53 protein-coding genes (1 of these 53 cut by a window edge) are annotated in these 55,738 nt (G+C 66.0%); 24 read left to right on the top strand and 29 right to left on the bottom strand.

All coding sequences use genetic code 11. The annotated features are described in order from the left end of the window. Positions 1-57 precede the first annotated feature (57 nt). From ACX3PH_RS05305 to mtrA, 6 genes are all read right to left on the bottom strand, one after another. A complete protein-coding gene (locus ACX3PH_RS05305; protein WP_459090160.1) occupies positions 58-894 on the bottom strand; it encodes an HAD-IIA family hydrolase in 837 nt (278 codons plus the stop codon). 52 nt (positions 895-946) lie between these two features. Continuing rightward, a complete protein-coding gene (gene hpf, locus ACX3PH_RS05300; RefSeq protein WP_459090158.1) occupies positions 947-1,627 on the bottom strand; it encodes a ribosome hibernation-promoting factor, HPF/YfiA family in 681 nt (226 codons plus the stop codon). Between the two features lie 105 nt (positions 1,628-1,732). Next, positions 1,733-2,404 (bottom strand): ComF family protein, encoded by a 672-nt coding sequence (locus tag ACX3PH_RS05295; protein ID WP_459090156.1) that lies wholly within the window; start codon positions 2,402-2,404, stop codon positions 1,733-1,735. Positions 2,405-2,580: 176 nt separating this feature from the next. Beyond that, on the bottom strand, positions 2,581-4,281 hold the full coding sequence (locus tag ACX3PH_RS05290) for a GerMN domain-containing protein (RefSeq protein ID WP_459090154.1): 1,701 nt from the start codon (positions 4,279-4,281) through the stop codon (positions 2,581-2,583). After that, a complete protein-coding gene (mtrB, locus tag ACX3PH_RS05285) occupies positions 4,274-5,908 on the bottom strand; it encodes an MtrAB system histidine kinase MtrB (protein ID WP_459090152.1) in 1,635 nt (544 codons plus the stop codon). Before mtrB ends, ACX3PH_RS05290 begins: the two co-directional genes overlap by 8 nt. Continuing rightward, positions 5,889-6,569, bottom strand: a complete 681-nt coding sequence (mtrA, locus tag ACX3PH_RS05280) for an MtrAB system response regulator MtrA (RefSeq protein WP_459090150.1) — start codon at positions 6,567-6,569, stop codon at positions 5,889-5,891. Before mtrA ends, mtrB begins: the two co-directional genes overlap by 20 nt. A 122-nt stretch (positions 6,570-6,691) precedes the next feature. Here mtrA and ACX3PH_RS05275 point away from each other — a divergent pair, with 122 nt between their 5' ends. Genes ACX3PH_RS05275 through ACX3PH_RS05255 form a run of 5 tightly spaced genes read left to right on the top strand, consistent with a single transcriptional unit; the run spans position 6,692 to position 12,139 of the window. Further along, positions 6,692-7,960 carry a hypothetical protein gene (locus ACX3PH_RS05275; protein WP_459090148.1) on the top strand — a complete coding sequence of 423 codons (1,269 nt, stop codon included), beginning with the start codon at positions 6,692-6,694 and terminating at the stop codon, positions 7,958-7,960. Further along, positions 7,957-8,619 (top strand): DUF4129 domain-containing protein, encoded by a 663-nt coding sequence (locus ACX3PH_RS05270; protein WP_459090146.1) that lies wholly within the window; start codon positions 7,957-7,959, stop codon positions 8,617-8,619. The genes ACX3PH_RS05275 and ACX3PH_RS05270 overlap by 4 nt, the downstream gene beginning before the upstream one ends. Then, complete coding sequence (locus tag ACX3PH_RS05265) at positions 8,616-9,824, top strand: DUF4350 domain-containing protein (protein ID WP_459090144.1); 1,209 nt, start codon at positions 8,616-8,618, stop codon at positions 9,822-9,824. The genes ACX3PH_RS05270 and ACX3PH_RS05265 overlap by 4 nt, the downstream gene beginning before the upstream one ends. A gap of 58 nt (positions 9,825-9,882) precedes the next feature. Then, entirely contained in the window at positions 9,883-10,815 is a 933-nt protein-coding gene (locus ACX3PH_RS05260; protein ID WP_459091430.1) for an AAA family ATPase, read from the top strand. Between the two features lie 31 nt (positions 10,816-10,846). Beyond that, positions 10,847-12,139 (top strand): DUF58 domain-containing protein, encoded by a 1,293-nt coding sequence (locus ACX3PH_RS05255; protein ID WP_459090142.1) that lies wholly within the window; start codon positions 10,847-10,849, stop codon positions 12,137-12,139. 248 nt (positions 12,140-12,387) lie between these two features. On the opposite strand, the gene ACX3PH_RS05250 is transcribed toward ACX3PH_RS05255, so the two are convergent. After that, positions 12,388-13,383, bottom strand: a complete 996-nt coding sequence (locus tag ACX3PH_RS05250; protein ID WP_459091428.1) for a stage II sporulation protein M — start codon at positions 13,381-13,383, stop codon at positions 12,388-12,390. Between the two features lie 16 nt (positions 13,384-13,399). Here ACX3PH_RS05250 and ACX3PH_RS05245 point away from each other — a divergent pair, with 16 nt between their 5' ends. Next, a complete protein-coding gene (locus ACX3PH_RS05245) occupies positions 13,400-14,260 on the top strand; it encodes an RDD family protein (RefSeq protein WP_459090140.1) in 861 nt (286 codons plus the stop codon). A 156-nt stretch (positions 14,261-14,416) separates the two neighbouring features. Here the strand turns inward: ACX3PH_RS05245 and ACX3PH_RS05240 are convergent, their stop codons facing one another. Then, a complete protein-coding gene (locus ACX3PH_RS05240) occupies positions 14,417-15,562 on the bottom strand; it encodes an acyl-CoA dehydrogenase family protein (protein ID WP_459090138.1) in 1,146 nt (381 codons plus the stop codon). Positions 15,563-15,644: 82 nt separating this feature from the next. Between ACX3PH_RS05240 and ACX3PH_RS05235 the strand changes: the two genes are divergently transcribed. From ACX3PH_RS05235 to ACX3PH_RS05220, 4 genes are all read left to right on the top strand, one after another. After that, a complete protein-coding gene (locus tag ACX3PH_RS05235) occupies positions 15,645-16,292 on the top strand; it encodes a TetR/AcrR family transcriptional regulator (protein WP_459090136.1) in 648 nt (215 codons plus the stop codon). A gap of 66 nt (positions 16,293-16,358) precedes the next feature. Further along, entirely contained in the window at positions 16,359-17,123 is a 765-nt protein-coding gene (locus tag ACX3PH_RS05230; RefSeq protein WP_459090134.1) for an electron transfer flavoprotein subunit beta/FixA family protein, read from the top strand. A 38-nt stretch (positions 17,124-17,161) separates the two neighbouring features. After that, on the top strand, positions 17,162-18,124 hold the full coding sequence (locus ACX3PH_RS05225; protein WP_459090132.1) for an electron transfer flavoprotein subunit alpha/FixB family protein: 963 nt from the start codon (positions 17,162-17,164) through the stop codon (positions 18,122-18,124). Between the two features lie 4 nt (positions 18,125-18,128). After that, complete coding sequence (locus tag ACX3PH_RS05220) at positions 18,129-19,052, top strand: cytochrome b/b6 domain-containing protein (protein WP_459090130.1); 924 nt, start codon at positions 18,129-18,131, stop codon at positions 19,050-19,052. 121 nt (positions 19,053-19,173) lie between these two features. Here ACX3PH_RS05220 and ahcY read toward each other — a convergent pair whose 3' ends face one another. From ahcY to ACX3PH_RS05205, 3 genes are all read right to left on the bottom strand, one after another. Then, positions 19,174-20,625, bottom strand: a complete 1,452-nt coding sequence (gene ahcY / locus ACX3PH_RS05215) for an adenosylhomocysteinase (RefSeq protein ID WP_459090128.1) — start codon at positions 20,623-20,625, stop codon at positions 19,174-19,176. Between the two features lie 151 nt (positions 20,626-20,776). Then, the gene (locus tag ACX3PH_RS05210; RefSeq protein ID WP_459090126.1) at positions 20,777-22,204 is read right to left on the bottom strand and encodes a phosphomannomutase/phosphoglucomutase; all 1,428 of its coding nucleotides are present in this window, start codon (positions 22,202-22,204) and stop codon (positions 20,777-20,779) included. Between the two features lie 21 nt (positions 22,205-22,225). Further along, positions 22,226-22,447, bottom strand: a complete 222-nt coding sequence (locus tag ACX3PH_RS05205; protein WP_459090124.1) for a DUF3499 family protein — start codon at positions 22,445-22,447, stop codon at positions 22,226-22,228. A 102-nt stretch (positions 22,448-22,549) separates the two neighbouring features. Between ACX3PH_RS05205 and ACX3PH_RS05200 the strand changes: the two genes are divergently transcribed. Continuing rightward, positions 22,550-22,981, top strand: coding sequence for a metallopeptidase family protein (locus tag ACX3PH_RS05200; protein ID WP_459090122.1), 432 nt, complete (start codon positions 22,550-22,552; stop codon positions 22,979-22,981). A gap of 3 nt (positions 22,982-22,984) precedes the next feature. On the opposite strand, the gene ACX3PH_RS05195 is transcribed toward ACX3PH_RS05200, so the two are convergent. The 4 genes from ACX3PH_RS05195 to ACX3PH_RS05180 form a co-directional block, all read right to left on the bottom strand. Continuing rightward, a complete protein-coding gene (locus ACX3PH_RS05195) occupies positions 22,985-24,514 on the bottom strand; it encodes a DUF5719 family protein (protein WP_459090120.1) in 1,530 nt (509 codons plus the stop codon). Further along, positions 24,507-27,359: a glycosyltransferase family 2 protein gene (locus ACX3PH_RS05190; RefSeq protein WP_459090118.1), complete on the bottom strand. Its 2,853-nt coding sequence runs from the start codon at positions 27,357-27,359 to the stop codon at positions 24,507-24,509. Before ACX3PH_RS05190 ends, ACX3PH_RS05195 begins: the two co-directional genes overlap by 8 nt. 203 nt (positions 27,360-27,562) lie before the next feature. Continuing rightward, positions 27,563-27,892, bottom strand: a complete 330-nt coding sequence (locus tag ACX3PH_RS05185; protein ID WP_459090116.1) for a WhiB family transcriptional regulator — start codon at positions 27,890-27,892, stop codon at positions 27,563-27,565. Positions 27,893-28,136: 244 nt separating this feature from the next. Then, positions 28,137-28,265, bottom strand: coding sequence for a hypothetical protein (locus ACX3PH_RS05180; protein ID WP_459090114.1), 129 nt, complete (start codon positions 28,263-28,265; stop codon positions 28,137-28,139). Between the two features lie 83 nt (positions 28,266-28,348). Between ACX3PH_RS05180 and ACX3PH_RS05175 the strand changes: the two genes are divergently transcribed. Next, the gene (locus ACX3PH_RS05175) at positions 28,349-29,302 is read left to right on the top strand and encodes a GlxA family transcriptional regulator (protein WP_459090112.1); all 954 of its coding nucleotides are present in this window, start codon (positions 28,349-28,351) and stop codon (positions 29,300-29,302) included. Positions 29,303-29,368: 66 nt separating this feature from the next. On the opposite strand, the gene ACX3PH_RS05170 is transcribed toward ACX3PH_RS05175, so the two are convergent. Together ACX3PH_RS05170 and ACX3PH_RS05165 are read right to left on the bottom strand one after the other, a co-directional pair. Further along, on the bottom strand, positions 29,369-30,334 hold the full coding sequence (locus ACX3PH_RS05170; protein ID WP_459090109.1) for a hypothetical protein: 966 nt from the start codon (positions 30,332-30,334) through the stop codon (positions 29,369-29,371). Between the two features lie 263 nt (positions 30,335-30,597). Next, positions 30,598-31,185 carry an NADPH-dependent FMN reductase gene (locus tag ACX3PH_RS05165; protein ID WP_459090107.1) on the bottom strand — a complete coding sequence of 196 codons (588 nt, stop codon included), beginning with the start codon at positions 31,183-31,185 and terminating at the stop codon, positions 30,598-30,600. A 121-nt stretch (positions 31,186-31,306) separates the two neighbouring features. Between ACX3PH_RS05165 and ACX3PH_RS05160 the strand changes: the two genes are divergently transcribed. Continuing rightward, positions 31,307-31,786 carry a MarR family winged helix-turn-helix transcriptional regulator gene (locus ACX3PH_RS05160; protein WP_459090105.1) on the top strand — a complete coding sequence of 160 codons (480 nt, stop codon included), beginning with the start codon at positions 31,307-31,309 and terminating at the stop codon, positions 31,784-31,786. A 10-nt stretch (positions 31,787-31,796) separates the two neighbouring features. Here the strand turns inward: ACX3PH_RS05160 and manA are convergent, their stop codons facing one another. Continuing rightward, positions 31,797-32,942 (bottom strand): mannose-6-phosphate isomerase, class I, encoded by a 1,146-nt coding sequence (manA, locus tag ACX3PH_RS05155; RefSeq protein WP_459090103.1) that lies wholly within the window; start codon positions 32,940-32,942, stop codon positions 31,797-31,799. A 226-nt stretch (positions 32,943-33,168) separates the two neighbouring features. Here manA and ACX3PH_RS05150 point away from each other — a divergent pair, with 226 nt between their 5' ends. The 4 genes from ACX3PH_RS05150 to ACX3PH_RS05135 all read left to right on the top strand — a co-directional run bounded on the left by ACX3PH_RS05150 (position 33,169) and on the right by ACX3PH_RS05135 (position 36,175). Continuing rightward, complete coding sequence (locus ACX3PH_RS05150) at positions 33,169-34,509, top strand: O-antigen ligase family protein (protein ID WP_459090101.1); 1,341 nt, start codon at positions 33,169-33,171, stop codon at positions 34,507-34,509. A gap of 105 nt (positions 34,510-34,614) precedes the next feature. Further along, positions 34,615-35,418: a hypothetical protein gene (locus ACX3PH_RS05145; RefSeq protein WP_459090099.1), complete on the top strand. Its 804-nt coding sequence runs from the start codon at positions 34,615-34,617 to the stop codon at positions 35,416-35,418. Between the two features lie 144 nt (positions 35,419-35,562). Beyond that, the gene (locus ACX3PH_RS05140) at positions 35,563-35,841 is read left to right on the top strand and encodes a hypothetical protein (protein ID WP_459090097.1); all 279 of its coding nucleotides are present in this window, start codon (positions 35,563-35,565) and stop codon (positions 35,839-35,841) included. Beyond that, the gene (locus ACX3PH_RS05135) at positions 35,834-36,175 is read left to right on the top strand and encodes a ribbon-helix-helix protein, CopG family (RefSeq protein WP_459090095.1); all 342 of its coding nucleotides are present in this window, start codon (positions 35,834-35,836) and stop codon (positions 36,173-36,175) included. The genes ACX3PH_RS05140 and ACX3PH_RS05135 overlap by 8 nt, the downstream gene beginning before the upstream one ends. A gap of 43 nt (positions 36,176-36,218) precedes the next feature. Here the strand turns inward: ACX3PH_RS05135 and ACX3PH_RS05130 are convergent, their stop codons facing one another. The 4 genes from ACX3PH_RS05130 to ACX3PH_RS05115 are packed head-to-tail and all read right to left on the bottom strand — an operon-like array spanning position 36,219 to position 39,261. Continuing rightward, complete coding sequence (locus ACX3PH_RS05130) at positions 36,219-36,689, bottom strand: HEPN domain-containing protein (protein ID WP_459090093.1); 471 nt, start codon at positions 36,687-36,689, stop codon at positions 36,219-36,221. Continuing rightward, on the bottom strand, positions 36,686-37,276 hold the full coding sequence (locus ACX3PH_RS05125; RefSeq protein ID WP_459090091.1) for a hypothetical protein: 591 nt from the start codon (positions 37,274-37,276) through the stop codon (positions 36,686-36,688). The genes ACX3PH_RS05130 and ACX3PH_RS05125 overlap by 4 nt, the downstream gene beginning before the upstream one ends. A 40-nt stretch (positions 37,277-37,316) precedes the next feature. Next, a complete protein-coding gene (locus ACX3PH_RS05120) occupies positions 37,317-38,276 on the bottom strand; it encodes a GDP-mannose 4,6-dehydratase (RefSeq protein ID WP_459090089.1) in 960 nt (319 codons plus the stop codon). 4 nt (positions 38,277-38,280) lie between these two features. Next, positions 38,281-39,261: a GDP-mannose 4,6-dehydratase gene (locus ACX3PH_RS05115; RefSeq protein WP_459090087.1), complete on the bottom strand. Its 981-nt coding sequence runs from the start codon at positions 39,259-39,261 to the stop codon at positions 38,281-38,283. An 89-nt stretch (positions 39,262-39,350) separates the two neighbouring features. On the opposite strand from ACX3PH_RS05115, the gene ACX3PH_RS05110 reads away from it, so the two are divergent. After that, the gene (locus ACX3PH_RS05110; protein WP_459090085.1) at positions 39,351-40,643 is read left to right on the top strand and encodes an O-antigen ligase family protein; all 1,293 of its coding nucleotides are present in this window, start codon (positions 39,351-39,353) and stop codon (positions 40,641-40,643) included. Here ACX3PH_RS05110 and ACX3PH_RS05105 read toward each other — a convergent pair. Beyond that, positions 40,640-41,869, bottom strand: a complete 1,230-nt coding sequence (locus tag ACX3PH_RS05105) for a lipopolysaccharide biosynthesis protein (protein ID WP_459090083.1) — start codon at positions 41,867-41,869, stop codon at positions 40,640-40,642. The two genes, ACX3PH_RS05110 and ACX3PH_RS05105, sit on opposite strands and share 4 nt — an antisense overlap. 103 nt (positions 41,870-41,972) lie before the next feature. Here ACX3PH_RS05105 and ACX3PH_RS05100 point away from each other — a divergent pair, with 103 nt between their 5' ends. Genes ACX3PH_RS05100 through ACX3PH_RS05090 form a run of 3 tightly spaced genes read left to right on the top strand, consistent with a single transcriptional unit; the run spans position 41,973 to position 44,631 of the window. Further along, a complete protein-coding gene (locus ACX3PH_RS05100; RefSeq protein WP_459090081.1) occupies positions 41,973-42,584 on the top strand; it encodes an acyltransferase in 612 nt (203 codons plus the stop codon). Continuing rightward, a complete protein-coding gene (locus tag ACX3PH_RS05095) occupies positions 42,581-43,657 on the top strand; it encodes a DegT/DnrJ/EryC1/StrS family aminotransferase (RefSeq protein ID WP_459090079.1) in 1,077 nt (358 codons plus the stop codon). The genes ACX3PH_RS05100 and ACX3PH_RS05095 overlap by 4 nt, the downstream gene beginning before the upstream one ends. Continuing rightward, a complete protein-coding gene (locus tag ACX3PH_RS05090) occupies positions 43,657-44,631 on the top strand; it encodes a Gfo/Idh/MocA family protein (protein ID WP_459090077.1) in 975 nt (324 codons plus the stop codon). Before ACX3PH_RS05095 ends, ACX3PH_RS05090 begins: the two co-directional genes overlap by 1 nt. A 143-nt stretch (positions 44,632-44,774) precedes the next feature. Here the strand turns inward: ACX3PH_RS05090 and ACX3PH_RS05085 are convergent, their stop codons facing one another. Next, positions 44,775-46,589 (bottom strand): asparagine synthase-related protein, encoded by a 1,815-nt coding sequence (locus ACX3PH_RS05085; protein WP_459090075.1) that lies wholly within the window; start codon positions 46,587-46,589, stop codon positions 44,775-44,777. Positions 46,590-46,695: 106 nt separating this feature from the next. On the opposite strand from ACX3PH_RS05085, the gene ACX3PH_RS05080 reads away from it, so the two are divergent. From ACX3PH_RS05080 to ACX3PH_RS05070, 3 genes are read left to right on the top strand one after another with little or no spacing between them, the layout of a single operon-like run. Next, on the top strand, positions 46,696-47,541 hold the full coding sequence (locus ACX3PH_RS05080) for an NAD-dependent epimerase/dehydratase family protein (protein ID WP_459090073.1): 846 nt from the start codon (positions 46,696-46,698) through the stop codon (positions 47,539-47,541). Beyond that, on the top strand, positions 47,538-48,194 hold the full coding sequence (locus tag ACX3PH_RS05075) for a metallophosphoesterase family protein (protein ID WP_459090071.1): 657 nt from the start codon (positions 47,538-47,540) through the stop codon (positions 48,192-48,194). The genes ACX3PH_RS05080 and ACX3PH_RS05075 overlap by 4 nt, the downstream gene beginning before the upstream one ends. Before the next feature lie 28 nt (positions 48,195-48,222). Next, positions 48,223-49,275: an ATP-grasp domain-containing protein gene (locus ACX3PH_RS05070; RefSeq protein WP_459090069.1), complete on the top strand. Its 1,053-nt coding sequence runs from the start codon at positions 48,223-48,225 to the stop codon at positions 49,273-49,275. A gap of 668 nt (positions 49,276-49,943) precedes the next feature. Here ACX3PH_RS05070 and ACX3PH_RS05065 read toward each other — a convergent pair. The 5 genes in view from ACX3PH_RS05065 to ACX3PH_RS05045 are tightly spaced (at most 38 nt apart) and all read right to left on the bottom strand, a layout consistent with a single transcriptional unit that may run on beyond the window. Continuing rightward, positions 49,944-51,104 (bottom strand): class I SAM-dependent methyltransferase, encoded by a 1,161-nt coding sequence (locus ACX3PH_RS05065; protein WP_459090067.1) that lies wholly within the window; start codon positions 51,102-51,104, stop codon positions 49,944-49,946. Between the two features lie 9 nt (positions 51,105-51,113). Next, a complete protein-coding gene (locus tag ACX3PH_RS05060) occupies positions 51,114-52,280 on the bottom strand; it encodes a glycosyltransferase (RefSeq protein ID WP_459090065.1) in 1,167 nt (388 codons plus the stop codon). A 38-nt stretch (positions 52,281-52,318) separates the two neighbouring features. Further along, positions 52,319-54,292, bottom strand: coding sequence for a HisA/HisF-related TIM barrel protein (locus tag ACX3PH_RS05055; protein ID WP_459090063.1), 1,974 nt, complete (start codon positions 54,290-54,292; stop codon positions 52,319-52,321). Next, positions 54,292-54,912: an imidazole glycerol phosphate synthase subunit HisH gene (hisH, locus tag ACX3PH_RS05050; protein ID WP_459090061.1), complete on the bottom strand. Its 621-nt coding sequence runs from the start codon at positions 54,910-54,912 to the stop codon at positions 54,292-54,294. Before hisH ends, ACX3PH_RS05055 begins: the two co-directional genes overlap by 1 nt. Further along, positions 54,909-55,738: the 3' portion of a DegT/DnrJ/EryC1/StrS family aminotransferase gene (locus tag ACX3PH_RS05045; RefSeq protein ID WP_459090059.1), read on the bottom strand. The gene runs 289 nt beyond the window's last position; only the last 830 of its 1,119 coding nucleotides appear in the window; the start codon falls outside the window, past its right edge — the gene reads right to left on this strand; the stop codon is at positions 54,909-54,911. The genes hisH and ACX3PH_RS05045 overlap by 4 nt, the downstream gene beginning before the upstream one ends.

Raw genomic sequence — 55,738 nt, 5'->3', positions numbered from 1 at the left:
CTCCAATTTGTTTCGGGTCCACGCCTCGAGATGGCGTACGGGCCGTTAAGGCACCAGCTAAACCGTAGCAATCCTAGCTGCGCGATGGGTCCGGACGAGCGCAGGCAGGTCAGTAATTGAGTCGAGCTGGTGGCTCGCCGGGTGGAAGACGCGCTCGGTGGCCTGACCGGCGAACTTACCGGTTCGCACCTGCACGGTTGTTGCCCCCATCCTCTGTCCCAGCGCAATATCCGAGGTCGCGTCGTCCCCGACTACCCAGATGGCGTCGACCGGCAGCTCTCCAGAAGAGTGCCCGAAAGATGCCACGGCGAGTTCCCCGAACTCAGGGGACGGCTTGCCCAGCACGAGGGCAGACTGCCCGCTCGCGTACTCGAGTGCGGCCACGATCGCGCCGGTGTCGAGGTGCGGGCCATCCTCAGCGATCAGGTATCGGCCTTTTTGCAATGCCAGCAGGACTGCGCCGGCCTCCAGGGCGCGGAAAGCCTCGTCAAGCATCGGGTAATTCAGCACGTCCCGGCAATCGCCCACCAGCACGTGTGTCACCTCCTGCCCATCCTGAATGGGCAGGAACTCGCCCCGCACTGCCTCAGTGGCCACAGTCAGCACGGCGGCTCCCGGTCGCCTGGCGAAGTACTCCCTGGCTGCCGTCGTTGGCAGGAAGAGTTCACCGTCCCGAATGTCGAATCCGCGAGCCCGCAATCGGCCGAGCACATCGCCCTCTGTCCGCGAGTCGATGTTCGACAGGAAGCGAAGCGGGCATCCGATGGCTCGCAGCTCTGCGATTGCCTCGACCGCTCCAGGCACGGTGCCGTCGCCGCCGTACAGGGTGCCTTCGATATCACAAAGGATGACTGGAAGTGTGCTCTGTGCTTTCTGTACCTGATGCATGGTCATGACACGGCGGGGAGACCCTTCGGTCTCCCCGCCGACCTCTCCGTTCGGTGAACTAACGTCGCTTGCCTCCTCCGGAGGCGACATTCGCCAGCTCGGTGTCGGTGTCGAGGCCGATGACACCGTAGTCCCAGCCCTTGCGCCGGTAGACCACGCTCGGGCGGTCGGTTTCGGCGTCAATGAACAGGTAGAAGTCGTGGCCGACCAACTCCATCCGGTACAGGGCGTCGTCGACCGTCATCGGCTGGGCCGCGAAGACCTTCTTGCGGATGACGACCGGGCTCCACGGCTCTTCCGCCGGTTCGGCGTTCTGGATCGGAATCGACCCTGTGCGCACCTTCTCCATCAACTCGGGTGCAGCAGGGGTGATATCGACGACACCGAACCCACCGGAGCTCGCCTCGTGCAGCGACGTCGGCCGATGCTGCCCGCGATGGACCTTCTGGCGGTCCTTCATCCGACGAACCCGCTGGATGAGTTTGTCGAGTGCCAGGTCGAAGGCGACGTACTTGTCTGAGCCGGTGGACTCCGCCCGAACGAGCGGTCCGGGCCCAACCAGGGTCAACTCCACCCGGTCGTCCCCCGCGGTGCCGTTCTTCTCGTTGTGGCGGCTGACCCGGATCTGGAAAGCCTGGGCCTTCTCTGCCAGATGGGCGATCTTCTCGGACTTCTCCGTCGCATAATCACGGAATCGATCGGTGATACCTACATTGCGTCCGTTGATGGAAATTTCCATGGCGTCCTCCCAGTTCCCTTGCGACGCGCCGCCCGCGGAACTTGGGCGTTGTGCGCGCCTCTTTTGCCTACCGTAGACCGCCACCCTGTGGAAGTCACTAGTTGGTCACGAAGATGAGGGATGACGGGGAAAGAGGCGTGCGGTGTGAGCCAGCGTTGCCGCACAAACGACCTGTCCGCCGGCCTCGCGGATCGCCCGCGACGCCTCGCTGAGGGTTGCACCGGTGGTCATGACATCGTCGACCAGGATGAAGGTGCGGCCGCCCAGCGCGGATTCGGCGTGCAGCGATCCGGCCAGGTTGACAGACCGTGATTCGAGATTCAGGGACTTCTGCTGCAGCGTGCTGCGAGAGGGGCGGAGGACGGCGGAGGACGCGAAACCGGCCTTCCGCACGAGCAACGCCACCGGGTCGTAGCCCCGGCGACGGAACGACGAGCGCGAGGGTGGAACCAGCGCGAGTTCTGGTGACGGAATGCCGGCCGGTAGTTCGGCGGCAGCCTGGAGCGCAGCCTTCAGCGGTGCGGCCAGGGCGCTGGCGACATCCGTTCTGCCCTGTTCTTTCAGGGCCAGGATGACCTGCCGCACGGTACCGGAATAGTCGAGTGCGCTGACCACCGGCGTGCCGTCCGGCAGCCGGTGCCACGCCGGGTCGGGAGCGAGGCGGATGCGGCAGCCGGCACAGAGCGCACGGTCGGGGCGCGCGCACCCGGCGCAGTCGATGGGCATGAGGACTGCCCACGCGTCCAGGAGGGCGTCGCGCACTGCGGATGCAAGCATCCGACCATGCTCGCCGCAGCCGCACGCCCACGGCAGCCGCGCGTCAGCTCGGAGCACAGCTCGCGTTCCGTCCCGCTGGGGAGGGCTGTCGAAAGTGAAGGAGTTTGGCCCAAAAAGCGCGCGTTCGGCGACAGACGCGCACGCGCGGCGCGATTCTCCTTCGTTTTCGGTACGGGTCAGCGCTGCGTGGCGATGAGGGCGACCTCCGCGCTGCTCTGCCAGCCGCTGCCCCGCCGCACCGAGACGACGCCGTCGGCGCTGAGCACCCGCAGGCTCGCCTCGCTGTTGCCGCCGACAATCGCGACGGCCGCCCCCGGGTTGCCGAGGTCGGTGTGCTTGCCGCCCACCTGCAGCCCGGTGACCTCCATCGCTCCGCCCACGCTGGAGAGGGTCGCGACCGTCAGCTCGTCCATCCAGGTGGCGTCGATCGCGGTCCCGCTGTCGACGATCAGGTCGACCCGCGGTTCGCTGCCCAGCGAGACCGGCACGAAGTCCTGGTTCTGGTCACGGATGATGGACGCCACCACGAGACGCGTTCCGGCGTTCGTCGCCAGCAGCGCCGCAATGCGCGTGCCGTCCCGCGCCACCTCGAGCGAGACGATCTCGCCATCCGCGGGCAGGGTCGTCTGCACCTCGAATTGGTTGCCGTCCAGGTCGGTGACGCGGATGCTGCCCGGCGCCGACCGCTGCACGGTCCAGATGTAGCCGTAGCCGTCGAGCGTGGGCGCGATCAGCCCGGGACGGGCGTCGACCAGCAGCGGGTCCTCCGCGGTGGTGCGCACCATGTAGACACCGCCGGCCCCCAGCGTCGCCGCCACCGTTCCGCTGGCATCGAGCGTGACCTCGGTCGGGTTCGTGGCGACGACCTTCTGGCTCAGCCCGTCGATCTCGGTGACCCGGTTGTTGGCCAGGTAACCGAATTCGCCCTCCCGGAGCACCAGCATCCGGCTGTCCACCTGGGGGCGCAGTTGCGGGGCTGATGGGCCGAGCGGCGGGATGGTCAGCGGGGTTCCGCCGACGCTGAGCTCCAGGCTGGTGATGCTGGCCACCTGGCCGAGGCTCGCCTCCAGCTGCACCCGCATGAGCTGGCGCTGCGCCTCGTTCGCCGCGAGCGCCTCCTCGGTGAGGTCGATGGACGCCACCTCCGCCTCGACGGCGACGCGCCTGGGTGAACTCAGCTGGGTGCCGTCGGGGAACGCGGTTCCCACTGCGCCCTGCAGCCAGGGCGGCGGTCCGTTCAGCAGGGCGGTGACGATGCGGGTGGCCGCGGTACCGGCCGGGAACCAGCGGAGGTCGGGCACCAGGGTCTGCCTGGTCGGGTCGAGGAAGTAGAGGGTGTGCTTCTTGAACAGCTCAGTGAAGGTTGCGGAGCGGAGGACGATGCCGTTCGGCGCGGCGCTGATGCGCCACTCCCCGTCTTCCTGCACGAACTCGAACACCAGCGCCTGGGGGGCCGACGCGTATGCGGTGTACATGCCGTCGCGATCGACGACTGCTGACACCACGATGTTGTACTCCATCGAGGCATCGCCCAGCCGCTCGATGTCGGTGTTCCCGGTGCGGATGAGCACGCTTTCCCGCGGCTCCCACTCCTCGGCGAGCTCGGAGCTGAGGAACTGGCGGGCGATGTCGTAGTTGCCCGAGCCGCTGTGCGCGTCGATGAAGCCGCCGAGGATCATCTCCTGGTCGGCCCCGGCGACAGGCCCCTCCGGGACCACCTCCGAGGCTGCGAGCTCCTGCTCGGTGACCTCCCGCCCGGTCAGCACAGGCCCATCGGTCGGGATGGTCACGCAGGATGAGAGTGCCATGGCGGCCAGGGTGAGGCCGGCCATCAGGCCGAGCCGTCGCATCCGCCTGTTCAGTTTCGCGCTAGTCATCGCCGGCCTCCGGGAGTGGTGCGCTGTCACTCGGCGGCAGGTCGAGCGGCGAGGAGAGGATGAGCACCCCAGGCTGCCTGGGCAGGGTCAGCCGGAAGCAGGTTCCGTTCGCAGGCTCGGACCACACCTCGAGGGTGCCGTCGTGCAGCGCGGCGTCCTCCAGGGCGATCGCCAGCCCCAGCCCGGTGCCGCCGATGGTTCGCTGGCGCGACGGGTCGGCACGCCAGAAGCGGTCGAACACGCGGCTGACCTGCGCCTCGCTCATCCCGATCCCGTAGTCGCGCACGGTGATCGCGACAGCCGTCTGGTTGCTGTCGACGGTCACCACGATCGGATTGCCCTCACCATGCTCGATGGCGTTGCCGAGCAGGTTGCGCAGGATGCGACGGATGCGACGTGGGTCGACGTCCGCCTCGAAGTACCCACCGGGGGCCACCAGTCTCAGGTCGGAGCCGCGCTCGCTCGCCAGCAAGCGCATGCCCTCGACGGCGTCTTCGACCAGCCCGACGATGCTGGTCGGCTCCAGCTCGAGCTCGACAGCGCCGGCGTCGTAGCGGCTGATCTCGAGCAGGTCGGCCAGCAGCACCTCGAAACGCTGCACCTGTGTGTGCAGGAGTTCGGCGGTGCGCGCCGTGGTGGGGCTGAAGTCTGCGCGTTGGTCGTAGAGCACATCACCGGCCAGCCGGATGGTGGTGAGGGGTGTTCTCAGCTCGTGCGAGACATCCGAAACGAAACGTTGCTGCACCCGCGAAAGCTCCGCCAGCCGGGTGATCTTCTGCTGCAGGCTGTCGGCCATCCCGTTGAACGACCGCGCGAGGATCGCCAGGACGTCTTCGCCGCGAACCGGGATGCGTTGCTCCAGCTGGCCGGCCGCGAGGCGCTCACTGGTTTCTGCCGCCAGCCGAACGGGTGCGACCACCAGGCGCACCACGTAGTAGGTGACGGCACCGATCAGCAGCACCAGCGACAGCAACCCGATGGCGAGCGTCTGCTGCACGAACCCGAGGGTGGCGTTCGACTCGCTCAGGTCGTAGACGAGGTAGAGCTCGTACTGCCCGGCCGTCGGCACCTCGACCACCGAACCGGCGACCAGCCCCGGCGCGCCAGACGGCAGCGTCACCGATTGCAGGTGGACGCGGTCGCCTCCTTCGGCGACGGCATCGCGCAGTTCGGGTGTCAGCACCTGGCGCGGGAAATCCTGGGTCTGGGTGGTGGTCATCGACCTCGTGGTGGTCTGTCCCGGCGTGCGGAGGATCGTGTACCCGGTGGTGCCCGGGCTCGCCGTGGTCGACAGGATGCTTCCCTGCACAGCGAACGCGAGCTGCTCCAGGTCGACCTGGCCCGGGTCCTCCACCGTGAGCGCCGTGGTGAAAAGCTCCTGGGCGACGAGCGTCGCACGCACGTGCTCGGTCTCCACCGTCTCGCGACGGGAGCTGAACAGGTTGTCGCCGATGACCACCGACATGTAGCCGCCGATCACGGTGACGGCGAGGCCGGAGAGCACCACGGCGATCGCGACGGTACGAAACTGCAGCGAAGTGCGCCAGATGCGACTGGCTCCACGAAGGAACCGGCTCCAGCGCACACCGAGCAGGGTGGGCGAGAACCTAACTGCCTGCGCCTGCACGATAACCGACCCCGCGCACGGTCATCACGATGGTGGGGTTGTCGGGGTCTTCCTCCACTTTCGCCCGAAGCCGCTGCACGTGCACGTTCACCAGCCGGGTGTCGGCCTTGTAGTGGTAGCCCCACACCTGCTCGAGCAGCATCTCGCGCGTGAACACCTGCTGCGGCTTGAGGGCGAGCGCCAGCAGCAGCTCGAATTCGAGCGGTGTCAGGTTGATCTTCTGCTCACCTCGCCGTACCTCGTGCCCCGGCACGTCGAGGATGAGGTCGCCGATGGTGAGCACGTCGGTCGAGACTTCGGGGGTGGGACGCAGGCGGGTGCGGATGCGTGCCACCAGTTCCTTGGGATTGAACGGCTTGACGACGTAATCGTCTGCTCCGCTTTCCAGGCCGCGCACGACATCCGCTGTATCGGACTTGGCGGTCAGCATGATGATGGGGACACCGGATTCGGCGCGGATCTCGGCGCACACCTCGATGCCGTTCTTGCCCGGCAGCATCAGGTCGAGCAGTACGAGGTCGGGCTTCGATTGCTGGAATGCAGCCAGGGCTTCGCTGCCGTCAGCGCAGAAGGACGGTTCGAACCCCTCCGTGCGAAGCACGATGCCGATCATCTCGGCAAGGGCGGTGTCGTCGTCAACAACCAGAATGCGCGCGTTCATCGTCCCGTCTTCGGTCCTGCACCCCCGATTCGGGCCCGGAGGTGCTTTGGCACAAGAGTAGCCGAGTGTGAAAGCATACGACTGACGTTCGTTGCCCGCACGAACGCGGCGAAGGGGTGCGCGTGAGCGACGAGCAGGACTGGAAACCACCGGTATTCACCGAAACACCCGGTTCACCGGAGGGGGCGTTCGTCCCACCGGTCGCGCCGACACCCGCTTCCAGCAGGCCGTACGGGCCTCCCGCCGCCCAGCCTGCCGCTCCGACATACGCACAGCCACAGCCCGCACAGCCGGTCTACGGGCAGGCACCGGCTGCCGGCTGGACTGCCCCGCCGAAGCCAGGGCTCATCCCACTGCGACCGCTCACCCTCGGTGTCATCCTGGGCGCCTCCTTCCAGGTCTTGCGGCGCAACCCTCGCCCGACGTTCGGCTTCGCGCTGGCCATCCAGTCGGCGATCATGCTGCTCACCCTGGTGATCACCGGCCTGGTGACCTTCGCGGCGCTGTCCCGCGTGGTCACCGCCTCGACGACGGATGTGGATGAGGTGGGCGCCGGCGCGCTCGCGATCATCGTGTTGTCCACCCTCATCCCCGGTGTTTTGTCGCTCGTCGCGGCTGCCCTCGTGCAGGGCATCCTGATGCTGGAGATCCAGCGAGCCACCCTCGGCGAGAAGTTGAAGCTGAAGCAGCTCTGGGCACGCGCCCGTGGCCGTCTGGGCGCATTGGTGGGGTGGATGTTCCTTCTCACCGCAGCACTCCTGGTCGCGATCGCCGTGCTGGTGCTGCTCATCGTGCTGCTGGCGGCGCTCGGCACCGTCGGCGTCGCCCTCGCTGTCGTGGTCGGCATCTTCGGTGGCGGTGCGCTTCTGGCCGCCGCGGTGTGGGTCGGAACCAAGGTCTCCCTGGTGCCCAGCGTGCTGATGGGCGAGCGGCCCGGCCTGAGGGACGCCATCGCGCGGTCCTGGTCGCTGGTCGGTGGCTACTTCTGGCGCACCTTCGGCATCCAGCTGCTGGTGGCCACCATCCTCAGCGTTGCCATGCAGGTGGTCACGGTTCCGATCCAGTTGCTCGCGCCGATGGCGGTCTTCCTCATCGACCCGAACGGCACCATGGGCCCGGTCACGGTCATCATCCTGGGTGCGCTCTACCTGCTGTCGATCCTGGTCATCCTGGTGTTGTCGTCGATCGTGCTGGTGGTGCAGTCGGCAGCGACCGGGCTGATCTACATCGACCTGCGGATGCGTAAGGAGGGTCTCGACCTCGACCTGGCCCGCTTCGTGGAAGAGCGCAGCGCCGGGCAGAACCCCGCCGACCCTTACCTGATGGGCCACCCGGCGGCAGGTCCGTCTTCGCAGCCGATCCCGCCGCAGAGCGACTCCCCCTGGACATGATCCCCGGGACCCTGTCTGGGAAGGCGCCGGCTGATGTTCCGGTCGACCCGAACGCCGATGAGGCGCGTAATTGGATTCTCGACGAGCTGAGCGAGCCCCGCTACGAGGCTGCGAAGCCGACCTGGTTCGACCAGCTGTCATCCGCCTTCCTTGACTGGCTGGGGTCACTGCTGGACGGCGCCAGCGGAGCGCCATCGGGGCTGCTGCTGGCGATCGTCGTCGTGATCATCGTCGCCGCGCTGGTCGCGGCGTTCCTCATTTTCGGCATGCCGGCGCTGAACCGGCGCAGCGCGGTCAGCGGCTCCCTGTTCGGCACCGATGACGACCGCAGTGCCGAGGCGATGCGACGGGCAGCGGATGCCGCGGCATCCGCCGGCGACTGGACGCTGGCCATCGAAGAGGCATACCGGGCGATCGCGCGCGGGCTCGCCGAACGCACCATCCTGGCGACCACGCCGGGCACCACCGCCCACGGTTTTGCCGCCAGGGCCGGCGCCGCCTTCCCCGCGCTCGCTGCGAACCTGGCCGCCGCGGCCGACACCTTCGACCGGGTCCGCTACCTGGGGAAGCCGGGCTCCGAGGCGGAGTACCGCGCCGTCGCCGCGCTCGAGATCCAGCTGCGGTCCGCGCGCGTTCCCCTTCCGGCGGTGACCAGATGACCGTCGTCACCCCCACCGTGCAGTCGTCACTGAAGCGCACGGCGTTCTGGTCCATCGCCGCCGTGCTCGCCGTTCTGGTCGCCGCCGTGATCCTGACCGTTCGCGGCGCCACCGTGCCCGATGGGGTGTTCCTGTCGGCGACCAACCCCGCGCCCGGCGGCGCGATGGCCGTCGTCGAGGTGCTCCGCGACCAGGGAGTGAGCGTCGAGGTCGTCGCAACGCAGCGCGAGGCCAGCGACGCGCTCGCGGGGGCGGATGCCACCCTGCTGCTTCACGACGCCGGCGGCTATCTCGAACCGGAGCACCTGCACGACCTCAGCACGCGGGCCGGCCACACGGTGCTGGTGGAGCCGGCCTTCCAGCAACTGCGTGAGGTCACGCCCGAGATCGGCGCGGCCGGAGCCGTCGAGGGCACCCTGGCCGCGGACTGCGACGTGCCCGCTGTCGAGCGCGCCGGCAGCGTGCTGGGTGACGGAAGCGGCTATCGCGTGATCGGTTCCGTCGACACGCCAGAGTTCGAGCACGCCGAGTCGTGCCTGGGCAGCGGGGACGACGTCTACTCCCTGCTGCAATTCGAAGGCGACGGGCGCACGGTGACGGTGCTCGGAGCATCCACTGCCCTCAGCAATGAGCACGTAGCCGAACTCGGCAACGCCGCGCTCGCGCTGGGCCTGCTCGGCGAGAACCCCACGCTCGTCTGGTACCAACCCACGCTCGCCGACGTCGCCGGGAGTACAGCGACCATCGCCGACCTGACGCCGGCCTGGCTCAGCGCCGTGCTGGCCCTGCTATTCCTGGTCGTGATCGCGGCCGGCGTCTGGAAGGGCAGGCGGATGGGGCCGCTGGTCGTCGAGCACCTCCCGGTGACCGTGCCATCCAACGAGACCATGGACGGCCGCGCGCGGCTGTACCAGAAGGCATCCGCCCGCCTGCGCGCGCTGGACGCCCTCCGCGTCGGGACCGTATCAAGGCTCGCCACCACCTGCGGGCTGCCGCGCACGGCAAGCGTCGCCGAGGTGGCTGCCGTCACGGCATCCGTCACCGGGCGGAACCTGCACGAAGTGCGGTGGCTGCTGCTGGAGGCCGAACCCGCAACCGACCGCGACCTGATCCAGCTGTCCGACGACCTGATGATGCTCGAGAAGACCGCCACCCACCACGCCACAGGTGGTACCGCCCGCCAGCCGACCAACCCGGGAGAATGAACGCATGACACTAGAGCAACCCTCACCCGTCACCGCGGACGCGACCGAGCTGCGCGCCATGTTCTCGCGGGTGCGCAGCGAAGTCGGCAAGGCGGTCGTCGGGCAGGACGGCGCCGTCACCGGCCTGATCATCTCGCTGCTGGCCGGCGGCCACGTGCTGCTGGAGGGCGTACCAGGCGTCGCCAAGACGCTGCTGGTGCGCACGCTCAGCCGCACGCTGCAGCTCGACACGAAGCGCATCCAGTTCACGCCCGACCTGATGCCGGGCGACGTGACCGGGTCGCTGGTCTACGAGTCGAAGACCGGCGAGTTCGACTTCCGTGCCGGGCCGGTGTTCACCAACATCCTGCTGGCGGATGAGATCAACCGCACCCCACCGAAGACCCAGTCCGCACTGCTGGAGGCCATGGAGGAGCGGCAGGTCAGCGTCGACGGGCTCACCCGGCCGCTGCCGGCGCCGTTCATGGTCGCGGCCACCATGAACCCGATCGAGTACGAGGGCACCTACACACTGCCGGAGGCGCAACTGGACCGGTTCCTGATGAAACTGGTGCTCGAGGTGCCGGAGCGGGACAACGAGGTCGAGGTGCTCACCCGCAGTGCTGCCGGATTCAACCCGCGCGACCTGGCGGCCGCCGGCGTCACCGCGGTGCTTGACGCGGAGCGGCTCGCCGCTGCCCAGGCGGCCGTCGCATCCGTTCGGTCCAGTCCGGACGTTCTCGCCTACATCGTCGACCTGGCTCGCGGAACCAGGCAGTCCCCGTCGGTCAAGCTCGGCGTCAGCCCCCGCGGAACCACCGCCCTCCTCGCCGCAGCGAAGGCGTGGGCGTGGCTCAGCGGGCTCGACGCGATCACCCCCGACCACGTGCAGGCGATGGCGCTGCCGGTGTGGCGCCACCGCATCCAGCTGCGGCCCGAGGCGGAACTGGAGGGGGTCTCCCCCGACAGCATCCTGCGCTCGGTACTGCAGCAGGTGCAGGTGCCGATCTAACCGTGACCCTTTCTCTGATGGCACTCTTCTGATGGCACTGTCCGGCTGGTTCGTCGCCCTGCTGGCGCTCGGCGTTGTGCCGATCGTCTACTTCGACGACCCGCTCGCCCTGCTCGGCTGGCTGGCCGCCGTGCTGGTGATCAGCATCATCGACCTGGCCTTCGCCGGCTCGCCGCGGCAGGTGCGGCTGGCGCGCGAGGTGGGCGATCGGGTTCGCCTCGGGGAGACGACCGCCGCGACGCTCTACCTGACCAACACCGGCCGCCGGACTGTTCGCGGGATGGTCCGGGACGGCTGGGAGCCCTCGGCGGGCGCGTCACCCACCCGGGCACGCATCGCCGTTCCGGTGGGCGAGCGCCGCGCCGTGGTCACGCAGCTGACGCCGTTTCGACGCGGGGAGCGCCGGGCTGCGCAGGTCACCATCCGCTCATTCGGGCCGCTGCGCCTGCTCGCGCGTCAGGCGACCATCGACCTGCCGGGAGCCATCCGCGTGCTGCCTGCCTTCAACTCCCGCAAGCACCTGCCGTCGCGGCTGGCCAGGCTGCGGGAACTGGACGGGCGCACCAGCGTGATGATTCGCGGGCAGGGCACAGAGTTCGACTCGCTGCGCGAGTACGTGCGCGGCGACGACGTTCGCTCGATCGACTGGCGGGCGACCGCGCGGCGTCAGGATGTCGTGGTGCGCACCTGGCGCCCGGAGCGCGATCGCCGCGTCGTCATCGTGATCGACAGCGGACGCACCGCGGCCGCCCGCATCGAGAACGAGACCAGGCTCGACACCGCGTTCGAGTCGTCCCTGCTGCTGGCCGCCCTCGCCTCCCGCGCCGGCGACCGGGTCGACCTCGTCGTCTACGACCGCCGGGTGCGCGGGCGCGTGCAGGGGGCGACCGGTGCCGACCTGCTCTCCCGAATGGTCAACGTGATGGCGCCGATCGACCCGGAACTGATCGAGATGGACTGGAGCGTCGTCCCGTCGCTGGTGCGCTCGGTCACCAACCAGCACTCGCTGGTGGTGCTGCTCACCTCGATCAGCACGCCTGGGGCATCCCGCGGTTTGCTGGCCGCCCTCCCCCAGCTGACGCGCAAGCACACCGTGCTCGTCGCATCCGTCACCGACCCGACCGTGATCGCCGCCACCGGCGACCGCTCGGACCGCAACGCCGTCTACCGCGCCGCCGCGGCCGAGCGGGCCATGCTCGACACCGCCCGGGTGTCTGCCGCCATCCGCCAGCTGGGGGCGAATGTCGTGACCGGCGCGCCCCTGGACCTCCCGCCCGCGGTCGCCGACCGCTACATCGCGCTGAAAGCCGCCGGGCGCCTGTAGCCCGCGACGCCGCGCTGCCGCCTCGCCCACCCACCGCGACGATGACGCCCTTTCTCTTCGATGCGCCCCTTTCAAACAGGCGCATCGAAGAGAAACAGCGTCATCGTCGCGCCCTCACCGGGCACATCGAAAACGAAGGAGATGCGCGCGAGAAATGCCGTTTCGGCGACGAAACGCGCCACAAGGGACGTTTCTCCTTCATTTTCGGCGCGACGGCGCGAGCTGAGGGCGGATGCCGGGCGGGCGGGTCAGCCGGCGACGAGGCGGTGCGCGCCGGCCTCGAACGCAGCCAGGTCGCCGGTCTCGCCGGCGAGGGTCGCCCGGCGCCCGAAAATCCACTGGTAGGCGAGGAACGCGGCGAGCGCCGCCGTACCGATGCCGATCTTGATCGGCCACGGCCAATCGAGTCGGGTCACGTAGCCCTCGATCAGCCCGGACACGAGCAGCGCAAGGGCGAGCCCCACCGCGACGGTCATCAGCGCACGGGCGTCCTCGGCCAATGCCTGCCCACGCGTGCGCACACCGGGCGCCACCCAGGCCCAGAAGATGCGCAGCCCGGCCGCGCCGGCGACGAAGATCGAGTACAGCTCCAGCTGGCCGTGCGGGGCGATGTAGAGGAAGAAAATGTCGAGGCGGTCGTTGGCGGCCATGAGAGCCGCGGTCAGCCCCAGCTGCTGCGCGTTCATGAACAGCAGGTACGGCGCGTACACGCCGACGATGCCGAAGGCGACGCATTGGGCGGCCAGGAACGCGTTATTGGTCCACACCAGGCCGGTGAACGAGGCGGGCGGATGTTCGGAGTAGTAGTCGACGAAGTCGTCCTCCGCGAATTGGCGCTGGAACTCCTCGGTACCGAAGTTGGCCAGCACCCCCGGTGTCTGCAGCGCCCACACCGCATAGAGCACCGCGACCAGGGCACAGGACAGGGCGACCGCCAGCGACATCCAGCGGATGCGGTACAGGGCTGCCGGCAACTGCGCCCCGAAGAAGCGCGGCAGCTGGCTCAGCACGTTGATGCTGGCGCCGGTGAAGCGCAGCCTCGCCCGTGACAGCCAGACGGAGAGGCGCTCCCCCTGTACCGACTGCCCCGCCGTGGTCTTGATGGCGGACAGCTGGGTGGCGCCGGCCTGGTAATGCTCGATCAGGGCATCCGCTTCCTGCCCGGTGAAGCGACGTTTCGCTCCCAGGCGGGCAAGCTCGTCCCACTCATCGCGGTGGGCGGCGGAATAGGCGTCGAGATCCATCTGCTTAGATACTGGCATGGCCGCCGCATCCCCGCTCGCACCAACTGCTCGGGTGCAATTCGATGCCTCCGATGAGCTGATCACCGGTGAGGCGGTCGCCCTCGACCTGCGCCCGGTCGGCTTCGTGCTGCGCGCTGCGGGTGCCGCCATCGACCTGCTCACCTACCTGGCCGCCTACTTCGCAATCGTGTTGCTGGTGCTGTCACCGCTGGGCGGCGCATTCCTGGATGAGGCGACCCAGTCGGCCGTCACCATCGGCGCCCTCGTCTTCTGCATCGTGATCGTTCCGATGACCGTGGAGCTGCTGACGCAGGGGCGCTCGCTCGGCAAGCTGGCGGTAGGCGCACGGGTGGTGCGCGACGACGGCGGGGCGATCGGGTTCCGGCACGCCTTCATCCGCGCCCTGACCGGCATCATCGAGGTGTTCATGTCGCTGGGCGGGATCGCCGCGCTGGTTGGACTGCTCAACACGCGGGCGAAACGGCTCGGCGACTTCCTGGCCGGTACCTACAGCCAGAACGAGCGTGTCCCCAAGGTTGTGCCGCCGGTTTTCGGGGTGCCGCTGGAGCTGATTGAGTGGTCGAAGACGGCGGACGTCGCGCGGATGCCATCGGGCCTGGCACGGAGGATCGCCCAGTTCCTGAGGCAGGCGAGCGGGCACTCCCCGACCTCCCGGTCTCGGATCAGCCGCGACCTCGCGAACGAGACGGCGCGCTACGTGTTCCCGGTGCCGACGGTTGACCCGGAGTTGTTCCTGGCGGCGGTTGCCGCGCTGCGCCGCGAGCGCGAATACACCGCCCTGCACCTGGAGCGCCAGCACCTCGACCGGCTGGGCCCGGCGCTCGACGGGCTGCCGCACGGGTTCCCCGACCGGTAGCGTGTCTCGGCAGGCTCGACCAAGCGTTCGACCCGCTTTACGTCGCGGCGCGCACCAATCGGAGGCACGCCTATGCAGATCGCCAAGCGACCCTCTGATCCGTGCGCGCGGCGTCTGTGAGTGGATACCACGCGCCACCTACCGCGCTCCACGCGCCTACCGCCGGGTCAGGTGCCGCGCGATGACCAGCCGCTGGATCTGGTTGGTGCCCTCGAAGATCTGCATGACCTTCGCCTCCCGCATGTACCGCTCGGCCGGAAAGTCCCGCGTGTAGCCGGCTCCCCCGAGCACCTGCACCGCGTTGGTCGTCACGCTCATGGCGTTGTCCGTGGCCACCAGTTTCGCGATGGCGGATGCCTGCCCGAACGGTCGCCCGGCATCCTTGAGCCTGGCCGCAGCCAGGTAGGTGGCGCGGGCTGAGGCGACATCCGCCGCCATGTCCGCCAGCAGGAAGCCGAGGCCCTCATGCTGGATGATCGGCTTGCCGAACGCCTCGCGCTCGTTCGCGTATCCGACGGCGAGGTCGAGTGCCCCCTGCGCCAGCCCGGTGGCCACCGCCGCAATGCCGAGCCGCCCGGAGTCGAGGGCGGCGAGCGCCATCGGAAGGCCCTGGCCCTCCTCGCCGATGCGCCGGTCGGCGTCGATGTACACGCCGTCGAAGTTCATCGTCGCGGTGGGCGATCCGGTCAGGCCCATCTTGTGCTCCGGAATGGCGGCGGTCAGCCCCTCAGCATCGCCGGGCACCAGGAAGCAGCTGATGCCACGGCCGCCATCGTCGGAGGTGCGAGCCAGCAGCGTGTAGTAGTCGGCATTTCCCCCGTGGGTCGTCCAGGCCTTGGCGCCGGTGATCACGTAGCCGTCGCCGGAGCGCACAGCGCGGGTGCGCATGGCAGCCGGGTCCGAGCCGGCGTGCGGCTCGGACAGGCAGTACGCCCCGAGGCTGTCGCCGCCCAGCATGCCTGGCAGCCACCGCGCCTTCTGCTCATCAGTGCCGAAGTTGACCAGCGGGAAGCAGGAGAGGGCGTGCACGGAGACACCGACGCCGACGCTGGCCCACTCCGTGGCCAGCTCTTCGAAGACTTGCAGGTAGACCTCCGCGGGTTGGTCTCCCCCGCCGAACTCTTCCGGGTACGGCAGGCTCATCAACCCGGCCTGGCCGAGCATCCGCATGACGTCCCGCGGGAACATCTCATCGCGCTCCGCCTCCGGTGCGCGGGGCGCAAGTTCCTTGGTCGCGATCTCGCGGGCCAGGTCGACCAGGTCTTGGGCTTCCTGCGAGGGCATGAGGCGTGAGGCGGGCATCGGCGCTCCTTTGCGGCTGTATTCCCAAGAGACTGAGTACTTCAAGCGGTACTCACGGCGGGATTCTGGTACTGTGCTGAGTATGGCACAGGCGCTGGGCACCCCGTTGCGGAACGTATCGACCCAGCAGCGCCGCGACCGGGCATCCGTTCGCCGTGACGAGCTCATCGAGGAACTGATCGACCTCTTCATCCGGGAGGGCTTCCTCGGCTTCAGCATCGAGGATGTCGCCCGCGAGCTGAAGCGCTCCAAGTCGACGCTGTACTCGGTGGCCGACAGCAAGGAGCAGATCTTCGTCGCCGTCGCGCGCGCATTCTTTCGCCGCGCCACCGCCCGCATCGAAGAGCGGCTGACGGATGCCGACCAGCAGCGTACCGATCAGCACGGTGGTCGGATCGGCTCCTACCTCAAGGCCATCTCCGACGAGTTCGCGTCGGCCTCCCCGCAATACTTCGCCGACCTCGACGCCTTCGCCCCCACCCGCGACATCTACCGGGCCAACATGGATGCCGCGTCGCAGCGCGTGCAGGACCTCGTTCTCGAGGCGGTGCCGCAGACGAGCCACGCCGACGCGACTTTCCTCGGCACGGTGGCCGCGCAGATCATGGAGGCCGTGCACCGTGGCGACATCGAGCAGTCGACCGGCCTCGAGCATCCGGCCGCGTATCGCGCTCTCGGCAATCTCATCGAGGCGGGCGTCTCGGCATCCGCCCGCCAAGACAGGCAATAGAGGGCAAGCTATGAGTGACCAATTTCCCGCCGACCACCCACAGAAACGATCAAGGAGTCGAGACGCATGAAGATCATCGCATTGGTGAAGCAGGTCCCAGACACCGGAGGTGAGCGCAAGCTCGACGCGTCCGGGCTGCTCGACCGCGACGCGAGCGAGCGCATCATCGACGAGATCAACGAGCGTTCGCTCGAGATCGCGCTCAGCTACAAGGACTCGAACAAGGGCACCGAGGTCGTGCTGATGGCGATGGGGCCGGCGGATGCCACCAGCACCCTGCGCAAGGGCTTGTCGATGGGCGCGGACTCCGCGATCCACATCGTTGACGACTCTCTTGCGGGCTCCGACGCCGTCCGCACCTCGCAGGTGCTGGCTGCGGCCCTGAAGGACACCGGGTTCGACCTGGTGGTCGCCGGCAATGAGTCGACGGATGGTCGGGGCGGGGTCGTTCCGGCGATGCTGGCCGAACGCCTCGGCGTCGCCCAGCTGACCCACCTGAACTCAGTGGAGCTGACCGAAACCTCCGTCAGCGGGGTTCGGTCGACCGACTCCGGAACCCTCACCGCGCACGCCGGGCTGCCGGCCGTCATCTCGATCACGGAGATCGCGGCCGAGCCGCGCTTTCCCAATTTCAAGGGCATCATGACCGCCAAGAAGAAGCCCGTCACCGTGCTCAGCCTCGCCGACCTCGGCGTTGAGACGCCGGAGGCCCGCTCCGTCATCGTGTCGGCGACCGAGCGTCCGGCCCGCGCGGCAGGCAAGAAGGTCGTCGACGACGGCAACGCCGCAACCGAGCTGGCAGAGTTCCTCGCTGCCGAGCGCCTCATCTGATCCAGCAGCGACTGACACGTACGTAAAGGAAGACGACAATGTCGAAAGTTTTGGTAATGATCGAGGTCTCTGATGGCCAGATCGCGAACACCGCGGCCGGCCTGCTGGCCGCCGCTTCCCGCCTGGGCGAGCCGGTCGCCGTGCTGACCGCGAAGCCGGGCTCCGGCCTCGGTGCCCAGCTCGGCGCGCTCGGCGCCGCCGAGGTTTACCTCGCCGAGTCCGACCAGGCCGGCGAACTGCTGGTGACGCCGGAGGTGGACGCGCTGGCGTCCGCTGTGGAGGCGCTGCAGCCATCCGCTGTGTTGCTGAACAACTCTCCTGACGGGCGCGACGCCGCAGCCAGGCTCGCCGTGCGCACCGGCGGCGCCCTGCTGGTCGACGCCGTCGACGTTCGCCTGGACGGCGAGCGCGTCGTCGCCACCCACTCGGTCTTCGGCGGCGCATACTCGGTCGACGCGGCCGTCGAGGGCGGGCTCGCGATCGTCACCATCCGCCAGGGCGCGATCGAAGGCAAGGCGGAGCCGGCATCCGGAACCGTCACCAACGTGCCGCTCGTGGTTGACGGCAGCGCATCCGCCGTCATCGACGAGGTGAACCCTGCCACCGAGGTGTCGAGCCGTCCTGAACTGCGCGGGGCGACCAGGGTCGTCTCCGGCGGTCGCGGGCTCGGATCCGGTGAAGCGTTCGAGTTGGTCGAGCAGCTGGCTGACGTGCTCGGGGCGGCGATCGGCGCTTCCCGCGCTGCGGTCGACGCAGGCTACGTGCCGCAGACCTACCAGGTCGGGCAGACCGGCATCACGGTGTCGCCGCAGCTGTACATCGCCCTCGGGATCTCCGGCGCCATCCAGCACCGGGCCGGGATGCAGACGGCGAAGACCATCGTCGCCATCAACAAGGACGGTGATGCCCCCATCTTCGACATCGCCGACTTCGGCATCGTGGGCGACGTGTTCACCGTCGTGCCGCAGCTGATCGACGCGATCAAGGCCCGCTCCAACTAGCGCCATGGCATCCACTTCACTCAGGTCCAAACGCTGGTTCCCGCTGGTCTGGATCATCCCGACAGCGCTCGTGCTGCTGGTGGTGGCTGTGCTGTTCGCGCAGTGGCTGCGCGGCCTGCCCGAGGTGCAGTCGTTCATGACCGACTACCCCGGCGAAAGCCATCTGCCGGATGGCGCACCGGTCGGCTTCCCGGCCTGGCTGGGCTGGCAGCACTTCCTGAACGTGCTGCTGATCGTGCTGATCATCAAGTCGGGCTGGCAGGTGCGCACAACGCAGCGCCCGCCCGCGTACTGGACCCGCAACAACAAGGGCCTGATCCGCACCAAGGGTGCGCCGAAGAAGATCAGCCTCGACCTGTGGTTCCACCAGTCGCTGGACGTGCTGTGGGTGCTCAACGGACTCATCTTCTACATCCTGCTGTTCGCCACCGGCCAGTGGATGCGACTGGTCCCCGTCAGTTGGGACGTCTTCCCGAACGCCCTGTCGGCGACCCTGCAATACGTGTCGCTGAGCTGGCCGGTCGAAGATGGCTGGGTCAACTACAACAGCCTTCAGTTGCTCACCTACTTCGCCACGGTCTTCATTGCGGCTCCGCTGGCCATCGTCACAGGCATCCGGATGTCTGGGGCATGGCCGGCGAAGGCAACGCGCCTGAACAAGGCGTACCCGATCGAGGTGGCCAGGGCGATCCACTTCCCGGTGATGCTCTACTTCGTGCTGTTCATCATCGTGCACGTCACGCTGGTGCTCGCCACCGGGGCGCTTCGCAACCTCAACCACATGTACGCGATGAGCAGCGACGAGGGCAGCTGGGCCGGATTCTGGATCTTCGCGGCGTCGCTCGTCGTGATCGTCGTCGCCTGGTTCGCGGCGCGTCCGCTGTTCCTGCGCCCGGTCGCTTCGCTCATGGGTTCGGTGACGCGCTAGTAGCGGTCGCTTCCGCCGTCGCGCGGTCTTTCCAGTGGCATGCGCCCCAAAAAAAACTACCGCGCGGCACTGAAACGGCCGTGCGGTGAAGGCGCGGCCCCATCGACACGGCGAGTGCGAGCTAGTAGCGGTAGTGGTCGGGCTTGTACGGGCCGGCCGGGTCGAGCCCCAGGTAGGCGGCCTGCGCATCCGTCAGCGTCGTCAGCTTCACGCCGAGGGCGTCCAGGTGCAGCCGCGCGACCTTCTCGTCGAGATGCTTCGGCAGCACGTGCACATCGATGGGGTAGTTCTCGGCGTGGGCGAACAACTCGATCTGGGCGAGCACCTGGTTGGTGAACGAGTTGCTCATCACGAACGACGGATGCCCGGTGGCGTTGCCGAGGTTCATCAGGCGTCCCTCGCTGAGCACCAGGATGCTGCGGCCGTGCGGCAGCCGCCACTCGTGCACCTGCGGTTTGATCTCCACGCGCTCCGCGCCTTCGACGCGGGCGAGCCCTGCCATGTCGATCTCGTTGTCGAAGTGACCGACGTTGGCCACAATGGCGAGGTGCTTCATCCCCAGCAGGTGGTCGACGGTGACCACGTTCTCGTTGCCGGTTCCGGTGACCAGGATGTCGACCTGGTCGATGACGGAATCAAGGGTGGTCACCTGGAAACCGTCCATCGCGGCCTGCAGGGCGCAGATCGGGTCGACCTCGCTGACGATGACGCGGGCGCCCTGGCCGTTCAACGCCTCGGCGGCACCCTTGCCGACGTCACCGTACCCGCAGACGAACGCTACTTTGCCGCCGATCAGCACATCGGTCGCCCGGTTGAGGCCGTCCGGCAGCGAGTGGCGGATGCCGTACTTGTTGTCGAACTTGGACTTGGTGACCGAGTCATTGACGTTGATGGCGGCGAATTGCAGTTCCCCGGCCTTCGACAGCTCGTAGAGCCGGTGCACGCCGGTGGTGGTTTCCTCGGTGACACCCATCACGCCCTCGGCGATGCGCGTCCAGCGATCGGGCGACTCGGCCAGCGAGGTTCGGAGGGTGTTCAGGATGACCGTCCATTCGTGGCTGTCGTGCTCCGTGGCATCCGGAACCGCACCGGCCAGCTCGAACTCGCGCCCCTTGTGCACCAGGATCGTGGCGTCGCCTCCGTCGTCGAGGATCATGTTGGGGCCGCTGTGGCCCTCCGTGCTCCAGTCGAAGATCTGGCTGGTGCACCACCAATACTCCTCGAGGGTCTCGCCCTTCCAGGCGAATACCGGAACGCCCTGCGGGTTCTCCGGAGTGCCGTTCGGCCCCACCGCGACGGCGGCGGCGGCCTCATCCTGAGTGGAGAAGATGTTGCAACTCGCCCAGCGCACCTGCGCGCCGAGGGCGGTGAGGGTCTCGATCAGCACCGCGGTCTGCACGGTCATGTGCAGGCTGCCGGCGATGCGCGCGCCGGCGAGCGGCTTGCTGGCGCCGAACTCGTCGCGCAGGGCCATCAGCCCGGGCATCTCGTTCTCGGCGAGGCGCAACTGGTGGCGGCCCGCTTCGGCGAGCGTCAGGTCGGCAACTTTGTACGGAAGTTTCGTGGAGAGCATCTCCCCATTCTGGCACCCGACCGGGCCACCGAAAATGAAGGAGATCCGCTCCTGAGCGCACGTTTCGGCGCAGAACGGCCCATCCGCGGCCGCATCTCCTTCGTTTTCGACGCGTCGAGCCAGACTCCGCGCCGGGCGGATGCGCGCCGGGCTACTGGCGGATGAGCTCCAGCACCGAGTCGCGGATGCTCTCCAGCTGCGCCTGGTTGCCGGCCTCCACGTTGAGGCGCAGCAGCGGCTCGGTGTTGGACGGACGCACGTTGAACCACCAGAAGTCTTCCGGGGAGGTGTTCGTGCTGCTCACGGTCAGCCCGTCCAGCTCGTCGAACTCGCCCTTCGACGCGAACTCGGTGACGATCCTCGCGTAGGCGGCCGCGACATCCGTCACCGTCGAGTTGATCTCGCCGCTCTGGAAGTACGGGTTGAAGCGCTCCGCGAACTGTGACAGCGGATGCTGCTGCCCACCCAGCTCGGCCAGCAGGTGCATCGCGGCGAGCATGCCGTTGTCTGCACCCCAGAAGTCGCGGAAGTAGTAGTGCGCCGAGTGCTCCCCGCCGAACACCGCGCCGGTTGCGGCCATCTCGTCCTTGATCAGCGAGTGCCCGACCTTGGTGCGCACCGGGATCGCCCCTGCCTCCTCGATCGCCTCGGCGACGAAACGGGATGTGATCAGGTTGTGGATGACGCAGAGCTCGCCCTCCTCGCCGCGGGCGCGCGCGCGGGCGATCTCCCGCACCGCCACCACCGCGGCGACAGCGGATGGGGTGACCGGCTGGCCGAGTTCGTCGATCACGAAGCAGCGGTCGGCGTCGCCGTCGAAGGCAAGTCCGAGGTCGGCACCCTCGGCGAGCACGGCCGCCTGCAGGTCGACCAGGTTGGCCGGCTCGAGCGGGTTCGCCTCGTGGTTGGGGAAGGTTCCGTCAAGTTCGAAGTACAGCGGAATCACCTCGATCGGCAGCGCCGGCAGCCCGGCCGCGGTGCCCAGCACGGCGGGTACGGTGAGACCGCCCATCCCGTTGCCGGCGTCCACGACCACGCGAAGCGGGCGGATGCCGGACAAATCGACCAACTCGCGCAGGTACGCGGCGTAGTCGGCGAGCACGTCAAGCTCACGCGCCGAGCCGGGTGTCGCCGCCGGCGTGATCCCCTCGGCGAGGTACTTCTCGGCCCGCTCCCGGATGGCGGTCAGCCCGGTGTCCGCGCTGATCCCGCGGGCGCCGGCGCGGCTGAACTTGATGCCGTTGTAGGTGGCCGGGTTGTGGCTGGCGGTGAACATGGCGGCCGGCGCGTCCAGGTGCCCGGAGGCGAAGTAGTTCTCATCGGTGGAGCACAGCCCGATCGAGACGACGTTGCCGCCCCTGGCCCGCACTCCCCCGGCGAACGCCGACGCGAATCCGGGCGACGAGTCGCGCATGTCGTGGCCGATCACCACGTCGGTTCCGGATGCCTGCACTTCGTCAACGAAAGCGGCGCCCAGGGCGGTGACCACCTCATCCGTCAGTTGGCTTCCCACCAGGCCGCGCACGTCGTACGTCTTGACGAAGGCGGACAGATCGTGCGGATTACTTGTGGCGCTCATGCCATCGAGCCTATGCCGTGGCTAGGCTTCGGCGGGCACGCCGCCGAGCATGACATGGCGGATGACCTGCCACCCTTGCGGCGCCGACAGTCGCTCGGAGTGGCGAACGCACAGGTCGTAGCTGTGCGGCTCCGCCTTCTGGCTGAGCGGGCCGAGAACGGCCATCGAATCCGCGTACACGTAGGTGAGCGTGGTCACCGCGTCGGCGACGCAGGCGACTTTGCTACAGGGTCGACCGTCCATATGGGTTCAGCTTAGGGGTCGGCGGGCTCGGGGCGGGGTAGGGCGGCGGGCGTGCCTCCCGAGACTCGTGGAGCGTTGCCCCGGGACTCGTAGACTGGGTGCATGGCTCGAACTGCACGCGCGTCGACGCGGCCCGGTTGGCGTGACCGCCACGGCCGCGGCATCCGTGCTGCCGTCACCGGCCCGCACCTGCCGATGCTCCGCACGCGAACGGATGTCTTCGACCAGACGGTCGCATCGACAGCCGGCTACCTGAAGGACCTCTGGCCGAACGAGCTGGCCGGGGTTCGCTTCGAGGTTGCCGCGCTGCCGCCGGACCCGACCACCACGGGTGTGGTGGATCGCTGGCTGGTGATCCCGCCGCAGCGCCGGATCATCCTGTTCCGCCTACCGATCGAGCGGATGGCGCGCCTGCACCGCCGCGACGAACTGCACCGCCGGATGATGATCGAGAGTTGCGTGTTCCGTGCGGTCGCCGAGCTGCTCGGCAAGGACCCGTGGGAGCTGGCCCCGGAGCGTTTCCGCCACTTCTAGCGGCTACGGGTAGACGGTGATCCGCTCGGCAGCCGGTCCGGTCGGCGAGACCGTGAAGCCTGCGAGCAGCCCGTCCCCGGTGTAGCTGACGGCGACCCGGAGCTGCGTGAAGCCGCTCAGCCGGTAGGCCGTGCCCGGGTCCACTGGCACCGCGATCGCACCTTCGGCCGGCACCGTCACGGTGGTGGTTTCCCCGGCGGCGCCGTCCACCGCGATGATGACTTCGGCATCCGTCGTCGAGGGGTTGGAAAGGTGCAGCGCCGCGTCAGCTCCAGACCCGATGTTCACCAGCGCCTGCTCGCGCATGAGTTCGGCCGATTCGAGCCAGACGAAGTCGCTCAGCCCGGATTCGCCCACCGTCGACGCGCGCGCGCCGGCCACCAGCGGCACGTCGGAGGTGACGCTCACCGTGTATCCGCCGTCTTCGAAGTGCTCGAACGGGAACTCGCTGACCTTGCCGGGCAGCAGGTCGAAGTCGACGCTGATGGTGTCGCCGCCGCCTTCCGGAGTCACCGCGATGGTGGCGGATGCCGCCTCGTCGCCTGGCACGAACAGCCGCAGCACCGGCGTGATGTCGTGATAGTCGGGGGCGCCGACCTTCGCGTCGAGCGCCTCATGGCCGACGATCACCATCCCCGGAATGACCACGTCAGTGGATGGCGCGGCCGCTGGCCCGACCATGTCCACGCCGCCCGGCTCGAGGATGCGCACGGTCGACTGCTGCAGGTGGGCGACGACGGTTCCGCCGACGCTGGTGACCCGCACGACCGGTGACACGAGTCCCGGCGCGAACCCGGCGAGCGAGAAGCTGGTCTCGCTGTTCGGCTGCACGACGATGCCTTCGGTTCCCGGCGCTTCGACCAGGCCGTCTTCCGAGTAGATGCTGATGCTCACGGTGGCGGCGACCGCGCCCGGGTTGGCGAGGGTGAGCAGAGAGGTGCGTCCGGTGTCGCTGGAGCCGCCGACCAGCCAGGTTTCGGCCCGCGCTTCGACGCACTCCGCGGCGACCAGCCCGGCCAGGCCAGCCGAGTCCACAGTCTGCAACTGGCTGCCGGCGAGCAACGGCTGGAGATCGGGGTTGTCCTGCGCCGGCGCGAGGGTCAGCACGGTGGCGGAGCGTCCGGACGGCTCGCTCGTCTGCCCGATGCTGCTGGTCTCGACGGCGCCGTTGGTCGCGAGATGCCGAACGCTGGGCGTGCCGACGGCGGATGCGACGGTGGCGCTTCCGCCCTGGTCGTCGCCCAGGCGCAGCATCGGTCCGGCGCAGACCCGCTGCTGTGGGGCTGCGACAGGGATGACGGATGCCGCCGGCGGGGTCGCCTGGTGAGCCGGCAGCGGCAGCAGGGTCGCCGCCAGGACGGTCGCGGCGGTGGCTGCGATGCCGATGAGCCCAGTGACGGCGCGTGCCCCGACGACGAGGATGCCGCGTGCGCGGGCTCCCCGGGGAGCAGCATCCGCTGGTGGCACCTGCGCTGGTGGGATCTGGGGCTGGGTCTCCTCCAGCACCGGCTCGTCGTCGTGGAGGTCAGGCATTGTCTTCCTCATCGAAGGTCGTGGCCGGGCCTTCCAGGCTGTTGGCGCTGGCCCGCACCCGGCGCTTGCGGCGGGCGGTCGGCACGGCGAGGAGGAGGGTGAGGAACACGATGACGCCCTGCACGGTGAGAACGATCACGCCGAACGGGGTGTCTGTGTTGCCTGGCTGCGCTTCGGGGACGGTTTCCGGTGAAGTCGCGACCCGCCAGAGCAGTCCGCTGGCGGTCTCGCCGACGCTGCTGACCCGGTCGTTGCCGTCGAGGGCGACGGTGATGCGTTTGTGCACGGCGGCCTGGGACTTGTCGCCGCGGTCGGCGGCCTCGAGCACGACGAACCCGATGTACAGCTCCTCCAGGTCCGCGGTGGGGTCGTACCCGCTGCGCGAGGCGAGGTTTCCGGCGAGTGTGGCGAGCCGGTCATCCGCTTCACCCAATTGCTGGTTAGTGGCCGCGATCGTGGACTGGTCGTCGAGGGTGGTGCCGAGGCCGCGGTGCAGGGTCGCCGAGATCCGGTCGTCCTCGCCCGTGTCCGAGCTCGCCGGCTTCAGCATGAGCGTGCCGATCTGCGGGTTGGTCACCGACTCGGCCGCGACGACAGCAGGCACGATGCGATTCGAGCTCGGCGCGATCGCCGCCGCACCGACATACCCGGCGATCAGCAGGGGCACGGCCAGGAGCACGGTGGTCGCGACCGCGACGGCGCCGAGAGTGAGGGACGCCGGGCCGAGCGCGTCCAGCGCCGCGATCACGCAGCAGAGCAGTCCGAGCCAGAACAGGCTGAGGCCGGAGCCGGTCCACACCGCGGTGGTGTCCGCGCCGACGGAGCTGAGTTCGAGGCGCGAGGATGCCACGGCCACCAGGAGTCCGAGCAGGGCGAACACCAGCCCGGGCACCGCGCGCCTGGTTCCGGGCAGGAACAGCGCCATCAGGGCGAGCACGACGGGGACGGCCAGGAGCGCGGCGACAACGTAGGGCGCGGCGGCGACCGGCAGGGAGAGCTGGTCGAGCAGGTGCGTCCAGCCGCTGAACCCGCTGTCGGTGCTGGCCAACGCGAGCTGCCAGGCGGATGCCCCTCCGCCGTCTGCGGGGACGCCGGGGTCGGCCAGCAGCGCGAGCGGGTTGCCGCGGCGGAACTGCTCGATCACCAGCGGCGCGAACAGCGCGGCGGCCGGCAACGGGATCAGGATGAGTCGGTGCAACCCGCGCGGCTGCACCACCATCCACGCCAGCCAGGCGAGCACGATCACCGGTGCGAGAACCGGGGCGGATGCCGTCACCGCGGCCATCAGGAGCGCCGCAGCCGCAGCTGCCGGCCAGGACCGCGACGCGTTGATCAGCGCCAGTGCGAGCCACGGCAACAGGATGTGGGCGATCGCCGACCCCAGGTGGCCCGACGACAACGACGACAGGAACGGTGGCGCGACGGCCCAGAGCACGGCGGCAATTGCCGGGATCCAGCCGCGCACGCTCAGCCGCCTGGCGGCGAACCAGGCGCCCGTGGCGGCCAGCGGCAGTGCCGCGAAGTAGAGGATGACGATGCTCAGCGACGGCGCCCAGAAGGTGAGGCTGCCGAGAACAGCCAGCACAGTCGTGAACGGGTCTGCGGCATCCAGGAAGCCGGTGCCGATCTCGCGCCATCCGACCCCCACCTTCGGCCAGAGCGAGCGGATGTCTGCGTCCAGTGGCAGCAGCCCTCCCCCGCTGACTGCACTGGCTCCGAGCAGCGGGCCGAAGGCGATGAGGCCGGCAACCGCAGCGACCGCGACCACGGCCAGGCCGCCCCCGCTGATGAAGCTGATCTTCGGCTCGGTGGTGTGGCCGGTGCTGACGGTCTGCTCTTCGCGTGCCTGAGCGCGACGCTCGCGCACGTCCGACCACGGCAGGCGGAGCGGCGCGATGGCGCCCCAGCCGAGGGTTCGGGTGCGGTGCAGGTTGCGGCGGGCGCCCGCGACGGCCCCGTCGAAGGCGGCCCGGAATGCGGCGGAGAACTCCCCGGCGATTGCGCCGGGGCGCTTCGCGAGCAGGGCGCCCAGCGACCGCAGCACGGCCAGCGGAACCAGCGAAAGCCAATGCACCGCCATGGCGGCCCCCGGCGCGTAGACCAGGCGGCGGTGCAGCTGGGCCGAGCGGATGGCTGCGGTGCGTTTCGCCGCCGACACGCTCTTGCGGCCGAACAGTTCCGGCCCGCCTGCGGATGCGACGCGCGCACCGGGAACCAGCACGACGCGGAACCCGGCCAGCCTGGCGCGGATCGAAAAGTCGAGGCCGGAATCGACGGTGGGCAGCCCGGGGTCGAAGCCGCCGAGTTTCGACCACAGCGACCGGCGCACCAGCATGCCCTGCGCGGCCACCCCGAGCACGTCGTCCGAGACGTCGTGCTGGGCCTGGTCGAGTTCGTTCTCCACCATTGGCATGGACGCGCCGAGCCTGGTCATCGACTCGCCGAACTCGGCGATGGTGTCCGGTTTGTCCCAGCGCATCAGCTTCGGCCCGGCGATGCCGACGGATGGCGCGATCTCGACGGCGGCCAGCAGCTGCTGCAGGGCGCGCGGTTCCGGTGCGTTGTCGTGCGCCAGGAACCACAGCCACTCGTTGTCGGAGTCCGGGTGCGGAACGCCGTGCATCCCGAGGGCGATCGCGTCGCCGAAGCTCGACTTCGCCGGCGCACTCACCAGCTGGGCGGGCTGGGCGGCCGCAAGCTGGTCTGCGCCGTTATCGGATGACCGCGCGCTGACGGCGATGAAGACATCCGGTTGCCTGGTCTGCGCCTTCAGTGCGGCGATTGTGCGGTCGAGATATTCGGCCCCGTTTCGGGCGACGAGTACCACCGTGACAACCTGACGCATTTGTTCGAGCCTACGGGGCCGCGGCCCGCCCGCTTCTCAGACACGCGGCGAGCCCAGCCCGGGTCACCGAAAATGAAGGAGATTACGCCCGTGTCTGCATGATCACGCCAGAACAGCGCGATCGGCGACAGATCTCCTTCGTTTTCGACGCATTCGTTTTCGACGCGGCGAAACGAGGGCGGATGCTCGGGCATCCGTTCGGATTAGACGGCCTTCTTGCGGAGTTTGCGGCGTTCGCGCTCGGAGAGCCCGCCCCAGATGCCGAAGCGCTCGTCGTTGGCGAGTGCGTACTCGAGGCACTGCACCCGCACCTCGCACGATGCGCAGATCTTCTTGGCATCGCGCGTCGACCCGCCCTTTTCGGGGAAGAATGCTTCCGGGTCGGTTTGTGCGCACAGCGAGTCGGACTGCCAGGCGAGTGCGGCGTCATCGTCGTCGACGTTGACTACGCGGCGTACCCCCGGTACGCCTAGCCTGACGGGGTCGACGAACCAGTCGTCTGGGACTCCACTCCGGTGCTCATTGAGCGCCATAGCACAATCTCCCCTCACGCTTGCGAACGACTTGCCCGTATCGCTTAGGGATAATTACATCGCTGTAGTTCCTCCGAGTCAAGTCGTAAATCGTAAAGCCTCAACTCCGCATAGAAGGTTACGACTCGCCCACCGGCGTGTCGCTCTCCGGCCAAGGTTCACCAAAATGAAGGAGATCGCGCGGCTGAGCGGCCCATCGTGCCCGACACGCCGCCCAAGCGCCTCGATCTCCTTCATTTTTGGGTTATCCGAAGTGATGACTGCCGAGGCCGCGCCAGTCGTCCTGGCGCGTGAGACGGTGCAGGCCGTCCCGTCGTAGTTCCACGATCGTCGGCACAGCGGCCGCGACCACTAACACAATGATCAGTTCCATGGCAGTTAATCTATGTATTGCGAGAAAGAGCCACTAGTGGCAGGATTGTCACAATTCGGTTCATTACTGCCAAGGACGCCACAATGCTCAAGAAGATCGCCCTACTCGCCATCCCCGGGCTCACCCCCTTCGAATTCGGGGTGATCTGCGAGGTGTTCGGAATCGACCGCACCGCCAGCGGCGGCCCCGCGTTCGACTTCACCATCAGCGCGGCCGTGCCCGGCGCCATCCCCACCTCCCTCGGCTTCAGCATCAACGTCGACAACGACCTGACGGCCGCAGCGGATGCCGACCTGATCGCGGTTCCCGCCCACGGCACCGGCCCCATCGACGAGGCCTACCTGCAGGTCATCCGCGACGCCGAACGCCGCGGGGCGTGGATCCTCAGCGTCTGCACCGGCGCGTTCGCCCTCGGCTACGCCGGCGTGCTCGCCGGTCGCCGCAGCACCACTCACTGGATGCACACCGATGAGCTCGCGACCAAATTCCCCGAGACGACCGTGGACCCGGACGTGCTCTTCGTCGAAGACCGCCACGTGGTCACCGGGGCCGGCACCGCGGCCGGGATCGACGCCGCACTGCACGTGGTGCGCAAAGAGCTGGGCGCATCCGCCGCCAACGTCATCGCCCGGCGGATGGTCGTGCCGCCGCAGCGGGACGGCGGCCAGTCGCAGTACATCGAGAACCCGATCACCGAGTGCTCGATCGACTCCCTGGCTCGCGTCACCGACTGGATGGTCGAGAACCTCGACCAGGACCTCACCGTCGACCAGTTGGCCCGGCGGGCGCTCATGTCGCCGCGCACGTTCGCCCGCCGGTTCCGTGCCGACACCGGGACGACCCCGGCGGCGTGGCTGAACCGGCAGCGGATCCTCCGGGCGCAGCAGGCGCTGGAGAAGACCAGTCGCAGCCTCGAGGAGATCGCCTCCGAGGCCGGGTTCGGCACCGCCGCGGTGATGCGGCACCACTTCCTCAAGGTGCTGCAGACGACGCCGACCGCGTACCGGCGTGCGTTCGGCGCGCGAGTCGCCAGCTGACGCATCCGTCGCCCGAGCATCCGCCCGCCTGACCGAAAACGAAGGACGTCCGGCGCCTCCGTGCCGCTACGGCGCCGGATCAGCGGTTATCGCCGGGGATCTCCTTCGTTTTCGGTGCACGCGCGGGCGGTACGGATGCCGCCGACGATACGCCGAGAGCACCGCATCATCTGCTTCGGCACGCTTGATTGCCTCCAGAACGCGCGGCCAGTCGGTGTAGAGCTGCCGGTAGTTGAACCTGTGCGTCGCCCCGCCGGCGATCGCCACCGTCGTGTCGCGGTCGAAGTCACTGTCCCAGGAACTCGCGCCGTCGCCGGTCCACTCCGGGTCGTGCTGCCCACCGTCGATCTCGATGTAGGTGTGCTCACCCACCCGGAAGTCGTGCCGGGCGCCATCCGCCTCGACCTGTTGCAGGAAGCGGATGCCGGCATCCGTCATCCACAGGCGCGCAAAGGTCTCGCCGTGAGACTCGTCGCGGTCGCTCACCTGGCATTGCCAGCCCGCCACCCGTGCTGGGGCGCGCTCGAACACGGCGGCGAGCTGCACGGGTGTGAGCAACCCGCGGTGCATGACGGCGCTCGCGCAGGCAACCGCGATCTCCCGGCTCTCCTCGGCAAGTATCACCAACAGTGCGTCGGCGACGCTCACCCGCCAGCTAGATTCCCCGGCAACGCGTCGGTCGACCCAGTGCACGCGCACCGGGTCACGGCGGTCGAGCCGCCGGTAGCGGTCGACGGGTTTGCGTAGACGGCACGCGCCGACCGGCACCGCAACATGCAGCGCCGGCCGCCTCGGCACCCGCAATCCGTAACTCTCCAGCGCGGACACCCCGGTCAAACGCCCGCCGACCCTGACCGCCAGCACGGCAGGCGCTGGTGCATCCGGCACCGAATACCAGCCATGCCGCACGCGGAAAATGCGACGCTGCCCCAGTTCGTGGCGGATGTGACGGTCGACGTACCCGAGGCGCAGCAGGTCCCGGCGGCGCAGGAAGAGACCGTGGCGGCGGATGGCGTAGGCGATGCTGTCCATGCCCCCACGCTCGGCTACGCCGGGCGACCCCAGCCGACGTTCGGCGAATCTGTGGGATACGCCCGGAACGGGTCGCCTGTGGACGAGCATCCGCTCCCGAAAATGAAGGAGTTCCTCGGCGAACGCGCCGCTTTCACGCTGGAACGGCCCCGGAGCGGACGATTCTCCTTCGTTTTCGGCTACCCCGCCGGCACACCAACGCAGCCGGAGTTAACGCAGTCGTGCCCCGCACGAGGCGGGGCACGACGAAGGTGAAAGCGGTATTACGCGGCGAGAGCCTCGGCACGCAGGGGCTGCAGGGCCCGAGCCCAGGCGGTGAGCTGCGAGATCTGGCCTTCGAGCTCTCCGACCTTCATGCCTGCGGGGGTGAAGGTGGCTTCACCATTCTCGCCGTAGGTGAAGTCGGTGAACAGCGAGAACATGACGTGGGTGCGCACGTCGGCAAGCTGCAGTTCGCCGAAGATCTGGCGCAGGTGCTCGCCCGCGCGGACGCCGCCCATCGATCCGTAGCTGACGATTGCGGCAGCCTTGTTGTTCCACTCGGCGTTGACGTAGTCGAGCGCGTTCTTCAGCGCGGCCGGAACCGAGTGGTTGTACTCGGCGGTGACGAAGATGAATCCGTCGAATTCGGCGACCTTGGTGGCCCAGGCGTTCGCTTCGTCGCCGAGGTAGTTGCCGGCGCCGGCGGGGAAGGGCTCCTCGAGCATGGGGAGCTTGAAGTCCTGCAGGTCGACGAGTTCGAACTCGACGCCTTCCGCGGTCGCATTGTCCTTGACCCAGTTGCCGACCTGGATGCCGTTACGGCCCGGGCGGGTGCTGCCGACGATGATGCCAATCTTGAGGTCTGACAAGACGTACCTTTCGTGAAGTTCCTGAAGTCACCGGTTTCGGTGACACGTCACCGTTTTTTGGTGACACATCACCATAAATCACTCCTTGGTGACATGTCAACTACTTGCTATGATGGTCAGCATGTCCGCAGTTTCAGAAGTGACTGCCGAAGAATGGCAGGTCTGGCGCACGTTCTACACGATGCGCCGCCAGCTCGACCGCGCCCTCGAGAACCAATTGCAGGCGGATGCCGGAATCTCCGGTCCCGACTACGAGATCCTGCTCGCCATCTTCACTTCCCCGCAGAACCAGCTGCGCAGCCGTGACCTTGCCGAGGTGATCGGCTGGGAGAAGAGCCGAATCTCGCACCAGGTGACCCGCATGGAGTCGCGCGGACTACTTGAGCGCCGCGAGTGCGAGGATGACCTCCGCGGCACCTGGGTCGGCATCACCCCCGACGGTCGCCGCGCAGCACTGGGCGCCATGCGCAACCACAACGACACGATCCGGTCACTCTTCTTCGACGTGCTCGACCCGGACGAATTGGCCGTGCTGGCGCGCGCATCCGAGAAGGTGCTGAAGGCGATCGACCCGCCGATCTGCGAGACCCTCGCCGAATAGGCGGCGGATGCTACGCGGTCGTCGCAAGGAACGCCTCGCCATCCCCCGCGAAAGCCAGTTCCGCCTCGTCCGGGGTGACGTAGACCGCGTCCCCGCGGGCCAGCGAGACCGACGATGCCGTGCCGGTGACCGTGAGCGCCCCGGCCGTGCACAGCACGATGGTCGGGCCGGCGATGGCCTGCCTGGTCGCACCGGTCACATGGAGCAGCTTGAATCCCGGCCCCGCCGGACGGTACAGCGCCGCGCCGTCCGACACCAGCGGCCGCAGGTATGGCACCTCGGTCGGAGTGAAGTCGAGCACGTTGAGCAGCTCGTCGATGTCGACATGCTTGGTGGTGAGCCCGCCGCGCAGCACGTTGTCGGACGCGGTCATCAGCTCGATGCCCAGCCCGCTCAGGTAGGCGTGGATGTTACCGGCCGGCAGGTACAGCGCCTCCCCCCGGCGCAGGGTGACCCGGTTGAGCAGCAGCGACACGACGATGCCCGGGTCGCCCGGGTACTCGGCCGCGAGCATCCGCACCGTGCCCAGTGCCGCCTCGACTGCAGCGGAGCCGCCGGAGCCGGCGAGCGCCGTGACCCGGTCGACGAGCGCGGCGACACCGTCGCCACGGGTGACGAGCCACTCGAAAACGTCGGCGAGCGGTTCCGCCTCGATCCGAGCGGCCAGGTCGGATAACCCGAGCGCGTTCAGCAGCTGGACGGTCTGCTCGAGCGGCCGGAACCCGCACAGCGCCTCGAACCGCTCGCTGACCGCGCAGATGATCTCGGGCTTCGGGTACGGGTCTTTGTAGTTGCGCTCGGGGGCGTCCAGCCGCACGCCGAGGGCGTTCTCGCGGGCGAACCCGTCCTGGGCCTGCTCGGCGGTCGGGTGCGCCTGCAACGACAGCGGGGACGCCGCCGCCAGCACTTTCAGCAGGAACGGTAGCCGCGGATGCGACCCGAGGGCGTCCGACGGCGCGGCGGCTATCCATTCGGCGAGGTCGTAGGCTCCGCCGACCTGCGACGGGTCGATTATGCGCGCCGGGGAGCCGGCGTGCGACCCGAGCCACAGTTCCGCTTCCGGCCCGCCGGAGGGGGTCGTGCCGAGCAGCCCGGAGATGGCGGTCGCGGAACCCCACGCGTAGTCGCGAGGGGTGTTCTCGATGCCAACGAACATCCGGAGCTCCTCAGGTCGCAGCTCCGACGAGGCGGGCAGTGGGGTGACGGGGGTCTGAACACGGTATCAAGCACCGCGGCCCGTGGGGAGTAGACGGGCCGGGCGCATCCGGTGTCCGTCAAAACGAAGGAGATCCACCCGCGAACGTCCGTTTGCGCGCCGAAACGCTTTCCCGGAGGAAGATCTCCTTCATTTTCGGCAAGCACCCCGCCGCTATGCTCGTCCCATGCTCGACAGGCCCGCGTTCCGCACCGGTTTCGTGACGCTGGCGGCCTTCACACTGCTGGCCGGGGACGCCTGGCGTTACTCGATCAGCTGGTACGGGTTCGGTGTCATCGCCTTCGCGCTGACTGGCACGTCGATCGCCCTGCTGGTGCGCCACCGGGGCAGCTGGTCGGTCGGCTCTCTGCCGATCCCGCTGCTGGCTTTCCTCGCCCTGGCGACGGTGTCGCTGGCCTGGTCGTTCTACCCCGGCTCGTCGGCGCTGGGCGTTCTCACCACCTGGATGACCGTGGTCACCGCTGTTGCCGCCGCCGTGCTGTTCAGCTGGGCAGAGTTGCTGCGCGCGCTCGGCAACGCCCTCCGCATCATCCTGGGGCTGTCGATCGTTTTCGAGCTGGTCGTCTCGCTGTTCGTGCGCGAGCCGTTGCTGCCGTTCTGGACGGACTACCCGGACGGCAAGCTTCCCCTGCTGCTCTACTGGTCGCGCGATGTGCTGCTGGAGGGCGGCAAGATCCAGGGCATTGTCGGCAACTCGAGCCTGCTCGCGTTCGCGGCGCTGCTCGGCGTGATCGTGTTCGGGATCCAGCTGGCGACCACCAAGCGCAGGCTGGCCGGCTGGTTCTGGTTGTTGGTGGCGGTCGCCACCATCGCCCTCACCCGCTCCCCCACCATCTACGTCGCGCTGGCTGTTCTGGCGTTCGTGCTGGCGGCGGTCTGGCTGATCCGCCGAACCGGCAGGAGGGCGCTGGTCTACACGGGGATGCTGGTCGTGGTGGCCGGCGTCGTGACATCCGTCGCCTTGTTCTCCGACCGGATGCTGGCGCTGGTCGGTAAGGACTCTGACCTGACCGGTCGCACCGAGATCTGGGAGAAGGTGATCGGGCTGGCCGTTCAGCGCCCGGTGGCCGGGTGGGGCTGGGTCAGTTTCTGGACCCCGTGGGCTGAACCGTTCGACGACCTGGTGACCCGCGCCGGCGTCGTGCAGTTGCACGCCCACAACGCGTGGCTGGATGTCTGGCTGCAGTTGGGCACCCTGGGCCTGGTCGTTTTCGGTGCGCTGGTGCTGACGGCGCTGGTGCGCTCCTGGATCCTGGCGACGGAACGGCCGCACGAGCTGCCTGGCATGGTGCCGGCGGATGCCGCTCCCGGCGTTCGCGGGGTGCCGGCACGTCCTGGGTTCACGGCGTTGTCGCTCCTCCCCCTGCTGCTCATGGTTGCGTTGCTCGTGCAGAGCGTCGCGGAGTCCCGGCTGCTGGTGGAGTACGGGATGTTCCTGCTGGTGATCGTCGCGGTGAAGACGCGGCAGGCTCATTCCGGAAAGGATCGCAAGACTGCCGGATATTGAGTGAAGAAGGACCGAGGCGGCCGAAAAGCCGTCTCGGTCCTTTTGTTTCCATCGAGCTATCCTCAGCACTACAATCGAGACCAAAACGTCGGAGGGTGGAGTGGTATGGGCGAGATCGATGAGGCCCAAGAGTCGCCTAAGCCGGCTTCTGACACAGAGGTGGTGACGCAGAGTAGCGAACGCTCTCTCGCGGGCTGGACCTCCGCTGCCGCCGCGTTCGTAGCAGTGGGTGCGACCTCAACGATCGTTCAGGTGATAACCGCGTTGGCGCTCGGGACAGCACAGTATTTCGACTGGCGTTGGTCCACTGGTGGGTTAGTTTCTGTTGCCGCCGCAATATTCATGTGGTCCAAAGGGACGAGTTGGGCGACCTGGCGCCACCGCATTTGGCCATGGCTAATCGTGGTCGGGTTCATGGCCGCTGGGTTCATGTTTGTACAGTCCCACTCCGTTGCCGCAGATCGGGATTTGCCGAGTTCGCCGTCGTTCGGATTCGCAAGTCACTGGACGAAAGTTGACTCAGAGGCCACATTCGAGTTCGTGCGGGAGCCCACGGGCAAGGTTGACGTCGACTACTCCGGTATCAAAGCCTGTTACATCGATCAGCCATGGCATGAATGCATCGACGCGGTGGTCTCTGAATACCAGTTCGCGTGTGTACGTTCTGATCTGTCGACGGATTTACCAATTCATTTGCAGCGTGACTACCAACTGCTCAATGTGTGTGAGGCAACACTTCGCGACATTCAAGACATGCAAAAGCAAGGAGGTGCCGGCTTCGTTGTCGCGACCCCGGGGCACGAGAAGCTTCAAGTGACGGATGAAACTCGCCGCATCCAAGTGGTGAAGGAGCCTGCCCGCACCCACGTCGCGGTGTGTTACCTGGGATTTATGGGCGAATGTCATTGACCGGTTAACCCAGTCTGGCTTCGATACGCGGCTGGCTTTGACGGGCGGATGCTCTGCCTTCGCGACAGCCTAATGAACCAGACAAACTTATTCAGCTACAATTTGTAGCTACATTATTGCAGCGGGCCTTGCTATGATGAATCCATGCCACCCAAGTGGGAAGACTCAGCACTAAAGCGGGGCATTCCCAAGTCGGACGTGGTCTACGCGATTGCCAACGCCACCTTCGTCGACACTATTGAAGATTCGGGTTTTCGCGGCGGCCGAGTAGTGCTCTATATCGGACCGGAGCACGGTCAGACTTCCCGGGAGCTGGAGGTCCTAGTGGAACAATTCGACGACGGCCGAGAGGCTGTGGTCTTCCATGTGATGGCCCTGGGACCGAAGCTCAAGCGCTACCGAGAGGAGCATTCAGATGACTAACGAGAGCTACGAGCAGTACGCTGCCCGATTGACCGACCAAGAGACCCCTCTCGTCGGGTCGGGATCGCCGCTACGCGGGGAAGCTGCCGCCGCAGCGGGGCGATCTTTCCTTGTGGAGGCTTACGGAAGCGAAGCTGCCGTCAAGCGTGCAATGCGCCGCGGTAGGCCTCGCGTCGGGCAGGCCACGGGCGCCTCTCCGGAAGTGCGAGGGCGCATCATGCCCGCAGAGTTCGATGCGCTCGAGGAACTTCGGAAGCAAACCGGTCGCAGTCGCAGTGACCTTGTCCGCGAGGGCATCCATCTCCTTCTCCAAAAGAACAAGATCGGCGCATAGCGGCGTATACGTCGGGCTGACACGACGGCGGCCTCGGCGTTCGCTAGTAGACCGGCATTTGATCGAGCACCCTGCGGGCGGTCTCGACAATTTTCTGCGCTGCCGGAATGGCCTCTTCAACGTCAGCGAGATTGGCGATCGGTTTGTCTAGATCGGGGTACTCGGTGGCGTTTCGCAACCGCCGCATCCAGTCGAAGGAGTCGATAGCCGGGCCGAGCGGAGGATGAAGCTGAGCACGAGCCGCCTGATACAACGTTGCGTGAGCGCCGGCACCTTTTGCACGAAGCCCCTGGTTTGCCAGGATCGCCGCGAGCGATTTTCTCGCCGCGTCGTAAGCGAGCTGGAACGAGCCGGGCGCATCCGTGGTACTGAGCAGCCTCGCTGAGTCGAGGTGGAGTTCCGCTTGCCCCAGCATTGCGTCTGCCAGCTCTCGGCTCGCGGTCACCCGGTCCAGGCTCTGGCGCGCCAGCAGTTCATCGATGTCTGCACGGCCTTGCTCCCAACGTGCGATCACGCGTCATTGGTCCTCTGCTCGATGGTCACAAGGGGTCTGGACTTGAGGGTAGCGACCAATGGCGTTTCTGCTCGCTGCCATTCTTCAGGCGAGATACGAGTCACGTTGACTTCCCTGTGGAGGGCGAGTTCGGCCTCGCGTGCCATTGAGTTCAAGGCGTCCCTGGGTGTCGTACCGACGATCAACACATCGACGTCGCGAGGGGCTGGACCGCTTTCACCGCGGTACCGCGCGGCCCACGACCCGTAGACGTATGCCTGCTCAACGTCCGAAAGCGCGGCGACCGCTGCCTCCAGGTAGACCTTTGGGCCGTACGTGAGCAAAAGCAACTCACGCAGTGGCTCGTGGAGGAGATGCGCTGCGTTCACCCGCACCATTCGGGACCGCCCGACCATGCGATCCGTCAGGATGCCGGAGTCGACAAGCCGCTGGACCTCACGGTGCACGGTTGCCGGCAGCGCTCCAACCCGACGCACAAGGTCGGACAGGCTGAACTCATCTTCCGGGTTGAGGAACAACACCGCGAGCAGGTCGCCCTGGGCGTTGGAGCGTAGTAACGGAGATAGTGTCGGGGCCGGGGTCTTCATATAACGTGACGATATCATCATCTTATGTGAATTGAAATGCTTACAACAGCGCCAGGTCGGCCTCGACCATCCGCTGTACCACGTCACTGAATCCGACGGTCGGCTCCCACCCGAGTATACGGTGGGCCTTGCCGCTGTCGGCGACCTGGAGTGTGGGGTCGGCTGGCCGGGCGAAGGCGGGGTCCAGTCGCACGTGCCGCTCCCAATCGGCGATTCCGGCGGCGCCGAACGCCTCCTGAACGAACTCGCCGACGGTATGCGATACCCCGGTGCCGATGACGTAGTCGTCAGCTGACTCGTGGGCTGCGGCGAGCCGCATGGCGTCCACGTAGTCGGGGGCCCATCCCCAGTCGCGACGCACATCGAGCGTGCCGAGGATGAGCGTGTCGTCCAGGCCGCGGGCGATGCGGGCGACGCCGCGGGTGATCTTCCGCGTGACGAAGCTGTCTGGCCTCAGCGGTGATTCGTGGTTGTAGAGGATGACGGACGAAGCGTGCAGCCCCCGCGCCCGATAGCTGCGGACCAGGAAGTGGCCGAGCGCTTTTGCCGCCCCGTATGGCGACACCGGCGCAACGGGGGTCGCCTCGCTCTGGGGACTGCTGGCGGCATTGCCGAAGATCTCCGCGCTGGACGCCTGAACAACCCGCACGCTCATTCCGCTCTCCCGCAGCTGCCAGGCGGCATCCAACAGCACGGCGACGGGGGTTCCAGTACTGGCCAGGGTCCCGACAGGGTCGTTCCAGGAGGCGGCGACGGATGTCTGCCCGGCCAGGCTGTACACCTCACCCGGGCGCAGGTCGAGTACAAGGCTCCGCAGGCGGTCAGAGTCGCGCACGTCGCAGGCGTGCAACTCAACGCCGTCGATGGTGGCTTCGTTGCCGGGCCGCACGGTGCCGTGCACCTGGTAGCCGCGCTCGACCAGGTCGCGGCTCAGATACCGGCCGTCCTGGCCCGTGATGCCAGTGATGAGCGCAGTGCCGGTGATCAGCGCGGTGGGCATCCGCTCAGGTCGCCTTGGCTTCGGTGGCGAGGTCAGCATCCACCATCATGTGAACCAGTTCGGCGAAGTCGACCGTCGGCTCCCAGCCCAGCTGCCGTTTGGCCTTGCTGGCGTCGCCGATCAGCACGTCGACTTCGGCCGGCCGCATGTAGCGTTCGTCCTGGTCGACGTGACTGCTCCAGTCGTCGATCTCGATCCGGGCGAATGCGAGGTCGAGCAGGGTTCGCAGCGTGTGGGTGATTCCGGTGGCGATCACGTAGTCGTCGGCTTCGTCCTGCTGCAGCATGAGCCACATCGCCTCGACGTAGTCGCCGGCGTATCCCCAGTCGCGGCTGGCGTCGAGGTTGCCCAGCGTGATGGTCGCCTGTTTTCCGTGTGCGATGCGGGCGACCGCCTGCGACACTTTGCGGGTGACGAACTCGGGGCCGCGCCTGGGCGACTCGTGGTTGAAGAGCATCCCGGATGACGCGTGCATCCCGTACGACTCGCGGTAGTTGATGGTCATGTGGTGGGCGAACGCCTTAGCGACTCCGTACGGTGACCTTGGCCAGAGCAGGGTGGTTTCTCGTTGCGGCGTCTCTTGCGCCTTGCCGAACATCTCGGAGCTGGACGCCTGGTAGAACCGCACCGTGCCGCAATTGGGTCCTTCATACAGGCGGATGGCTTCGAGCATGTTGAGCGCGCCCTTGGCCGTCACGTCCGTGGTGAGTGCGGCGTTCTCCCACGAGTAGGCGACGAAGGAGACGGCGCCCAGGTTGTAGACCTCGTCCGGCCGGGCGATGCTGACGGCGCGGATGAGGCTGGAAAGGTCGGTGAGGTCACCGAACAGGAGGGTGGCGTGGGGTAGCGCTTCGCGCACCAGTGACAGCTTCGGGTTGTTCTGCCCCCGCACCAGGCCGAACACCTGGTAGCCCTTGGCTGTGAGCAGTTCGCCCAGGTACAGGCCGTCCTGACCGGTGATGCCGGTGATGAGGGCGCGTTTCATTTGTCGAGTTCCTGACGTCGGGTGCGGCGGATGCGCTCCCACTCTATTGCCGACAAACGCACCGCCCAGACGGTAGCTTTGATCGCACCATGTCGAGCCCCTCCCCCGCCCAAGCCGCACTGCTGGCGTTTTTCGGCTCGGCGCGTTTGGCTTCGGCTTTGTCGACTGCGGCGATCGGTCTCGGAGTGTTCGCCTGGGCGCTGCACAACACGATCGGCTGGGCCGGGCTGATCGGAATGCTGGGAGCCCTGATCGCGCTCTGCGCGGGCTCACTGTTTGCGCGACGCAGCGCCATCGATTGGACCGGCCTGGTGCCCATTTCGCTGCTGCTCTTCGTCGGCTGGGCCGCGGCATCCGTCTTCTGGAGCCAATACCAGTGGGCAACCGTCGGCGGCGTCGCGTATTTGGTCGGCTTCACCGGGCTGGGGTTGTACGTCGCGCTGGTACGGGACACGATCCAGATCATCCGGAGTTTCGGCGACGTGTTGCGCTTCCTCCTGGTCGCGTCCATCGTGCTCGAGGTGTTCTCCGGACTCCTCGTGGACACCCCCATTCGCTTCCTGGGCATAGCCGGCAACCTGGACAAGGGCGGTCCGATTTCCGGCCTGCTCGGGAACCGCAACGAGCTGGGGTTTCTCACCGTCGTGGCTGGGATCAGCTTCGCGATCGAGTGGCGCACCCGATCCGTGAATGCGTCGTTGGCGATCGGCTCAATCTCGTTGGCCGTCATTACCCTGGCTCTCACGAAGTCGCCGATTGCCTGGGGGACGGCCGCTGTGGCTGCGGCTGCCATGTTGGTGCTGTACGGAATCCGTCGGCTGCCCCAGGCGCGTCGGCGGGTGTGGCAGTTTGTCGCGCTGGGAGTCGCAGCGATGGGGGCGCTCATCGTCTGGATTCTGCGTAGCCCCATCATCGAGTCCCTCAACGCGGGGGGCGAGCTGAATTACCGCCTACACCTGTGGCAGCAGATTTGGTCAATCGTGCCCCTCCACTCGGTGGAAGGGTGGGGTTGGGTCGGCCAGTGGAACACCACCATTCCGCCGTTCTCGCTGTTGGGTCCAAGCCCCGCACGGCCGAGCACATCCGCGGTGAACGCGTACCTGGACGTGTGGCTTCAACTCGGCATCATCGGAGTCGCCGCGTTCGTACTGTTGATCGGTCTGGCTTTCGTGCGCTCCTGGCTTCTCGCGGTGCGACAGCGCAGTGTGATTTTCACGTGGCCGGCTGTCGTTCTCGCCGCTCTGGTCACGGTGTCGCTCGCCGAGAGCAGCATCCTGATCGAGTTCGCCTGGCTCACGTTCGTCATCTGCTGCGTGAAGGCTTCGCAGAACCTGAGTTGGCGGTTGGCGTTCCAGCGGCCGCTCGAGCCCGATCCCCTCTAACCGTTTCTTCCCCCCCGGCGCACTACATAGACGAGTTGAGCTGTGACGGAGGAGAACTCGCCGAGGGCTAGTCCCCACGCGCCGCCTGCGGCGCCGAAGTTTGCGGCGAGAATGAGGATCGCTGGCACGCCAATGCTGGCACCGATGATGACGCAGGTCAGGAATTCGCGTCGCGCACCGAGGCCGATGAGGATGATCCTCCCCAACGCCGTCCCCATCGAAATCCCGAGAGTGGCAACGCCGAGCCCGATGGCAGTTGCCTGGTCCATCGCCACGGTCTGGCCGAACAATGCACCGGAGAGCCACGGGCCAATGAGGGCGAATGCGGCAAAGCCGAATACCCCCAGCACGGCGTGCAGGAGCAGCGCGCGTCGCGCCCGCTCAGCGAATTGACTGCGTTCGTCTTCCACCACCCACCCCTGCAGGGCGTTCCCGAGCGCAGAGGTGGAGTATTGGCCGATGCGGTAGAGCTTGTCGCCTGAGACATAGCTTGCGGCCTGCGGGGCTGAAGCCGTGAGACTCACGAAGGTGACGGCGAGAGAGTTGTAGGCACCCCCGACGAGTTCGGTCGCCATGGCGGAACGGTTGTACGCGATGACGGCGCGGATCTCCCCCGGCCGGCGCTCCAACAGCGACGTCAGGCCCACGGTGCGCAACAGGTACCACGCGACGCTTCCCAGGGCTGCGGCGATCAGCAGCAGCGGATACCAGATCACCTCGCCCCACAGGAGCAGCACGACTGCGGCAAGAGCAGTAGCAATGATTCTCGGAAGGATCTCGTAGAACACGATCAGTCCGGCCCGCCCCAGGCCGATCATGTACCAGGCGGAGGAGAGGCCGGTGAGGGCCATCGCAAGACTCATGGCGCCCGCTTCAATGCGGTGCCCCTGCGGTGCGATCAGCACGGCAATGGCCACCGCGATGACGGCGCAGGGGACGAAGAGTATGGCGCGGGCAAGGATGCTGCGACGAAGAACCGTCGGACGTTCGTCCGGAGCTGCGAGCGCAACCATCGTGGGCCCGACCGTGTTGTAGCCGAGCGCGATGACAAGCGCGAGGAATGCCCCCACCGATTGCCCGATCGCGATCGCCAGCCAGGCATCCGCACCCGCAACGCGCGCAAGAATCGGGAGGAAGAGGAACGGCGTGACGAGGGACAGGAACGGGAGGCCAGCAAACGCCACAATGCGCCGGACGAGGCTCGGCGCACGTGTCTCGTCATTCACCGTGCCAGTGTATGGGTTGGTCTTGGCGCACTGCCGAAAGCCGATCCGCCTTCGGCGACTAATATGGGGTACTGTCCCCTCGCCTGATCTTCAAGGAGTCCTCATGTCCGCGAATGCTGGTTACGTTCACGACACCGCGGATGTGGCACCCGACGCGCAGATCTCATCCGGCGCGAAAGTTTGGCACTACGCCCAGGTGCGAGAGGGCGCGAGCATCGGCGAGAACTGCGTTATCGGCCGCGGCGCTTACGTCGGCACCGGCGTCGAGGTTGGCGAGAATTGCAAGATCCAGAACTACGCGCTGGTCTACGAGCCAGCCCGCCTGGGCCGCGGCGTTTTCATCGGCCCCGCCGTGGTACTCACGAACGACCACTTTCCTCGCGCCATCAATGCAGACGGCACGCCGAAATCGGCGGATGACTGGCAACCGGTTGGCGTGAACATCCTGGAAGGTGCGTCGATCGGTGCCAGCGCTACGTGCGTTGCGCCGGTGACCATCGGACGGTGGGCGCTGGTCGGCTCTGGATCGGTCGTTGTGAAGGATGTGCCAGACTTTGCCCTCGTGGTGGGTAGCCCCGCGCGACGTGTCGGGTGGGTCGGCACCGCCGGCCATCCGCTGTCCCAACGTGAAGATGACTTGTGGGAGTGCCCAATCACGGGCTCCCTGTACCGAGAAGTGGCGCCTGACGCCCTAGTTGAGGTGGAAAAAGAATGATTCCAGCAGCCCGTCCTGAGATCGGCGAAGACGAGCGCGTTGCCGTCGATCGGGTACTCCGATCCGGAATGCTCGCGCAGGGCCCCGAGGTTGCTGCATTCGAAAACGAGTTCGCATCCATTGTGGACGGCCGTCGATCCATCGCGGTGAACTCTGGTACCTCGGCGCTTCACCTGGCATTCCTCGCGGGCGGAGTCGGCCCCGGCGACGAGGTGATTGTTCCCTCATTCAGCTTCGCCGCGACCGCAAATGCGGTCGCCCTTACCGGAGCGACTCCCGTGTTCGTCGACATCGAGAGCGACTACTTCTCGATCGACCCGGCTGCCGTTGAAGCAGCCATCACTCCCCGCACAAAGGCGATCATGCCCGTGCACCTCTACGGTCACCCGTCCAACCTCGTGGCGCTGAAAGCGATCGCCGACAAGCACGGTCTGCAGATCTATGAGGACGCCGCACAGGCTCATGCAGCATCCGTCGACGGAATCCCGGTCGGCGCGTGGGGTGTGGCCGGGTCGTTTTCCTTCTACCCCACCAAGAACATGATGTCGGGCGAGGGCGGAATGATCACCACGTCCTCTGAGGAACTGGAACGCGTTGCACGAATGCTGCGCAATCAGGGCATGGAACGCCGCTACGAGAATGAAGTTGTCGGCTTCAACATGCGCATGACGGACATCCACGCGGCTATTGGGCGGGTGCAGCTCGGAAAGCTCGCGGGATGGACCGCGAAGCGTCAGGCTAACGCTGCATTCCTCAACGAGCACATCACGGGAGTCGTGACACCGCCGACCGCTCCAGGCGCCGTTCACGTCTACCACCAGTACACGGTGCGGGTAGTCGATCATGATCGCGACGCCTTCGCCGCTGAACTCACCAAGCGTGGAGTGGGTAGTGGTTCTTACTACCCGACACCCATTCACCGCTTGCCGTCTTTCCAGCTCGAGCTCGACCTTCCGGTCACCGAGACGGCAACGAAAGAAGTTCTCTCGTTGCCCGTTTACCCGTCACTCAGCGACGGTGAACTCGAAACCATCGTGGAAGCTGTGAATGCTGTCGCCAAGGCAGGCGCCTGATGTTGAGAGCGGGCCTCCTCGGTCTCGGTGTCATGGGTCGCAACCATGCTCGAGTGCTCTCCGGCCTTGCGGGCGTCGAATTCGTCGGTGTCTTCGATCCGGCGGAGAGTGCCCCCGACCAGATCCACGACTGCCCCGTGTTTCACGACCTGGATGCATTGCTCGAGCGCGGCATCGACTATGCCATCGTTGCGACCCCCACAGCGTTCCACCTGGATATGGGGATGCGGCTTGCGCAAGCAGGAGTGCACACCCTCATCGAAAAACCTGTCGCCTCCACAGCCGAAGACGCAGCGACGCTGCGCGACCTCTTCGAGGCTCAGGGCCTCATCGGCGGCGTGGGCCACATCGAGCGTTACAACCCAGCCCTGCAGGCTGCGCGCCAGCGGATCGAAGATGGCTTCATCGGCGAGATCTACCAGATCGCGACTCGCAGGCAGGGGCCATTCCCCGGCCGGATCGCGGATGTCGGAGTCATCAAGGACCTCGCCTCGCACGACATCGACCTCACTGCGTGGGTAGCCCAGCAAGAGTACATCTCGGTGAACGCGCGTACCGCCCACCGCAGCGGTCGGCCGCACGAGGACATGGTCGTCGCGGTAGGCACGCTCTCGGGCGGCACCATCACCTCGCATACCGTGAACTGGCTCACCCCATTCAAAGAGCGCATCACCATCATCTCCGGTGAGAAAGGCGTGCTGGTTGCCGACACCCTCACCGCTGACCTCACGTACTTCCAGAACGGACGCATCCAGGTCTCGTGGGATCAGGCGGCCGCATTCCGCGGGGTTTCTGAAGGCGACATGACCCGGTTCGCGCTCGAGCGCAAGGAGCCGCTGCTCGCCGAGCACGAAGCGTTCCGCGACTCGGTTCTCGCTGGAAAGGCGACCGGCATCGTGACTCTCAACGAGGGCACACGGGTCGTCGAGATCGCCGAGAGCATGGTCGCAGACGGGATCACCCGACGACTATAAGCGCCAAGCTGCCGTTGTAGTCACCTCATCGGCACTCCATGTCGCGAGGGCCGAACGCCGTCGACTATCAGTCGCTCTCCCCGTCGCCAACTCGGTGGCGTCGTCAGCGTCAGAACCGTGGTTTTTACGCTTCAGCGACCAAATCACCACCGCGCCAGCGAAGCGGAGCCTTCCTCGAGATAATCCACTGTCCAACGGAGCCCGCGCACAACTGCGCGAATATGAATGTCGTCGCCGGGGCCAGCCTGGACCGTGATACTCCCCGCAGGAACGGTATCCACCTCCCCGCCTTCGGCGAGCACAGCAGACCAGTGCACTGCTTCAAGTGAACTATCCCCCGCACTTGACCCCCTGCGGAAGCGCCCCAGTAGGAAATGCGCCACCTGCTGCACAAACAGTGGGAGGCTCATGTACAAATCATTCACGGATGATGGCTTCCACGTGACGACGGCCGGCTCGTCAGTGACCGGGTGCCCCGTCGATGCATTCGGTATCCCTGCGAGTTCAGGGAATCCGTGGGAGATCATGGTGCGGTAGAAGTTCTTCCCAATGATCTGGGCGCCTCGGAGGCGCAACAACTGGTCAAGATAGGGCCGTGCCAAGACCGGAGTCAGAGGCAGCACGTGCGACGTAAGCATTGCCGGGGCGATATAACTAAAGGACGGTTGCCGCCAGAACATCGCCCAAAAGCTGATTGCCTGCGCAGCCGTGGACCCGCTCGACTCGAGTACCCCTCGCCTCAGACGTCGCCGGGCGGCCCGCGCGACTCTGTCCGCGCCAGCACCCGAGACGCTGTTGCCGAGATCTGAGCGTCTGCGCCCACGCTTGTCCGCCCAGTCACGGATGAAAAGCCCCCGGAGTGCACGCGATGTCATTCCCGGCAGGAGGGGAATATAGGACCCTATCAAGCAATCACCCGGCCAAGCCCCAATAAGGAGCACACGGCCATCTGCGCTACGGCTGGCGGTTTCGTACGACAAGATGTTGCCCGCAGCGGCGTATGGAGATACCTGGCCTCCGGTCAATAACCACCCCACCCGCATGGTCGCGAGGCTTGTGTCCGAGAGAAATGCAGTGCGATGCGGGTAGCCAAGCCGCGCGGCGACCTCGCGCGCAATCACCAACTCCTTTTCGTTGCTGAGGTCGACGGTCACCACATCGGGTCGCTCCGGGAATATCTCGGCCAGGACCGCGGCAGTAAGACGGCTGTCAAGCCCTCCTGAAAGTTGAACGGTCGCGTCCGCGAATCCACCGTCCTGGAGCGGCCCGATTGCTGCAACCCCTCGCCGCAGCCCTTCAAGCGCCTCGCGCTTGATCTCCGTGGTGGACGCCCCTGTGGAGGTGTATGCGTAGGCGGCCCGAGATTCAATACGGACGCGCTCCACCCCTCTGTCCGACGCAGATGCACTCAATCTGTCACCCGGAAAAAGCCGCTCGACGCCGTCGATAGTCGTCTCTACGCCCAACGAATGGTGGTAGGCGAGGACCTCATACACCCCTTGGTCCGACAGCTTCGTCAAACCAAGCGCGAGCGCGATGAAGTGGGGGTCATTGGAGATGACGAGCGAGTCATCCCGCCGTGCGTGGTAGATGGGCCAGGACGCCGCTGGGTCTGAGAACGCGTCTACCTCACAACCCCCGTCAGGTAAGGGGCGAACGACGACTGCCGCAAACTCCCCCCAGACATCGTGGCGTTCGGTGCTGTGTCTTCCGTCGGACGCCCAAGCATCGTCAGCCGCGAGGTAACCAGCTCGAAGGAGGAGGGTCCCTCGCGCCGAATCACGCAGCAGATCTGCGTGGCTGGCATCGCCGTCCCAGGCGATCATGCCCCCGGGAAATTCCTCTTCGATGATTGACCCTGACCATCCCGTTGCGGCCAACCGGTTGCCGTGAAAATCGAGCGCCGCTCGGGCTCGTTCCTGTCGCGCCCCAGGGGCAAGAACGGCTGCAAAGAACAAGGACAGTCTCCTCAGTAGGGCGGAACTCACGATGCTAGCGGACTTTCGTATTTCGCCAACGACCGACGCCGTCCAGCGGCCCACGCCCCGCGAGTACACTCGAACCGTGAGAATACTCGTCACCGGCGCAGCTGGTCTCGTCGGAGGCGCGGTCTCGCGGTACGCGGTTGAGCGCGGCCACGATGTCGTCCGAACCTGGCACACGACGCCGCCCGCACCGCTCAGCGGTGCCCGAGATCTGCGATGTGATCTTGGGAATCCTGCGGCGGTCGCATCGCTGCCGACTGATGTCGACGCCATCATCCACGCAGCGGCACGCATCCCTGCTGGCGAATGGTCCGACGACGCCTCAGCGTCAGTGAACCGGAGTACGGACCACGGCCTGTTGCAGCACTTCTCGGGGGCGGCCTACGACGGCCGGTGGGTGTATGTGTCTAGTGTGTCCCTTGAGCACGCCGAGCTGCGCAGTACCAGTCAGTACTCGAAAGAGAAGGCAGAGGCTGAGGAGAGCGCCGCACGCGCGTTCCCGGACCGGGTGCGGAGCCTTCGGATCAGCTCGCCTTATGGCCCTGGAATGCGTCACCTTAATGTGTTGCGGCGATTCGTCGAAGCGGCACTATCCGGAGAGGCGATCACATTGCTGGGCACAGGCAAACGTACGCAGGACTTCGTGCACGTGGACGACGTGGCGGCCGCTGCGCTTGCCGCGGTCGAGGCGCCAGGAGGAGAGCCTGTCGTTATCGCCTCCGGCCAGCCTGTCTCAATGTCAGCGCTCGCCCAACTCATAGTCGGCATCGCCGGCTCAAGTTCTGCCATCGAGCACACCGGCCGCCCCGACCCGAACGATGGGTTCCGGGCTGATTATGACCTGCGGCCCGCATTCGAAGCTCTGGGCTGGGCCCCCGCCATCCGACTCGAAGCTGGTCTCCGATCCCTTTTCGAGGCAATGTGAAGGTCGCCCTCTTCTCGGACGTACACGGCAACGCGGTGGCGTTCCGCCAACTGCTCGATCAGGCTCCGTTCGCCTCATCTGCCGTCCGAGTCTTTCTGGGGGATGCTGTCGGGTATTTCCCGGATGGAGCGGAGGTCGTCTCCATCCTGCGAACCACAGCGGACATCGCCGTGCAAGGCAACCACGATGCCATGATCGCCGGCGCCCTGCCGATCGACACCTCTGCAGACCGAATCTACCGACTGGCCGCACAGCGCAAGTCGCTCGATGACTCAGCTCTGGCCTACCTCGCCACGCTCCCCCTCACTGCAGAATTAGGCGGTGCTCTCCTGGTGCACGGAAGCCCGAGTGATCCCCTCTTGGGACGCATCCAACCCGACACCCCCGATGACGAGGTCGGAGCGCTGCCAGCGCCGTACGTCTTCGTTGGCCAGACACATCGGCCATTTGTCCGGCAGGTAGGATCATCCACCCTCGTGAACGTGGGGTCGGTCGGGCTCCCCCGCGATGGCACCCGCCACGGCTGCTACGCTGTATGGGATTCCGATGGCGGCGAGGTGCGATTGCACTCGTTCCTGCTCGATACGCGAACCATCCTCTCGGAATATCCCGACGTTCATCCAGATGTGCGCGCAAGAATTTCGGAAGCCTGATGCCCGCACGATCGGAGGAACACAGACGGTGTTGAACGTTTTGGTGACCGGGGCAGGTGGGGGTGGCGTCGGTGAGCAACTGGTCAAGACCATGCGCCTCTCTGGGATCGACAGCCGCGTCATTGCTACGGATACGTCGACGGTGAGCAGCGCGACAGTGAGCGCCGATGCCTTCGAACTGGTCCCGTCTGCGCGCGACAATGGCTATCTCGACGCACTGCTCGCTCTTGCGGAGCGAGAGTCGGTAGATGTTGTGTTGCCGGGATCCGAGGCCGAACTCCGGGTCATCAGCGATCACCGTGAACGCTTCGAGCAACTCGGTGTGTTCTTGCCGATAAATCCCAAGTCGGTGATCGATCTCTGTCTTGACAAGAGCCGGACCGCGGCGTTCTTCATCGAGCACGGCCTCGCATTCCCCCAAAGCGCGACTATCACCAGCGTTGAGGATCTTGAGCGTGTCAACTTCCTGCCCGCTGTGCTGAAACCCTCCATTGGGGGCGGCGGGTCGGCGAACATCATGCTCGCCCAGTCAGCCGACGAGCTGAGAGTGTTCGGTCGCTACCTTCTCGGTATTTACCCTGAGTTCGTCGTGCAGGAATACGTCGGAACAGAGGATTCCGAGTACACCGTCGGCGTGCTGCTCGACATGGACGGCGTGACCGTGAATTCGATCGCTATGCGCCGAATCATCCGCAGCGGACTCGGCGCGAAACTGCGCGTTGCCAATCGCACCGGGCGGGCAGAACTCGGCGAACACCTCGCGATCAGCAGCGGAATCTCCCAAGGCGAGTTCGTCGCTCCATTCGAGCTCAACCAGGAGTGCGAGCGCATCGCGCGTGAGCTCGGCGCCCGCGCGGCCATCAACATCCAATGCCGCTGGGTCGACGGGAAGGCGGTCGTGTTCGAGGTGAATCCGCGGTTCAGCGGCACCTCGTCGAGTCGCGCACTTGTGGGCTATAACGAACTGACAGTCCTCCTTCGCGCTCAGTTCGACGGTGTAGAACCCGAGCGAGATTTCTCCTACCGTCACGGCTACGTGCTCCGCGGGCTGCAGGAGCGTTTCGTGGCGGTCGCGGGCTAGGTTCTTTCATGCAGCAGTCGAAATGAAACCCGCAGATTTCGAACGCCGCTGCGTGGAACGGGGTACGCCTTCCGTTCGGTAGAATTTCACGTGTGCAAGGAGACCGGTCGCTGGATTCGCTTCACGGCTTGGCCGCCCTCTCCGTGCTTTTGTACCACGTCTTGCTCACAAACTCAGACAGCTTAAACGCAGGGACATACGGCCTGCCGGTCGAGGGTCTTGCCGCGAACCTGCTCGTTTACACGCCTCTCCACATTGCTTGACTAGGGGCTGAAGCGGTCTGGTTCTTCTTCATTCTGTCTGGATTTGTGCTCACCCGCGCGGCCAACAAGCCGTCCTTCAGTTGGACGGCATATTTTCCAAGCAGGATGGTCCGCCTCTATGTCCCGTGATCGCGGCTGTCGCTCTCGCGTGGCTGTCGTATACCCTCGCGTCAACGTTTGCGGCGCCTACCAGCGAGGCTCCGTTTGCCTACACTCCAGAATGGGCGATGAAAGACATCCTAATTTTGGGCGGGGCATCCACGTTCATGGGAGTCCTCTGGTCGCTACATACCAAGAACCCTCAAGCACGGGCCGCCGAACGCTGAGTGGCACGCGCTGTGGCCCAGCACCAGGACATGAGACAACCGTGTTATCCACGCCCTCTTTGCATCACAAAGTTCTGGGTTAGAGCACGTCGGCAACACACTGGACTCGCACATCAGGAAGCAGATCCGTGAGCGACTGCGCCAGTCGAGGACCAAACGTCTGAGACATGATCAGTATCGTATCGGTGGGCTGAGCGATGAGCGCTTCGCGGCTCTCGATTGGCGGGCTGAAGCCGGGGTAATACTTCCCATGCGCGCTTGCGTCGTCGTCGAAGAAACGTACGGCCGCCAACGTCAGCGCTCCAATTTTGGCGACGTTCACAAAGCGGCTTGGCACATACACTCCGAGCGCTCGGCTGCCGCGCGTTGCTTGATCGACGAACTCGCGGATGTGGTTGGCATTGGATTCTGACCTGCGCGCGTACTGCTCAGCCAACTCGACTGCCTCCCCGACCTCCACCAAGTCGAGGGGTGGGTCAGAAGGCCTCATAATCGCGTACAGCGAACCGCCGAATGATGCACTCTCGAGATTATCAATCCGCAACCCAGCGAGCCTGGCGGTGTTCTCAAGCGTCCGACGGTCGAAATAACTCCAGTGCTCGTGGAAAAGCGTGGACACGTCCCCGGATGTGATGTAGGCATCTTCGTCCGGCACTCCGATCACCATGGCACCATCCACCGCAAGATGATCGGGAAGACGACGCAGGAACTCGACGGGATCCTCAAGATGCTCGAGCACGTTGCTGAGCACAATCAAGTCAAACCGGCCCGTCACCCTTGGCGAGGGGAAGAAGTCGTGGATGATCTCAATTCCATGCTGGCGCGCGCCCTCCTGCCCGTGGGCACCAGGTTCTACACCGAGTACGTCGGCCCCTCGGTCACGCAACTGCGAGAGAAGGTAACCTGTGCCGCTTCCAATTTCCAGCACGCGGAGGCCTCGAACATCGCGGTATCGCTCGTCTATAAATTCGAGAAAGTCGTCCGCATATACGCGGCCCACACCGAAGGCGTCGAAGTTGCTCGGCATAACCCCCGCAGTCCGGTACGCCATCTCCAAAGTTCTACGCACTGTAGCGTTCTCGCCTTGGCTTACGAGCCCGGTGCGCGGATCCACCCCGAGCACGAACGGCAGAGAATCGGGCAAGCCAGCCATGTTGTGCGGCCGGTCAAGAGCACCGAGTACGAATGGGAGAGACTGGACCTCCCAAAGCGAGGTCACTCTTCGGGCAAGTGGAGTCACGCCACGAGGCTAGTGCATCCCCTTGGTCTGACGCTCCAATACCTCACTTAGTTCGGCACTTGTTGCCGACCCCGAACTGCTGGCAGAAGCATGGTCGTGTACCCACTTGGCGCCGCGCCGCGCGAGTGGTTCGAGCCGGTGCGGCTCGTCCAAGAGGAGGCGCAGGTGGTCGAGGACCCGGTGCGGAGGGGTGATCAACCATGCTTCCGCGGAGTCCGCAGGGAGCTGAGGCTCAATGTCTGGATCGGCACTGGTCACCAGGGCCGCCCCTGATGCCATCGCTTCAACTCCGAAAACTCCCGGCATAAAAGCATAGAACTCATTCAGCACTATGTGCGCGCGGCCGAGGACCGCCTTCACCTCTGCGTTCGGCTTTTCGATAAGTTCCACATACTCGAACTCGTAGCCGTCCTCCAGCAAGGCGGCGACGGCAGCCCTCACCAACTGCGTACCTTTAATGATCGGGGACGAGGGTGCGTGTACAACGACCGGACGGCTCAAGTCTTCAAAGCGCTCGAAAGAGCTAGTGATCTGGTCGTCGGGGTAAAAGTATCGTGTGGGCCGCGCGGGACGCTCTAGGTATCCTCGCTGGTCCACGTCGGCATTGTAGATAAGGTCGGCATAACGGTCGGCCACTGAAGCGATTCGTCTCTTCAGGTCGTCGTAGGCGTCGGTGCCGAACACAGGGTTTATGTCGGCCAAGTAGGTTCCAAGATTCGGGCGTCGCAGCTCTTGCTCAAGTTCCCGCATCCGCTTGGGTGAACGAATGTCATTGCCAGTGAACAAGCACACGATCTTGATTCCGCGGCGCTCCAAGAACCTGAACTCATGCTCGCGGAGGTCGCGGCCCGAATTCAGGAAACCTTCGGAGCCAACGTAGACGAAGCCTCGTGCTTCCGCTGCAAGCCGGCCTAGCTGCCAGGGACCGAGGGTCAGGTCTCGCCACCGCGCCGCGCCCGGCAAGCGGTTGAGCGGCCCCGGAGTCCATCCGTACGGCAGGTCGTAATAGCGGTGCTTCGAGAGGACAACCGACAGCGACCGCGGCAGCGCGCGTCCCATGTCGTATACCAATGATGCGATCTCATACGGTCCGACCACCCAGTCGAGCCGAGACTCCGAGCGTCGACGCCTCATCAGTGCGACGAGATAGCTGAGCCTCAGAAGGACGATCTGCACTGCAAATCGTACGCCCTGCAATACTTGCCGCACGATGATCAGGGCTTGCAGAACTTGACGTAGAAGCTCTTGGGCACTCGATTGAGCTTCATCATGACCCAGAAAAAGGGACGCAGGCGTTCGAACCAACGCTTATAGGTTGGGTAGTCGCGGTACGTGCGCTTTGGCGCGGCCATCAGCGCATCAAATCGCTGATCATCGTAGCCGAGACGCTTCTTGACGAGTTCGATCAACTCTGGATCGGGATATCGCGACGAGAAGAACCGGTCCATCGCGACCTGTCGATCCATCTGACCGGACCGTATGAGCGCAGAGAACTCGATCTGGCGGAAGTTCACTCCAAAGCGCTTGGGCATGAAGTAGCTGTGGCAGAACGCCGACCACCGGTTCTCGAGATGGTGGCCGCCATACCACTCCCACCCGTACTGTTCAGCGAGGAATCGCTTTGCACCCTCCTTGTCATAATCAACCCAGTAGAGCGGCCGAGTGCGCTCGATGCGTGAAAAAGCTGTCCACTTGAGAAACTTGCCGAAGTCAAGGTTGGGGAAGGTTTTCATCGGCACGGTGCCGAACTGGCGGTGCACAGACTTGATGTATCCGCCGTCCATGTAAATCCACCCGCGCGGCGCAATTCCCTCGGTGCGGAAGGAGTGTCCTTCAACGATGTGTTTGATTCCATGCTTTTCCGCGGCGCGATACAGCACGCCCATGAAGCCGATGTCTGTTGGAGCGTCGATGTCGATGACTCCGGCCTCGATGAACGATCGGTAAATGTCGTCGTACTCGTTGTTGTCGACAACGTAAGTTTCCAAATCAACGCCGAGTTTATCGAGCACCGCGTAGATGTTGGAAGTCGCCACCGGGGAGTTCCAGGTGTTGTCGAAATGAACCGCGAGTGGCCGAACGCCCATGCTGACAAGGAGGTGGGCGAGATACGAAGAGTCGGTACCGCCGCTCACTCCGATGATGCAGTCGTACTTCTTGCCCTCACCCGAGCGCTTCAAACGGTCGACGAACGCCTGCAGTTCGGCGGTACTCACTTGCCCGATTGCGTACTGCTTGTCCAGTTCGTCATGGAGGGTGCAGTAGTAGCAGATGGAGCCCTCATCCAGCATCGATCCTGGGACGTCAGAAGTGGTGATGCAGCGCTCGCACATGACCGTACTGGAAAGATCACGCCCGGGAATTTCGTACCGCGGGTCAACGTGCGCGTCGTCATCTACCCGGTTCGATCGATGCTCGCGTTCCTCTTCGAACAGACGAGTGAGCTGCTCACCATTCGGATAATTAACAAGCACGCTGTCACGGCCGCCCTGCATGACGAACTGACTACCAGCAGCCACCGCCGACGCGCCGGCCTCAAGGATCGGCTCTGAAAGGTGTTTTCGCGTACCGGCACCCCCGTGTGCGATCACTGGCAGGTCCGGCAGGAGCCTGGTCACTTCTCGTACGAGGTCGAGATCGAGCCCGGAGCGCGTGCCCTCCCGGTCGATGTTGGTCACCATGACTTCTCCTGCTCCGACCTCGGACACGAGCCGCGCCCAGTCATGCAGTCGCAGTTCAGAAAGCTGGGTGCCGCCTCGGCCGTAAATCCTGTACTCGCCGTCGAGCGCGCGCACGTCCACCGCTGCAACAGTGGCCTGCGCGCCAAGCGCGCGGACCGTGTCGGAGACGATGTCCGGCGAGTTGAGCAAGGTCGTGTTGAAGACGATCTTCTCGAAGCCCTCGCGCACCAACCGATCCGCCTGCTCCACCGATTTCACGCCACCGCCGTATGCCAGTGGGACGAAACATTCGGTGGTCAGTCGTTGAAGATACTCAAACGCCAGAGGCTTGCCTCGCGCGGCGCCGATGTCGAGGAGGAACATCTCGTCAACCTCGAGGTCATTGAAGATACTCAGGACATTGACTGGGTCTCCGACATACTGCGCGTTGTCGAACCGTCGAGTCTTGACGAATCGCTCTCCGTCGAGAAGCAGCGCGGGGATGACGCGGGGGCGCACACTAAGCATCAGGACCTCGCGTAGTCGGCAAGGAGTCGAGCGCCCATTCGGTGGCTCTTCTCCGGGTGGAATTGCGCTCCAATGACGTTGCCGCGGCGGATCATCGAGGCGAATGGGACGCCGTAGTTGGTGACCGCCATCGTGTCAGCTGGATCAGCTGGGTCGGCGAAGTACGAGTGCACAAAATAGAACCGATCGCCTTCCTCCACTGCCGGGAGCACTTCGCTGTTGCCCTGTCGTGCGATCGTATTCCAGCCCATGTGGGGCACGCGAAGCACGTCACCGCCGATCGAGCGCGGAAAGCGCCGAACCATCCCTGGCACGATGCCCAGCCCAGCCTCGTCGCCCTCTTCGCTGCCATCGAGCAACAGCTGCATCCCCAGACAGACGCCGAGCACACGATCGCCAGCCGCTGCCTTTGCTGCAACCACCTCACCAAGACCGGAAAGCCGAAGCTTCGATGCGGCCGTATCAAATGCCCCTACACCGGGGAGGATGATCCGGTTCGCCGCGGCAATGACGTCAGGCTCACCACTCAACTCGCTGGTGAAGCCACTCTTGCGGATCATGTTCACAATCGACGCGACGTTGCCGACGCCGTAGTCGACGATTGTGATGTCCGCCGTCATAGTTGTCCGGTCTTTCCCGACGCAATGGCGCGCGCCAGCGTTGCCACGACCCTTCCCACGTCATCACTGCCGAGCTGAGGATAGAGGGGGATGGTAAGCGCAGACAAGTGCGCCCTGGTCGCCGCCGGCAGCTCTTCATCCCGAATGCCGAAACGCTCGCGAAAGTAAGGCTGCAGGTGCATCGAATAGGTGCCAAGCGTTACTTCGACATCCTCAGCCTTCATCGCGTCGACAACCCGATCCCTATCAATGTCTTCGTCCAGAAGAACGACATAGGACTGATACGAATGCTGAAGCCCTTCCGGCACGACCGGCACCCGCACGCCTTCTAAATCGGCCAGTGCGACGTCGTACTCGGCCGCGATCTCGCGACGGCGTCGCAAGATGTGGTTTAGCCGAGCCATCTGGCCGATGCCGATAGCGGCATGCACATCGCTGAGTCGATAGTTGAAGCCAGCGTCAACAAACGACATGTAGTGGGAGCCGCGAACAGCGCCGTGCGATCGCAGTACTCGGATGCGCTCAGCGAGGTCCACGTCGGAGGTCGTGATCATCCCGCCCTCCGCCGTCGTAATGATCTTGCGCGGATGGAACGAGAAAACCCCGGCCAGCGACAAGGTGCCGGCTTCGCGACCATGATATGTCGCACCAAGTGCACAGGCGGCGTCCTCGATAACCGGGATTCCATGCCGCATTGCAATTTGATTGATCGGGTCCATGTCCGCGGTGAGTCCGAATGCATGCACCGGCATGATCGCTGTCGTTCGCGGTGTGATGGCAGCCTCGAGCCGGGTCGGGTCGAGGTTGAATGTGTCAAGATCAATGT

This window comes from Homoserinimonas sp. A520, from assembly GCF_054489245.1.
This window is presented reverse-complemented; position numbering and strand designations above follow the sequence as displayed.

Bases quoted from the DNA above. Each gene is read 5' to 3' on its own strand.
- ACX3PH_RS05305 (WP_459090160.1), bottom strand. From the start codon at position 894: ATGACCATGCATCAGGTACAGAAAGCACAGAGCACACTTCCAGTCATC.
- hpf (WP_459090158.1), bottom strand. From the start codon at position 1,627: ATGGAAATTTCCATCAACGGACGCAATGTAGGTATCACCGATCGATTC.
- ACX3PH_RS05295 (WP_459090156.1), bottom strand. From the start codon at position 2,404: ATGCTTGCATCCGCAGTGCGCGACGCCCTCCTGGACGCGTGGGCAGTC.
- ACX3PH_RS05290 (WP_459090154.1), bottom strand. From the start codon at position 4,281: ATGACTAGCGCGAAACTGAACAGGCGGATGCGACGGCTCGGCCTGATG.
- mtrA (WP_459090150.1), bottom strand. From the start codon at position 6,569: ATGAACGCGCGCATTCTGGTTGTTGACGACGACACCGCCCTTGCCGAG.
- ACX3PH_RS05270 (WP_459090146.1), top strand. From the start codon at position 7,957: ATGATCCCCGGGACCCTGTCTGGGAAGGCGCCGGCTGATGTTCCGGTC.
- ACX3PH_RS05265 (WP_459090144.1), top strand. From the start codon at position 8,616: ATGACCGTCGTCACCCCCACCGTGCAGTCGTCACTGAAGCGCACGGCG.
- ACX3PH_RS05260 (WP_459091430.1), top strand. From the start codon at position 9,883: ATGTTCTCGCGGGTGCGCAGCGAAGTCGGCAAGGCGGTCGTCGGGCAG.
- ACX3PH_RS05255 (WP_459090142.1), top strand. From the start codon at position 10,847: ATGGCACTGTCCGGCTGGTTCGTCGCCCTGCTGGCGCTCGGCGTTGTG.
- ACX3PH_RS05250 (WP_459091428.1), bottom strand. From the start codon at position 13,383: ATGGATCTCGACGCCTATTCCGCCGCCCACCGCGATGAGTGGGACGAG.
- ACX3PH_RS05245 (WP_459090140.1), top strand. From the start codon at position 13,400: ATGGCCGCCGCATCCCCGCTCGCACCAACTGCTCGGGTGCAATTCGAT.
- ACX3PH_RS05240 (WP_459090138.1), bottom strand. From the start codon at position 15,562: ATGCCCGCCTCACGCCTCATGCCCTCGCAGGAAGCCCAAGACCTGGTC.
- ACX3PH_RS05235 (WP_459090136.1), top strand. From the start codon at position 15,645: ATGGCACAGGCGCTGGGCACCCCGTTGCGGAACGTATCGACCCAGCAG.
- ACX3PH_RS05230 (WP_459090134.1), top strand. From the start codon at position 16,359: ATGAAGATCATCGCATTGGTGAAGCAGGTCCCAGACACCGGAGGTGAG.
- ACX3PH_RS05225 (WP_459090132.1), top strand. From the start codon at position 17,162: ATGTCGAAAGTTTTGGTAATGATCGAGGTCTCTGATGGCCAGATCGCG.
- ACX3PH_RS05220 (WP_459090130.1), top strand. From the start codon at position 18,129: ATGGCATCCACTTCACTCAGGTCCAAACGCTGGTTCCCGCTGGTCTGG.
- ahcY (WP_459090128.1), bottom strand. From the start codon at position 20,625: ATGCTCTCCACGAAACTTCCGTACAAAGTTGCCGACCTGACGCTCGCC.
- ACX3PH_RS05210 (WP_459090126.1), bottom strand. From the start codon at position 22,204: ATGAGCGCCACAAGTAATCCGCACGATCTGTCCGCCTTCGTCAAGACG.
- ACX3PH_RS05205 (WP_459090124.1), bottom strand. From the start codon at position 22,447: ATGGACGGTCGACCCTGTAGCAAAGTCGCCTGCGTCGCCGACGCGGTG.
- ACX3PH_RS05200 (WP_459090122.1), top strand. From the start codon at position 22,550: ATGGCTCGAACTGCACGCGCGTCGACGCGGCCCGGTTGGCGTGACCGC.
- ACX3PH_RS05195 (WP_459090120.1), bottom strand. From the start codon at position 24,514: ATGCCTGACCTCCACGACGACGAGCCGGTGCTGGAGGAGACCCAGCCC.
- ACX3PH_RS05190 (WP_459090118.1), bottom strand. From the start codon at position 27,359: ATGCGTCAGGTTGTCACGGTGGTACTCGTCGCCCGAAACGGGGCCGAA.
- ACX3PH_RS05185 (WP_459090116.1), bottom strand. From the start codon at position 27,892: ATGGCGCTCAATGAGCACCGGAGTGGAGTCCCAGACGACTGGTTCGTC.
- ACX3PH_RS05180 (WP_459090114.1), bottom strand. From the start codon at position 28,265: ATGGAACTGATCATTGTGTTAGTGGTCGCGGCCGCTGTGCCGACGATC.
- ACX3PH_RS05175 (WP_459090112.1), top strand. From the start codon at position 28,349: ATGCTCAAGAAGATCGCCCTACTCGCCATCCCCGGGCTCACCCCCTTC.
- ACX3PH_RS05170 (WP_459090109.1), bottom strand. From the start codon at position 30,334: ATGGACAGCATCGCCTACGCCATCCGCCGCCACGGTCTCTTCCTGCGC.
- ACX3PH_RS05160 (WP_459090105.1), top strand. From the start codon at position 31,307: ATGTCCGCAGTTTCAGAAGTGACTGCCGAAGAATGGCAGGTCTGGCGC.
- manA (WP_459090103.1), bottom strand. From the start codon at position 32,942: ATGTTCGTTGGCATCGAGAACACCCCTCGCGACTACGCGTGGGGTTCC.
- ACX3PH_RS05150 (WP_459090101.1), top strand. From the start codon at position 33,169: ATGCTCGACAGGCCCGCGTTCCGCACCGGTTTCGTGACGCTGGCGGCC.
- ACX3PH_RS05145 (WP_459090099.1), top strand. From the start codon at position 34,615: ATGGGCGAGATCGATGAGGCCCAAGAGTCGCCTAAGCCGGCTTCTGAC.
- ACX3PH_RS05140 (WP_459090097.1), top strand. From the start codon at position 35,563: ATGCCACCCAAGTGGGAAGACTCAGCACTAAAGCGGGGCATTCCCAAG.
- ACX3PH_RS05135 (WP_459090095.1), top strand. From the start codon at position 35,834: ATGACTAACGAGAGCTACGAGCAGTACGCTGCCCGATTGACCGACCAA.
- ACX3PH_RS05125 (WP_459090091.1), bottom strand. From the start codon at position 37,276: ATGAAGACCCCGGCCCCGACACTATCTCCGTTACTACGCTCCAACGCC.
- ACX3PH_RS05120 (WP_459090089.1), bottom strand. From the start codon at position 38,276: ATGCCCACCGCGCTGATCACCGGCACTGCGCTCATCACTGGCATCACG.
- ACX3PH_RS05115 (WP_459090087.1), bottom strand. From the start codon at position 39,261: ATGAAACGCGCCCTCATCACCGGCATCACCGGTCAGGACGGCCTGTAC.
- ACX3PH_RS05110 (WP_459090085.1), top strand. From the start codon at position 39,351: ATGTCGAGCCCCTCCCCCGCCCAAGCCGCACTGCTGGCGTTTTTCGGC.
- ACX3PH_RS05100 (WP_459090081.1), top strand. From the start codon at position 41,973: ATGTCCGCGAATGCTGGTTACGTTCACGACACCGCGGATGTGGCACCC.
- ACX3PH_RS05095 (WP_459090079.1), top strand. From the start codon at position 42,581: ATGATTCCAGCAGCCCGTCCTGAGATCGGCGAAGACGAGCGCGTTGCC.
- ACX3PH_RS05090 (WP_459090077.1), top strand. From the start codon at position 43,657: ATGTTGAGAGCGGGCCTCCTCGGTCTCGGTGTCATGGGTCGCAACCAT.
- ACX3PH_RS05055 (WP_459090063.1), bottom strand. From the start codon at position 54,292: ATGCTTAGTGTGCGCCCCCGCGTCATCCCCGCGCTGCTTCTCGACGGA.
- hisH (WP_459090061.1), bottom strand. From the start codon at position 54,912: ATGACGGCGGACATCACAATCGTCGACTACGGCGTCGGCAACGTCGCG.